55 protein-coding genes (1 of these 55 only partly in view) are annotated in these 56640 nt (G+C 72.7%); 12 read left to right on the top strand and 43 right to left on the bottom strand.

The window, feature by feature from the left end; all coding sequences use genetic code 11:
• From AB4039_RS26340 to AB4039_RS26210, 27 genes are all read right to left on the bottom strand, one after another.
• On the bottom strand, window positions 1–404 hold the 5' portion of the coding sequence (locus tag AB4039_RS26340; RefSeq protein ID WP_266845230.1) for an AfsR/SARP family transcriptional regulator. The gene continues 400 nt to the left of window position 1, outside the view; 404 of the gene's 804 nt are visible here — the first part of the coding sequence; it begins with the start codon at window positions 402–404; the stop codon falls past the left edge of the window.
• A gap of 279 nt (window positions 405–683) precedes the next feature.
• Window positions 684–4535: an amino acid adenylation domain-containing protein gene (locus AB4039_RS26335; protein ID WP_266845232.1), complete on the bottom strand. Its 3852-nt coding sequence runs from the start codon at window positions 4533–4535 to the stop codon at window positions 684–686.
• 306 nt (window positions 4536–4841) lie between these two features.
• A complete protein-coding gene (locus AB4039_RS26330; RefSeq protein WP_030237951.1) occupies window positions 4842–5783 on the bottom strand; it encodes a ribose-phosphate diphosphokinase in 942 nt (313 codons plus the stop codon).
• Window positions 5784–5797: 14 nt separating this feature from the next.
• Window positions 5798–6880 (bottom strand): alkene reductase, encoded by a 1083-nt coding sequence (locus AB4039_RS26325; RefSeq protein ID WP_266845234.1) that lies wholly within the window; start codon window positions 6878–6880, stop codon window positions 5798–5800.
• 69 nt (window positions 6881–6949) lie between these two features.
• On the bottom strand, window positions 6950–7894 hold the full coding sequence (locus AB4039_RS26320) for a pseudouridine-5'-phosphate glycosidase (protein WP_266845236.1): 945 nt from the start codon (window positions 7892–7894) through the stop codon (window positions 6950–6952).
• A 10-nt stretch (window positions 7895–7904) separates the two neighbouring features.
• Window positions 7905–8138 carry a tautomerase family protein gene (locus AB4039_RS26315; protein ID WP_266845238.1) on the bottom strand — a complete coding sequence of 78 codons (234 nt, stop codon included), beginning with the start codon at window positions 8136–8138 and terminating at the stop codon, window positions 7905–7907.
• A 166-nt stretch (window positions 8139–8304) separates the two neighbouring features.
• Entirely contained in the window at window positions 8305–9234 is a 930-nt protein-coding gene (locus tag AB4039_RS26310; protein ID WP_266845240.1) for an EamA family transporter, read from the bottom strand.
• Window positions 9231–9899: a uracil phosphoribosyltransferase gene (gene upp, locus AB4039_RS26305; RefSeq protein WP_266845241.1), complete on the bottom strand. Its 669-nt coding sequence runs from the start codon at window positions 9897–9899 to the stop codon at window positions 9231–9233. Before upp ends, AB4039_RS26310 begins: the two co-directional genes overlap by 4 nt.
• 98 nt (window positions 9900–9997) lie before the next feature.
• Window positions 9998–10687, bottom strand: coding sequence for a phosphoribosylanthranilate isomerase (locus tag AB4039_RS26300; RefSeq protein WP_266845243.1), 690 nt, complete (start codon window positions 10685–10687; stop codon window positions 9998–10000).
• 180 nt (window positions 10688–10867) lie between these two features.
• On the bottom strand, window positions 10868–11767 hold the full coding sequence (locus tag AB4039_RS26295) for an alpha/beta hydrolase (RefSeq protein WP_442271969.1): 900 nt from the start codon (window positions 11765–11767) through the stop codon (window positions 10868–10870).
• 33 nt (window positions 11768–11800) lie between these two features.
• Window positions 11801–12079, bottom strand: coding sequence for a hypothetical protein (locus tag AB4039_RS26290; RefSeq protein ID WP_266845247.1), 279 nt, complete (start codon window positions 12077–12079; stop codon window positions 11801–11803).
• 7 nt (window positions 12080–12086) lie between these two features.
• On the bottom strand, window positions 12087–12584 hold the full coding sequence (locus AB4039_RS26285) for a nuclear transport factor 2 family protein (protein WP_266845249.1): 498 nt from the start codon (window positions 12582–12584) through the stop codon (window positions 12087–12089).
• A gap of 73 nt (window positions 12585–12657) precedes the next feature.
• Entirely contained in the window at window positions 12658–13962 is a 1305-nt protein-coding gene (rfbH, locus tag AB4039_RS26280; protein ID WP_266845251.1) for a lipopolysaccharide biosynthesis protein RfbH, read from the bottom strand.
• Between the two features lie 258 nt (window positions 13963–14220).
• The gene (locus AB4039_RS26275; protein WP_442271968.1) at window positions 14221–14451 is read right to left on the bottom strand and encodes an acyl-CoA carboxylase epsilon subunit; all 231 of its coding nucleotides are present in this window, start codon (window positions 14449–14451) and stop codon (window positions 14221–14223) included.
• 72 nt (window positions 14452–14523) lie between these two features.
• Complete coding sequence (locus AB4039_RS26270; protein WP_266845255.1) at window positions 14524–15474, bottom strand: ACP S-malonyltransferase; 951 nt, start codon at window positions 15472–15474, stop codon at window positions 14524–14526.
• Between the two features lie 4 nt (window positions 15475–15478).
• The gene (locus AB4039_RS26265) at window positions 15479–16324 is read right to left on the bottom strand and encodes a 4'-phosphopantetheinyl transferase superfamily protein (RefSeq protein ID WP_266845257.1); all 846 of its coding nucleotides are present in this window, start codon (window positions 16322–16324) and stop codon (window positions 15479–15481) included.
• Window positions 16321–16683: an acyl carrier protein gene (locus AB4039_RS26260; protein WP_266845259.1), complete on the bottom strand. Its 363-nt coding sequence runs from the start codon at window positions 16681–16683 to the stop codon at window positions 16321–16323. The genes AB4039_RS26265 and AB4039_RS26260 overlap by 4 nt, the downstream gene beginning before the upstream one ends.
• Window positions 16684–16694: 11 nt before the next feature.
• Complete coding sequence (locus AB4039_RS26255) at window positions 16695–18173, bottom strand: MFS transporter (RefSeq protein ID WP_442271972.1); 1479 nt, start codon at window positions 18171–18173, stop codon at window positions 16695–16697.
• 89 nt (window positions 18174–18262) lie between these two features.
• Window positions 18263–20632 (bottom strand): SDR family oxidoreductase, encoded by a 2370-nt coding sequence (locus AB4039_RS26250; protein WP_442271967.1) that lies wholly within the window; start codon window positions 20630–20632, stop codon window positions 18263–18265.
• 47 nt (window positions 20633–20679) lie between these two features.
• A complete protein-coding gene (locus tag AB4039_RS26245) occupies window positions 20680–20949 on the bottom strand; it encodes an acyl carrier protein (protein WP_266845263.1) in 270 nt (89 codons plus the stop codon).
• A 114-nt stretch (window positions 20950–21063) separates the two neighbouring features.
• Window positions 21064–22278, bottom strand: a complete 1215-nt coding sequence (locus AB4039_RS26240; RefSeq protein WP_442271966.1) for a ketosynthase chain-length factor — start codon at window positions 22276–22278, stop codon at window positions 21064–21066.
• On the bottom strand, window positions 22275–23543 hold the full coding sequence (locus AB4039_RS26235) for a beta-ketoacyl-[acyl-carrier-protein] synthase family protein (protein WP_266845266.1): 1269 nt from the start codon (window positions 23541–23543) through the stop codon (window positions 22275–22277). The genes AB4039_RS26240 and AB4039_RS26235 overlap by 4 nt, the downstream gene beginning before the upstream one ends.
• 37 nt (window positions 23544–23580) lie before the next feature.
• Window positions 23581–23913 (bottom strand): TcmI family type II polyketide cyclase, encoded by a 333-nt coding sequence (locus tag AB4039_RS26230; protein ID WP_266845268.1) that lies wholly within the window; start codon window positions 23911–23913, stop codon window positions 23581–23583.
• Window positions 23914–23950: 37 nt separating this feature from the next.
• Window positions 23951–24598, bottom strand: a complete 648-nt coding sequence (locus AB4039_RS26225) for a TetR/AcrR family transcriptional regulator C-terminal domain-containing protein (RefSeq protein WP_266845270.1) — start codon at window positions 24596–24598, stop codon at window positions 23951–23953.
• A gap of 159 nt (window positions 24599–24757) precedes the next feature.
• Window positions 24758–26224, bottom strand: a complete 1467-nt coding sequence (locus AB4039_RS26220; RefSeq protein WP_442271965.1) for an FAD-dependent monooxygenase — start codon at window positions 26222–26224, stop codon at window positions 24758–24760.
• 312 nt (window positions 26225–26536) lie between these two features.
• The gene (locus AB4039_RS26215) at window positions 26537–27382 is read right to left on the bottom strand and encodes a hypothetical protein (protein ID WP_442271964.1); all 846 of its coding nucleotides are present in this window, start codon (window positions 27380–27382) and stop codon (window positions 26537–26539) included.
• 68 nt (window positions 27383–27450) lie between these two features.
• The gene (locus AB4039_RS26210; protein ID WP_266845275.1) at window positions 27451–28221 is read right to left on the bottom strand and encodes a response regulator transcription factor; all 771 of its coding nucleotides are present in this window, start codon (window positions 28219–28221) and stop codon (window positions 27451–27453) included.
• A gap of 227 nt (window positions 28222–28448) precedes the next feature.
• Here AB4039_RS26210 and AB4039_RS26205 point away from each other — a divergent pair, with 227 nt between their 5' ends.
• Window positions 28449–29066, top strand: a complete 618-nt coding sequence (locus tag AB4039_RS26205; protein WP_266845277.1) for a ScbR family autoregulator-binding transcription factor — start codon at window positions 28449–28451, stop codon at window positions 29064–29066.
• Window positions 29067–29251: 185 nt separating this feature from the next.
• On the opposite strand, the gene AB4039_RS26200 is transcribed toward AB4039_RS26205, so the two are convergent.
• From AB4039_RS26200 to AB4039_RS26185, 4 genes are all read right to left on the bottom strand, one after another.
• Window positions 29252–30217, bottom strand: a complete 966-nt coding sequence (locus AB4039_RS26200; RefSeq protein WP_266845279.1) for an aromatase/cyclase — start codon at window positions 30215–30217, stop codon at window positions 29252–29254.
• Between the two features lie 106 nt (window positions 30218–30323).
• On the bottom strand, window positions 30324–30593 hold the full coding sequence (locus AB4039_RS26195) for an acyl carrier protein (protein ID WP_266845281.1): 270 nt from the start codon (window positions 30591–30593) through the stop codon (window positions 30324–30326).
• 173 nt (window positions 30594–30766) lie between these two features.
• Window positions 30767–31588 (bottom strand): AfsR/SARP family transcriptional regulator, encoded by an 822-nt coding sequence (locus AB4039_RS26190; protein ID WP_266845283.1) that lies wholly within the window; start codon window positions 31586–31588, stop codon window positions 30767–30769.
• Window positions 31589–31890: 302 nt separating this feature from the next.
• Complete coding sequence (locus AB4039_RS26185) at window positions 31891–32712, bottom strand: AfsR/SARP family transcriptional regulator (RefSeq protein ID WP_266845335.1); 822 nt, start codon at window positions 32710–32712, stop codon at window positions 31891–31893.
• A gap of 1193 nt (window positions 32713–33905) precedes the next feature.
• On the opposite strand from AB4039_RS26185, the gene AB4039_RS26180 reads away from it, so the two are divergent.
• Window positions 33906–34904 carry a ScbA/BarX family gamma-butyrolactone biosynthesis protein gene (locus AB4039_RS26180; RefSeq protein WP_266845285.1) on the top strand — a complete coding sequence of 333 codons (999 nt, stop codon included), beginning with the start codon at window positions 33906–33908 and terminating at the stop codon, window positions 34902–34904.
• 10 nt (window positions 34905–34914) lie between these two features.
• Here AB4039_RS26180 and AB4039_RS26175 read toward each other — a convergent pair whose 3' ends face one another.
• Window positions 34915–35763: an SDR family oxidoreductase gene (locus tag AB4039_RS26175; protein WP_266845286.1), complete on the bottom strand. Its 849-nt coding sequence runs from the start codon at window positions 35761–35763 to the stop codon at window positions 34915–34917.
• Between the two features lie 142 nt (window positions 35764–35905).
• Here AB4039_RS26175 and AB4039_RS26170 point away from each other — a divergent pair, with 142 nt between their 5' ends.
• Entirely contained in the window at window positions 35906–36580 is a 675-nt protein-coding gene (locus AB4039_RS26170) for a ScbR family autoregulator-binding transcription factor (RefSeq protein WP_266845288.1), read from the top strand.
• Here the strand turns inward: AB4039_RS26170 and AB4039_RS26165 are convergent.
• A complete protein-coding gene (locus AB4039_RS26165; RefSeq protein ID WP_442271963.1) occupies window positions 36520–38070 on the bottom strand; it encodes an FAD-dependent monooxygenase in 1551 nt (516 codons plus the stop codon). The genes AB4039_RS26170 and AB4039_RS26165 overlap by 61 nt on opposite strands.
• A gap of 84 nt (window positions 38071–38154) precedes the next feature.
• Between AB4039_RS26165 and AB4039_RS26160 the strand changes: the two genes are divergently transcribed.
• On the top strand, window positions 38155–38628 hold the full coding sequence (locus tag AB4039_RS26160) for a GNAT family N-acetyltransferase (RefSeq protein WP_266845290.1): 474 nt from the start codon (window positions 38155–38157) through the stop codon (window positions 38626–38628).
• A 14-nt stretch (window positions 38629–38642) separates the two neighbouring features.
• On the opposite strand, the gene AB4039_RS26155 is transcribed toward AB4039_RS26160, so the two are convergent.
• Both AB4039_RS26155 and AB4039_RS26150 read right to left on the bottom strand, forming a co-directional pair.
• Window positions 38643–39635 carry an AraC family transcriptional regulator gene (locus AB4039_RS26155; RefSeq protein WP_442271962.1) on the bottom strand — a complete coding sequence of 331 codons (993 nt, stop codon included), beginning with the start codon at window positions 39633–39635 and terminating at the stop codon, window positions 38643–38645.
• Between the two features lie 29 nt (window positions 39636–39664).
• Window positions 39665–40555, bottom strand: coding sequence for an NmrA family NAD(P)-binding protein (locus AB4039_RS26150; RefSeq protein ID WP_442271961.1), 891 nt, complete (start codon window positions 40553–40555; stop codon window positions 39665–39667).
• A gap of 118 nt (window positions 40556–40673) precedes the next feature.
• Here AB4039_RS26150 and AB4039_RS26145 point away from each other — a divergent pair, with 118 nt between their 5' ends.
• From AB4039_RS26145 to AB4039_RS26135, 3 genes are all read left to right on the top strand, one after another.
• Window positions 40674–41471: an alpha/beta fold hydrolase gene (locus tag AB4039_RS26145; protein ID WP_266845295.1), complete on the top strand. Its 798-nt coding sequence runs from the start codon at window positions 40674–40676 to the stop codon at window positions 41469–41471.
• A gap of 85 nt (window positions 41472–41556) precedes the next feature.
• Window positions 41557–42060: an FBP domain-containing protein gene (locus AB4039_RS26140; RefSeq protein WP_266845297.1), complete on the top strand. Its 504-nt coding sequence runs from the start codon at window positions 41557–41559 to the stop codon at window positions 42058–42060.
• 31 nt (window positions 42061–42091) lie between these two features.
• The gene (locus AB4039_RS26135; protein WP_266845299.1) at window positions 42092–42637 is read left to right on the top strand and encodes a flavoprotein; all 546 of its coding nucleotides are present in this window, start codon (window positions 42092–42094) and stop codon (window positions 42635–42637) included.
• A gap of 21 nt (window positions 42638–42658) precedes the next feature.
• On the opposite strand, the gene AB4039_RS26130 is transcribed toward AB4039_RS26135, so the two are convergent.
• The 8 genes from AB4039_RS26130 to AB4039_RS26095 form a co-directional block, all read right to left on the bottom strand.
• Window positions 42659–43165: a DinB family protein gene (locus tag AB4039_RS26130; protein ID WP_266845300.1), complete on the bottom strand. Its 507-nt coding sequence runs from the start codon at window positions 43163–43165 to the stop codon at window positions 42659–42661.
• A 42-nt stretch (window positions 43166–43207) separates the two neighbouring features.
• Entirely contained in the window at window positions 43208–44392 is a 1185-nt protein-coding gene (locus AB4039_RS26125; RefSeq protein WP_442271960.1) for an epoxide hydrolase family protein, read from the bottom strand.
• Window positions 44393–44434: 42 nt separating this feature from the next.
• Window positions 44435–45256, bottom strand: coding sequence for an AfsR/SARP family transcriptional regulator (locus AB4039_RS26120; RefSeq protein WP_266845304.1), 822 nt, complete (start codon window positions 45254–45256; stop codon window positions 44435–44437).
• A gap of 335 nt (window positions 45257–45591) precedes the next feature.
• Window positions 45592–46317: a ScbR family autoregulator-binding transcription factor gene (locus AB4039_RS26115; protein WP_266845306.1), complete on the bottom strand. Its 726-nt coding sequence runs from the start codon at window positions 46315–46317 to the stop codon at window positions 45592–45594.
• 48 nt (window positions 46318–46365) lie between these two features.
• Window positions 46366–47247: an AfsR/SARP family transcriptional regulator gene (locus tag AB4039_RS26110; protein ID WP_266845308.1), complete on the bottom strand. Its 882-nt coding sequence runs from the start codon at window positions 47245–47247 to the stop codon at window positions 46366–46368.
• Window positions 47248–47485: 238 nt separating this feature from the next.
• Window positions 47486–48088 carry a ScbR family autoregulator-binding transcription factor gene (locus tag AB4039_RS26105; RefSeq protein WP_442271959.1) on the bottom strand — a complete coding sequence of 201 codons (603 nt, stop codon included), beginning with the start codon at window positions 48086–48088 and terminating at the stop codon, window positions 47486–47488.
• 371 nt (window positions 48089–48459) lie between these two features.
• Window positions 48460–49710: a cation:proton antiporter domain-containing protein gene (locus AB4039_RS26100; protein WP_442271958.1), complete on the bottom strand. Its 1251-nt coding sequence runs from the start codon at window positions 49708–49710 to the stop codon at window positions 48460–48462.
• Between the two features lie 838 nt (window positions 49711–50548).
• A complete protein-coding gene (locus tag AB4039_RS26095) occupies window positions 50549–51313 on the bottom strand; it encodes a TetR/AcrR family transcriptional regulator (RefSeq protein ID WP_442271957.1) in 765 nt (254 codons plus the stop codon).
• A gap of 92 nt (window positions 51314–51405) precedes the next feature.
• Here AB4039_RS26095 and AB4039_RS26090 point away from each other — a divergent pair, with 92 nt between their 5' ends.
• From AB4039_RS26090 to AB4039_RS26070, 5 genes are all read left to right on the top strand, one after another.
• Window positions 51406–52608 (top strand): FAD-dependent monooxygenase, encoded by a 1203-nt coding sequence (locus AB4039_RS26090; protein ID WP_266845315.1) that lies wholly within the window; start codon window positions 51406–51408, stop codon window positions 52606–52608.
• A gap of 259 nt (window positions 52609–52867) precedes the next feature.
• Window positions 52868–53551, top strand: a complete 684-nt coding sequence (locus AB4039_RS26085; RefSeq protein WP_442271956.1) for a ScbR family autoregulator-binding transcription factor — start codon at window positions 52868–52870, stop codon at window positions 53549–53551.
• Window positions 53552–53762: 211 nt separating this feature from the next.
• Window positions 53763–55022 carry a ParA family protein gene (locus tag AB4039_RS26080; protein ID WP_266845318.1) on the top strand — a complete coding sequence of 420 codons (1260 nt, stop codon included), beginning with the start codon at window positions 53763–53765 and terminating at the stop codon, window positions 55020–55022.
• Window positions 55019–55927 carry a ParB/RepB/Spo0J family partition protein gene (locus AB4039_RS26075; protein WP_442271955.1) on the top strand — a complete coding sequence of 303 codons (909 nt, stop codon included), beginning with the start codon at window positions 55019–55021 and terminating at the stop codon, window positions 55925–55927. Before AB4039_RS26080 ends, AB4039_RS26075 begins: the two co-directional genes overlap by 4 nt.
• A 193-nt stretch (window positions 55928–56120) precedes the next feature.
• The coding region (locus AB4039_RS26070; protein WP_442271954.1) for a helix-turn-helix transcriptional regulator at window positions 56121–56640 on the top strand (520 nt) is incomplete at its 3' end.

Genomic DNA, 56640 nt, shown 5'->3' with positions numbered 1-56640 from the left:
AGCGCCTCGCGGACGGTGGCCAGCGCCGTGAGGGGTTCGTCCGCCGCCAGCTCGGTCCGGGCCCGCGAGACGAGCTTCTCGAAGATCCGGATGTCGATCTCGTCGTCCTCCACCTGGATCGAGTAGCCGGGCGGGCTGGTGACGATCAGGCAGCGGCCGGCGGGTGCCAGTTCCTCCTGCGCGAACATCCGGCGGGCGTGGTAGACGTACGTCTGGAGCGTCGTGACGGCGCTGCGCGGAGGCGTCTCGCCCCACAGCTCCTGGATGAGCGCGTCGGCCGTCACGATCTCGCCCGGCCGCGTCAGCAGCAGGGCCAGCGTCTGGCAGACCTTGGGGGTACCGGGCCGGTAGGTCCTGCCGTCGTCCGTGACGATCTCGAATGGTCCGATGAGCTGGAAACGCATGGGTGATAACTCCTCGTCAGAAAGACGGCGGCAATTTCCGAACGGTCGTCGACGGAGTCGGCTATGCGGTGATGGGGGGGCGGTCCGCCTGGATTATAAGAAGTCTCTTCCAGTCCTCAGACGCACGTCAACCGACCGGATGTCAGGGCGCCGTCAACTTGCGTCAGAATTCGGAATGCTTTTCGCAGCTTCCTGCCGTACGCGTCCGGAAACGCAAAAAAACGGCCGCCCCACCGGATTTCTCCGACGGGGCGGCCGTGTTCCCTGACCGGCTCTCCCTTACTCTCCGAGCAGGTACCGGATGTGCTTGACCAGCTCACCGATGTCCGGGGTGCGGAGCAGGCTGTAGTGGTCGGCGTCGAGGTCGATGACCGTCGGCGGCTCGGCGGAATAGCCGTTGCTGTTCTCGATGAACGAGTAGTCGTCGCCGCGGGCCTTGAAAATGGTCACCGGCGCGTCGAGCGTGCGCTCGGCCAGCTCACGGAACGAGTACTCGAATTCGTAGGTCTGGCCCACGACCGAGATGATCCGCTTCGCCAGGTCGACGTCGATTCCCTTCAGCTCGCTGATGAACCCGGCGAAGGACTCCTCGTCCGTGGCGGATTCCAGGCACCTTTCCAGGTCCGGGCCCGAAATGGTGCCGGTGAACACCGAGAAGAGGATGGTCGTGTAGGCGCGGTTGGCGAAGGACGCCTCACGGCCGTACACCTTGCCGTTCTCGGCGCGCACGGTCGGCGAGCCCGGGGCGATCAGGAAGAGGTTGTCGACCTTCTCGCCCGCCTGCTCCAGCTGGTAGGCGGTCTCGAAGGCGACGCGGGCGCCGAAGGAGTAGCCCCACAGGGTGTAGGGGCCCTTCGGCTGGAGCTCCTTGATGGCCTCGATGTCGGCCTTGGCCATCTCGGTGATGGTCGCGTACGGGGCCTCGCCCTCGTTGATCCCGTGCGCCTGGATGCCGTAGAACGAGCGGCCGAGGCCGATCTCGCCGGCCAGGGTGCGCAGGTTCATCGGGTAGCCGCCCAGGCCCGGCCAGCACAGCACCGGGCGGTCCTTGCCGGTCTCGGCGTGCAGGCGCACCAGGCGGGAGGACTCCTGCGCGACCTCGCGCTCCAGGCGGCGGGCGAGCTTCTCGACCGTGGGGGACTCCAGGACGGACTGCAGCGGCAGGGAGACGCCCAGGCGCGAGTTGAGCTCGCGGATGAGGCCGACGGCGATCAGCGAGTTGCCGCCCGACTCGAAGAAGTCGTCCTGGACCGAGACGCTCTCGCGGCGCAGGGACTTGGCCCAGACCTCCGCGATCTCCTTCTCGGTCTCGGTGCGCGGGGCGACGAAGGGGCGCTCCACGAGCTCGGCGTTGACCTGGTCCGAGACGGCCAGCGCCTTCACGTCGATCTTGCCGTTGGCGGACAGCGGCAGCCGCTCGAACACCACGACCCGGTTCGGGATCATGTAGTCCGGCAGGAAGCTGACGAGGTCGTCACGGATCAGCTCCGCCGGACCGCGCATGTGGACGCTGTCCTCGCGCATGCCCTCGTGGCCGAGCTGCTCGTCGCTGACCCGGCCGCCGACGAAGAAGTACGACGGACCGCTCTCGACGCCGTTGGCGTGCAGGACGGAGTCGATCCGGCGCGAGGCCGGCAGCGGGTTGCCGGTCTTCGAGCTGTAGCCCGAGGACATGAAGCCCAGGCCGAGGCCGTTCATCATCAGGTGCTGGAGCTTCTTGCCGAGGGTGACGTAGTGCATCCACTCCTCGGGGGCGCGGCTGATCACCGAGATGCCGAAGCTGGCGGCCTGGTACACCGACTGGTTGATCGCGATGACCTGCTTCTTGAGGACGATGTCGTCCGAGAAGCGGGTGAGTGTGCCGTCCGCGTAGCGGTACTGGCCCTCGGGGAGGTTCGCGACCTTGCTGCCGTGCGTCTGGACGTAGACCTCGGCGTGGTCCTCGCGCCGGCCCGCGTGCGGGACCAGCTCGAAGGTGCCCAGGTAGAAGTCCTCCTCGGGCACGTCCAGCAGGTCGCGGACGGCCGGCTCGTACGCCAGGTCGCGGATGTCGAGGCCGTAGGACGGCAGCACCTGCTCGAAGAGGCCGACGATGTGGCCGGTCTCGATCTCCAGGACCTCCTGGATGTTGTTCTTGTAGACCGGCTCGATGCCGCCGCGCTTGCCGATGAAGTGGATGTGGGCGGTGGGCTTGCCGGTGGCGGCCTTCTCGCTGATCAGGACCAGCTGGTGGCGCTGCGGCTGGTAGTAGTAGTAGCCCGGCTTCAGCCCGCCGACGCCCTCCAGCTCGAAGTACAGCTGCGTCGCGTACAGCGCGCCCGGGGAGGCGTAGCCGTACTTGGGCAGCAGCCGTTCCTCGCTGAGGTACTGGCCGAACCAGCGCAGGATCTGGCCCAGTTCGGCGGGCGCCAGGTCGGCGGCCTTGCGCGAGTAGGCCGCGGGGACCTGTCCGCCGAGGAGCGCCAGCAGGTCGGCCTCGGTGACCGCGCCGCCCTCGTAGAAGCGGTACGTCTTGCGGGCGAAGACGCGGCTGCGCTGCTCGGGGGTCGGCTCGGCGCCCGGCAGGTCGTAGGCGGTGCGGCCGGCGAGGTCGGCGTCGTCGCGCAGGCCCGGGTTGGACAGCTGCGCCTTGACCTGGAGCTTGCTCTTCTTCGAGGCGTGGTGGGAGCCGTGGTTGCCCTGGTCCATCAGGGCGGCTTCCTTCTCGCTGAGCTCGACGCAGGCGATGAGGTTCTGGAAGCCGGTGCGGCCGTCGTTCTTGACGATGACGGCGGCGTTGCGCACCCAGTCGTGGTTCTCGATCGCCAGGGATATCTCGTCCAGCTCGACGCGGTAGCCGCGCAGCTTGACCTGGTTGTCGGCGCGGCCGGCGAACTGCACGGTGCCGTCCGGGTTCCACTGGCCCAGGTCACCCGTCTTGTACAGGCGGGTGGGCCCGGCGCCCTCGGTGAGCTCGATCTCCAGGAAGCGCTCGGCGGTCAGGTCGGGGCGGTGCAGGTAGCCGCGCGCCAGCTGGCCGCCGCCGATGTACAGCTCGCCGATCTCCCCGATGCCGACGGGCTTGAGGTTCTCCCTGCCGAGGATGTGGTACTCGGTGTCGGCCACCGGGGCGCCGATGGAGATGGACTGCGGCGCCTCGTCCAGCTCGGCGGGGTCGACCGCGTACGAGGAGGAGTTGATGGTGCACTCGGTGGGCCCGTAGACGTTGATCAGGGCGCGGCCGGGCATCTCCTGCGTGGTCTGGATCGCCAGCAGGCGGGAGAGGGCCTCGCCGCCGCTGAAGATCTGCTGCAGGGAGGTGCACTCGGGGAACTTCTCGGTGTCGAGCAGGCCCTGGAGCAGGGTGGGGACGCACTGGAGGGTGGTCACGCCGTACTTGACGATGGTCTCGATGAGGCCCTCGGGGTCGGCGTAGACGCCGGGGGCGCCCATGACGACGGTGGCGCCGTTGGCCGGGGAGAGGATCTCCCACTGGGCGGCGTCGAAGCTCATCGGGGTCTTCTGCAGGATGGTCTTGCTGCGGTCGATGCCGTAGGTCTCGCGCAGCCAGCCGAGCTGGCTGACGATGCTGTGGTGCTCGATCATCACGCCCTTCGGCTTGCCCGTGCTGCCGGAGGTGTAGATGACGTAGGCGAGGCTGTCGGGGCGGGCGCCCTCGATGGCCGGGGCCACCTGGCCCTCGGGCAGGACGAACGCCTCGGACTCGCGCAGGGTGACGACCTTGACGTCCTGCGGGGCCAGTTCGCGCAGGCGGGAGACCAGGCGCTGCTGCGCCAGGATGATCTTCGCCTGGCTGTTCTCGATCATGTAGCGCAGCCGGTCCTCGGGGTACTCCGGGGACAGCGGCAGGTAGGCGGCGCCGGCGGACAGGATGCCCCAGGCGCCGACCATCAGGTCGATGGACGGCTCGACGAAGAGGCCGACGCAGTCGTCCGTCGAGACCCCGAGGTGTCTGAGGTACTCGGCGAGGGCGGAGCTTCTGGACGCCAGCTCACGGTAGGTGAGCTTCTCGTCCCGGTAGGCGACGGCGGTCGCCTCGGGGTGCTCCGCGACCCGCTTCGCCAGCAGGTCGGGCAACGTGGTGGTGCCGCGCAGGGTGGGCTCGAGCACGCTGGTCTCCTGAAGAGTCATTTCCCGCTTCCTTACGTTCCGTTGTGGAGCAACGGGCGCGTACGAAACGCCCCGTACTGGGCCCCGGTGTGTCGGTGAGCCCGCGATGCGACACCTCACCCGCGCGTGGAGAGCGGGTCCGCCGGGAGGCGGACGCCGCGGCACGGTGGGCGTCGGGAGGCCGGAAGACTGTCCGGCCGGGAAAACCGAAGAACGAGGGCGCGAGGCCGGAGCCTCACCACCCGGGATGACCGGAACGGCGCGGTGCGTGCGGCCGCCCTCCCCCAACGGACGGACGGGCCCCCGTCGGCCCGTCCGTCCGGGCGTTCACCGGCTCTGGAGGAGCCGGGTCACTGATCCGTTCTCGAAGACCTCGCGAGAGGCTCCGGCGATGAGCGGGGCGATGGACAGGACGGTGACCTTGTCCAGTCCGAGCGCCCCGGGCACCGGCAGGGTGTCCGTGAAGACGAACTCGCTGACGCGGGAGTTCTTCAGCCGGTCCGCGGCGGGGCCGGAGAGCACCCCGTGCGTGGCCGCCACGATGACGTCCTTCGCCCCCTGGGCGAAGAGGGCGTCGGCCGCGGCGCAGATGGTCCCGCCGGTGTCGATCATGTCGTCGACCAGTACGCACACGCGGTCGCGCACGTCGCCGACCACCTCGTGGGCCGTGACCTGGTGGGCCACGTCCTTGTCGCGCCTCTTGTGGACGATCGCGAGCGGGGCGCCCAGCCGGTCGCACCAGCCGTCCGCCACGCGCACGCGGCCGGCGTCGGGCGAGACCACGGTCAGGTCCTCGCGGTCCACCTTGGAGCCGATGTAGTCCGCGAGGACCGGCATGGCGAAGAGGTGGTCCACGGGGCCGTCGAAGAACCCCTGGATCTGGTCGGCGTGCAGGTCCACCGTGAGGATCCGGTCCGCGCCGGCCGTCTTGAGCAGGTCCGCCACCAGGCGGGCCGAGATGGGTTCCCGGCCGCTGTGCTTGCGGTCCTGGCGGGCGTACCCGTAGAACGGCAGGATCACGGTGATGCTGCGGGCCGAGGCCCGCTTCAGCGCGTCGATCATGATCAGCTGTTCCATGATCGACTTGTTGATCGGCGCCGTGTGGCTCTGGACCACGAAGCAGTCCGCGCCGCGCACGGAGGCGTGGTAGCGGATGTAGATCTCGCCGTTGGCGAAGTCGATCGCCTTCGTCGGGACCAGCGTCGTGCCCAGCTCGGCGGCGATCGCCTCGGCCAGCTCGGGGTGTGCGCGCCCCGAGAACAGCAGCATCTGCCCGGTCTCGCTCACGCCGCGCCGGCCTCGGCCAGCGTCGGGTAGTCGGTGTAACCGGTGTGGTCGCCGCCGTAGAACTTGCTCTGGTCGGCCTCGGCCAGCGCGGCGCCGGTGCGGATGCGCTCGGTCAGGTCCGGGTTGGCGAGGAAGGCCGAGCCGAAGGCGACCGCGCAGGCGACACCGGTCTCCAGCGCCTCGGTGGCGATCTCGGCCGAGACCGGGACGCCGTTCTCCGGGTGCGGGCACAGGATGATCGTGCCGGTCCACTGCGCGCGCAGGGCGGTGATGTGGTCGCGGTTGCCGCCCTCCAGGATGTGCAGGAAGGCCACCGGCGGGAGGGCCGCGACGAGCGCCTCGTAGAGGGCGTGGGTGTCGCCCTCGACGATGTCGTTGTACGGGTTCGACGGCGAGATGCGCACGCCGACGCGGTCGGCGCCGATGCGCTCGGAGACCGCCTCGATCACCTCGATCGCGAAGCGGACGCGGTTCTCGACCGAGCCGCCGTACTGGTCGGTGCGCTGGTTGCTGTTCTCCGCCAGGAACTGGTGGAGCAGGAAGCCGTTGCCCGCGTGGACCTCGACACCGTCGAAGCCCGCCTCGATGGCGAGCTCGGCGGCGTCCGCGTGCTCCTTGACGACCTCGGCGATCTCCTCGACCGTCAGGGCGCGCGGCTCCGGGTAGTCCAGCGGACCCTCGGGGCCGTAGGCCTGGCCGGCCGCGGCGACGGCGGACGGGGCGACCGACTGGTGGCCGCTCGGGTACAGCGAGGGGTGGCCGATGCGGCCGGCGTGCATGAGCTGCACCACGATCTTGCCGCCGGCGGCGTGCACAGCCTCGGTGACGGGCTTCCAGGACTCGGCCTGCTCCTGGGTGTGCAGACCGGGGCTGTTGCCGAAGCCCTGGCCCACGGCGCTGGGCTGCACGCCCTCGGTGATGATCAGGCCGGCGCCGGCCCGCTGGCCGTAGTAGGTGGCCATCAGGTCGGTGGCCAGGCCCTCGGCGGTCGCCCGGTTGCGGGACATGGGCGCCATGACCACTCGGTTGCTCAGGGCCAGCTTCCCCAGGGTGACCGGCTCGAACAGCTTCTCGGACATGTGTCTCTCCAGACTGAGGTCAACGCGTGGTGCGGTGGTGGAACGGAAAACGCCTGTGGGCGGGGCGGGTCAGCGGCCCGCGCGTTCGGCGAGGTGGCGGGAGTGGGCGACGGCCAGCCGGCCGGCCGCCTCGGCGCAGGAGGCGAGGACGGCCATGTTGGCCTTGGCCGAACGGCCCTCGGTCGCCGCGTCGACGGCGCGCATCAGGTACTTGGTGATGGCCTGGCCCGACACCCCGTCACGGGTGGCCTCGGCGACCGCGGCGCGGATGGCCGTGTCCACCTCGGTGGAGTCGATGGCGTCCTCCTCCCTGACCGGGGTGGTGATCAGGAAGGAGCTGTTGTTGCCGAGGGCCCAGTGGGCCTCGACGGCGCGGGCGATGACCTGCTCGTCGTCCAGGCGGTGGGGCGCCTTGTGGCCGCTCGTACGGCAGTAGAAGGCGGGGAAGTCGTCCGAGCGGTAGGCGACGACGGGGACGCACTGCGTCTCCAGGTACTCCAGGGTCAGACCGAGGTCGAGGATCATCTTCGCGCCCGCGCAGACGACGGCGACCTTGGAGCGGGTGAACTGGATGAGGTCCGAGGAGACGTCCCAGGTGTCCTGGGCGCCCCGGTGCACGCCGCCGATGCCGGCGGACGAGAAGAACGGGATCCCCGCGAGCTCGGCGGCGACCACGGAGGTGGCCACGGTGGTGGCACCGAGGCCGCCCTGCGCCAGTACGACCGGCAGGTCCCGGCTGGACACCTTGGGGATGCCGGGCAGGGAGGCGAAGCGCTCGATGTCGGAGTCGCTCATGCCGACCCGGATCTCACCGGCCTCGATGCAGATCGTCGCGGGCACGGCGCCACCGGCCCGTACGGCGTCCTCCACCTTGCGGGCGGTGGCCGCGTTGTCCGGGTAGGGCAGGCCGTGCGTGATGACGTTGCTCTCCAGGGCGACGACGGCCGCGCCCTCGTGGAGGGCCTCGCGGACCTCCTCGGTGTAGACGACGGGGATGCCGTTGCTTGCGCTCATCGGGGCTCTCTCAACTCTCGTTCCAGTAGCCGGGCGCTTTGATCAGCTCGTCCCGGCGGGCCGCTATCTCGGCGAGGACCTGGCTCTCCCAGTCCTCCGGTGTGACCGGCTCAAGGGAGATCGAGACGGTGTCCTCCCCGGTGGCGAAGGTGCTCGTCACAGCGGCGGTGACCGCTTCGTCGATGGCCCTGAGCTGCTCGTCCGTGAAGTTCCTCGGGTAGTGCCTGACGTGGACGTGCGGCACGGTCTCGGTCCTTTCACGGAAGTGGTGCGCGTTCTGGTCTGTCGTGGGGGGGGGKGGGCGGCACACCGCGGACGGGGGAGACCGCGGTGTGCCACCACCTCTCCCCGCCCGTGCCCAGGGGGGAAGGGGCCCGGCGGGGAGTCTCGGGCGGGAGGCCGTCGGGGCGTTACGCCTCGACGGATTCCCGCGGGGTCCGGTGGGCCGCCCCGGGCTCGGGCTCGGGCTCGGGCTTCTTGCGGCCCGGCCGCGGCTGGGCCAGGAACACCGCGCCGACGACGATCAGCGCTCCGACGATCTGGAGCGGCGAGAGCGACTGGTCGAGGACGAAGTAGCCGAGCAGGGTGGCCGCCAGGGGGGAGGCGAAGCTCAGGAACGAAACGGCCAGGGCGGGCAGGCGCTGCACGCCGCGGAACCAGATCGCGTAGGCGAACAGGGCCCCGATGACGCCGAGGTAGAGGAAGCCCCAGACGTTCTTGCCGGTGATCTCGTCGGGCAGGCCCTCGCCGATCAGCGCGATCGGGAGCAGGACCAGACCGCCGACGCTCAGCTGCCAGCCCGTGAAGGGCAGCAGGCCGACGCCCTCGGGGCGTCCCCAGCGCTTGGTCAGCACGATGCCGGAGGCCATGCTGAGCGCGCCCAGCAGGCCGGCGATGACACCGGTGGTGTTCAGCCCGGCGTTCGGCTGGAGGACGAGCAGCGCCACACCGGCCGCGCCGAGCGCACAGGCCGCCAGGTGGATCCGCTTGATCTTCTCCTTCAGCAGGACGGCGCCGAGCAGCAGCACGATCATCGGCTGGATGGACATCACCAGCGCGGCGACACCACCCGGCAGGTGGTAGGCGGCGACGAAGAGCAGGTAGAAGAAGGCGCCGATGTTCAGGACGCCCAGGACCAGGGCCCGCCACCACCAGATTCCCTTGGGCAGCGTCCGGCCGAAGAGCACCAGGATCAGGCCGGCGGGCAGGGCGCGGAGCACCGCCGCCAGCAGGGGGCGTCCCTCGGGCAGCAGTTCCGTGGTGACCAGGTACGTCGAACCCCAGATCGCGGGCGCCAACGCCGTGAGGGCGGAGTCAGCCAGGGTGCGGGAGCTCTTCATCGGGCGGCGCCCGAGTCGGTCGTACCGAAGAAGCGGTCACCGAAGTCGCCGATGCCCGGGATCATGAACGCGTGCTCGTTGAGGCGTTCCTCGACCGAGGAGGTGACGATCTTGACCGCCGGGTACCGGCGGTGGACCGCGGCGATGCCCTCGGGGGCGGCGAGGAAGTTGACGAAGACGATGTTCTCCTCGCGGACGCCCGCTTCGAGGAGCACGCCGATGGCGGCGTTGGCGCTGCCGCCCGTGGCGAGCATCGGCTCCAGGAGCAGGACGTGCCGGTCCGCGATGTCGGCCGGCAGGTGCTGGTAGAGGAGGTGCGGGAGCTTGGTGGTCTTGTCCCGCTGGATGAGGACCTTGCCGATGGGGATGTTCGGCACGACCTCGCGCAGTTCGTCCACCATGGAGTCACCGGCCCGGATCACGGGCACGGCGCACAGCTTCGGGCCGAACGTGAGCCCTTCGTAGGTCTCGCCGACCGGCGTGACGACCTTCTGCTTGTCGAACGGCAGCTGGTCGAGGGCCGATTCGAGCAGGAGCCGGATGATGCGCCGGGAGTAGAACACGAAGTCCGCACGCGACGCGTCGCGGTCGCGGATGATCGTGTGCATGGCCCGGAGCTGGTTGGTCTGCGGCAGCGGGTGGACGTTGTGGTGGCCGGTCGCCATGAGAACCTGCTTCTCGTCGGTCGGTGGAGACGGGCTGCGGCCGGGCCCGGGGCCCAGGAGGTCCCGGGCGGCCGCAACCGCATGGTGGGGTGCCGCGGTCAGGAGCCCGCGATCTCGGCGAACGCGCGGCGCGACTCGGCCACGAACTTCGCGACCTTGGCGCGGTCCTTGCGACGGTCGGTGCCCTCCAGGAGGCTGTGGGCGTCGACGGCGGCGGGCTTGACGAAGCGGATCGCGTCGGCGACGTTCTCCGGGCTCAGGCCGCCGGCCATCATCAGGGGCTTGGGCGAACGGCGCACGAGCTCGGCGCTGACGTTCCAGTCGTGGGTGAGGCCGGTGGCGCCCTTGGCACCGGTGGCCGGGTTGAAGGTGTCGGTGATGAACATGTCCACCACGTCCGCGACCTCGTCGACGAGCTGGAGCAGCTCCTCGGCGTTGTCCTCCTTCACGACCAGGCTCTTGAGCACGTAGAGGTCCGGGCGGTTGGCCTTGAGCTTGCGCAGCTGCTCCGGCTCGACGTCGCCGTGGAGCTGGACGGCCTTCACCCCGAGCTGGGTGGTGAAGGCGCTGATCTCGTCGGCATCCGTCATGTAGCTGATGAGGACGCCCTCCTGAGGCGCGGTCAGGCCGGCGATGATCTCCGTGGCCGCGGCCTCGGAGATGTCGTCCTTGCCCGACGGGAGGCGGAGCGGGAAGCCGAACCAGTCGACGCCCTCCTCGGCCAGCAGAGCGGCCTCCTCGGCGTCGATGATGCCGGCGACCTGGACCAGGTCCTTCACGTCACTCATGTGTGTTCCTTTTCGGATGAATCTTATGAATCAAAGCGAGTGCAGGCAGAACGAGGTGACGTGCCCCGGTATGACGGATTCGTTACACGTCTCGGGATGCTCACGAAAAGCCTCATTGATGCCGATCCACGGGTCAACGGGCTTTATGTCAGATCCGCGTCAACCTTGTTCAGGTAGCGGTCAGGGCGTCGCCACGGGGGCGGTGAGAGCCGCGTCGCCGGCGAGCAGGCGCTCCTCCAGGAAGGCGAGGACCCGCAGGTGGTAGGTGCGGGCGGCCCAGCCGAGACTGATGTTATGGCCGGAATCGGGCTGGCGGACGGCCTCCGCGGCCCGGGACAGCGGACTCAGGAGTTCCTCCAGAGCCGCGCCGTCGGTCCTCCACCACAGCTCCTGTTCCGCGAAGGTGAAGCGGACCGGAACCCCCACCCGGGCCGCGACGGCGGGATACGCGTCCGGCCAGCGCATGGTCTCCCGGGCCTCCATGACCGGCACCGGACGGATCAGTTCCGCGCCCTGCCGGAAGGCGTCCGGGGGGTAGAAGCGCAACGCCCCCCAGTGGCGGCGCCACTGACCCCTCAGGTCAGCCGCCCCGGGCAGCTGCTGGAGATCCACGGCGAAACGCCGGCCGAGCCCGCACAGGTCCACGCCGAGCGGCGCGAAACCGCCCCCGGCGCCCGCGGCGGACAGGGCGAGCCGGCCGCCGTTGGAGTGGGCCACGAGGAAGTAGCCCGCGCCGAGTTCGTGGCCGCGGGCGAAGTCCTCCAGGGCCGCGAGGAGGGTCTCGGTCTGCCCGGCGAGTTCCTGCCCCTCGGGCAGCGCCGCCGCCGAGGCCCCGTAGCCGGGCCGGTCCAGGGAGAGGACGGTGTAGCCCAGGGAGGCCCCGAGTTCGAGCAGCGACAGCCCGGGGCGGGCCCGGCTGTCGAAGTAACCGGCGCTCATGCCGGCGCCGTGCAGGGCCACCACGACGGCCCGGGGCACGGGCTGCGCCGGCAGGGCGAGCAGCCCCGACAGCGGGATCCCGCCCGCGTCGAGGGTGAGGGCCCGCACCCCGGGCGTGCCGGGCTGTGGCGAGGTGGCCATACGGGTTCTCCTGGCGGATCGGGGGTCGGAAGGTCAGCGGCGCGCGGCCCGGGACCGGGCCAGGGCGATCCCCCAGGCCGCCCGGCGGCGCAGCAGCGTCGTCAGCGCGACGGACGGGAGGCGGCCGGCGGACGGCCGGCCCGGAACACGGGCCTGCGCGGAGTCCCGGCCCTGCGGGTGGGCACGGGCCGGCCCGGACGCCGGGGGCCGTGGGCCGGCCGCGGCGGGCCCGGAGCCCTCGTGCGGCAGGCCCCGCTCGCGGGCGGGCGCGTACGGGGGGACGAGGTATCCGGCGATTCGGACGGCGTTCATCGGGCGCTCACCCCCGGGCTCCGGCGAACTCGGGCAGGGGGTCGCCGGAGGACCACACGACGTGGAAGGCGACCTCGCTCAGCCGCCAGCCGTCCGCGGTGCGCACGGCCCGGGCGTCGTAGTAGCCGCCCACTTCGAACGGCCGGGAGGACTCCGGCTCCGCGTGGTGGACGTGGGTGGCGATCAGGTGGACGCGCAGCGCCGCCCCGTCCCCGTCGAGGGTGACGGAGTGGTTGGTGCTGAGGTGATGGGTCCGCGCCCAGCGCGCCCTGGCTTCCCGCTGGAAGGCGGTGAAGCCCTCGACGCCCCGGCAGCCGCCGATGGGGAAGAGGAAGGTGGCGTCCTCGGTGCAGAGGTCGGCGAATGCGGCCTCGTCGTGGCCGGCTCCGCCGAGCGCGTCGAGGGCGAGGACGTAGCGGTCGAAGAGTTCCCGTAGCTCGATGCGGTCGCGCATGAGCCCCACCTGGGCGCGCAGGTCCGCGATGTCGTCGGGTTGCGTGGGCAAGGTCCGCTCCTGGTGAAGGACGTCTCGGGCGGGATGCGGGCGGCTCGGCGCGGGACCACGGCGGTGTCGGCGGTCAGGACCGGCCGCCGACGAACTCCTTGACGGAGGCGATGACGTAGTCGAGCATCTCGTCGGTCAGAGCCGGGTACACGCCGATCCAGAAGGTCTGGTCGGTGATGATGTCGCTGTTGGTGAGGTCGCCGACGATGCGGTGGGGCTCACCGATGTAGGCGGGGTGGCGGGTGAGGTTGCCCGCGAACAGCCGCCGGGTGCCGATCTTCCGCCCCTCCAGGAAGTCCACGAGGGCGGCCCGGGTGTAGGGCGCCTGCGGGTCCACGGTGAGCGCGAACCCGAACCAGCTCGGGTCGCTGCGCGGGGTGGCCTCCGGCAGGATCAGGTACGGCAGGCCGTCGAGGCCGTCGCGCAGCCGTCGCCAGTTGCGGCGCCGGGCGTCGCAGAAGTCGTCCAGCTTGTCGAGCTGGGTCAGGCCGAGGGCCGCCTGGATGTCGGTGGCCTTCAGGTTGTACCCCACGTGGGAGAAGATGTACTTGTGGTCGTACCCCTCCGGGAGGGTCCCCATCTGGTAGTCGAAGCGCTTGAGGCACTTGTTGGTCTCGCCCGGCTCGCACCAGCAGTCCCGGCCCCAGTCGCGCAGGGACTCCACGATCCGCGCGAGGGCCAGGTTCGAGGTCAGCACGCAGCCGCCCTCGCCCATCGTGAGGTGGTGCGCCGGGTAGAAGCTCACGGTGGTGATGTCGCCGAAGGTGCCCGTCAGCTGTCCGTCGTAGGTGGAGCCGACGGCGTCGCAGTTGTCCTCGATGAGGAACAGGTCGTGTTCCTGGGCGAGTTGTGCGATCTCCGCGACCTCGAAGGGGTTGCCGAGGGCGTGGGCGATCATGATGGCGCGGGTCTTGGGTCCGATGGCCCGGGCCACCCGCTCGGCCGTGGTGTTGTACGTGCCGAGCTCGACGTCGACGAAGACCGGGACGAGCCCGTTCTGGATGATCGGATTGACGGTCGTCGGGAACCCGGCGGCCACCGTGATCACCTCGTCGCCGCGCCGCAGCCGCCGGTCCTCCAGCAGGTGCGAGGTGAAGGCGGTCATGGCCAGCAGGTTCGCCGAGGAACCCGAGTTGGTCAGGTGCGCCTTGCGCCGCCCCAGCTTGCGGGCGAAGCGCGACTCGAACCGCCGCGAACTGGGTCCGGCGGCGATCCGCATCTCCAGCGCCGCCTCGACCAGCGCCTTACGGTCCCGCTCGTCCAGCACGGCCCCGGCGGGCCAGATCTCGGTCGTGCCCGGGACGAAGGGCCGCTCGTCCTGCGCGTCCAGGTGGAACTTGGCGGTCTCGTCGAGGATCAGTCCCTTGTGGACGTTCATGGTGTATCCCTTTCCCGGCCCTCTCGGCCGGATGGTGGTCACGACGGTGCCCCGCCCCCGTACCGCCCCGGCGGGAGGCCGGGGCGGTACGGGGGCGGGGCAGGGTCGGCGTGGTCGGGTACGGCGGGAGAGCCGCGGTCGGTACGGGGCCGGGCCGTGCGGGGGGCCGGGCGTGGGGGGGGCCAGCCGTGTGGGCCGGCCGTGGGGGCCGGGCCGTGCGGGGGCCGGGCGTGGAGGCCGGGCCGTGCGGGGCCCGGCTCAGGCCGCCCCGGACGGGTCGTCACGCCGGCCGCGCGAGCCGGCGAAGGAACGCGTCCGCGCCGAAGGGCACCGGCGCGCCAGCGCGGRCCCGCCGCCGGCGGTGCCGCCGTGCTGGCCCTCGTAGGCCGCCGCCCGGGCCAGGACCGCGGCGGTCAGCGCCGCCAGTTGCACGGTGTCGGGCCGTCCCCGCACCAGACGCACGAGTTGGCCCTGCTGATGGGTGTCCACGGACTGCTCCTCGGGTCGTGACCTCCCGTCCGCGGCCGCCGCGGCGGGTCTGCGTGACTGCGGCCGCGGCCCTCAGACGGGGGTGGGGGCGAGGGCGGCGAGCGCCTCGGCCAGGCCCTCGGCGGTGTGCGTGGCGTGGATCCGGGCCTCGGGCAGGATGCGGCGGACCAGCCCGCCGAGCACCTGGCCGGGGCCCACCTCCACGAACCGGTGGGTGCCCGAGGCGGCGAGCGTCCCGACGGCCTGGGTCCAGCGCACCGGGGTGGTGAGCTGGCTGCGCAGGGCGACGACGGCCTCGGTGGCGGTGGCCACCCATCCGCCGGTGACACCGGAGACGAGCGGCACGGCCGGATCGCGGAACTCCGTGGCGATCAGCGTCTCGGTGAACTCCGCCTCGGCCTCGCGCAGCAGGCTGGAGTGGAAGGGGCCGCCCGTGCGCAGCCAGGTCACCCGGGCCCCGGCCGCGCCGGCCGCCGCCGCGACGTGGGCCACCGCCTGCGCCTCCCCGGAGACCACGGTCTGGCGGGGTCCGTTGTCCCCGGCCACCTCCACCACGCGGGAGGTGGCCGCGCGGGCCTCGGCGCACAGGCGCGCCAGGTCCGCGCGGCCCGGACCGCTGACGGCGGCCGTGGAGCTGCCGATGCGGTCCCCGACCGTGGCGACGAGCTCGCTGCGCAGCCGGACGAGCCACAGCGCCTCGGTCCACTCCAGGACGCCCGCCGCCACCAGCGCCGCGTACTCGCCGAGGCTGTGCCCCACGACCGCGTCCGGCTCCACGCCCTCGCCGCGCAGCACCTCCAGTACGGCCAGGCTCGTCAGGAAGACGGCCGGCTGGGCCACCGCCGGGTCCTCGAACGCCCGGGCGGAGCCGTCCCGCAGGAGCTGTGAGAGCGGGATGCCGAGGATGTCGTCGGCGGTGCGGTAGTACGTGGCGGCGAGGTCCGGCCGCAGGGCGAGCAGCTCCGCTGCCGGACCGGCGTGGGCGGATCCCTGTCCCGGGAAGACGAAGGCGGTGCGGGTCATCCGGTCACGTCCCTATCTGCGGTCGGCTGGCGTGGACCGCGGGGAGCGGTCCGGGGGCGGTGGCCCCGCAGACCGTGTGGTCGGCGGAGAGCCAGTGGTCGGGCACCCACCGGACGTCGACCACCGCGGGGACCGGCCCGGTCACGGCGACCGCCGCGGCGTGGGTGGTGTCGGCGGGGACGCCGACCATGGTCCAGCCGTCCGGGTGACGGTCCTGGTCGGTGCCGAGGTAGTCCTCGGCGGGCGAACGGCTCAACCCTGTCCCGATGCCCTTGAGGAATGCTTCCTTCCGGGTCCAGATCTGGCCGAACAGCTGCCGCCGCTCCTCGCCGGACGCCGCCTCCGCGATCTCCAGCTGCTCGTCCGGGTGCAGTGCCCTGGAGCAGATGTCGACCGTCTCCGCGCCGGGCAGCTTCTCCACGTCGACGCCCAGCGGCACGGTGGCGACACCGACCATGGCCACTCCCCCGCTGTGCGAGAGGGAGTAGTGCAGCGGCGGCGGCGGGGGCGACAGGGCGGGGCGTCCGTGCGGCTCTCCGCACCCGGGGCACGGCTCGCGCATGAAGCGGACGTCCTGGGGCGCGACGGCCGTGTACCGCCCGAGCAGGCGGCGCACCGCGACGTGCGCGGCGGCGTAGAGCAGGCCGTCCGACCTGCGGATGAAGGAGTCGGTGCGCTTGCGCTCCGCCTCGTCCAGGTCGTCGAGGGCCAGGGCTTCGGCGTCCGCCCCGGTGGGGCGGCGGATCAGCCACAGGTCGACACGGTCGGCGGACAGGGTGAAGTCGGGGCGCGCGAGGTCCCGGTGGTTCACCACCGGGCTCGCGGCCGGCAGAAGGGTCGTCGTCGTCATGCCGTCACCGCAGCCCCGTGCAGGTGGGCCTCGGGGCCGAGCTGGCCGGCGAGGCAGTCGATGAGTTCCTGCGCGCTGTTGGCCAGCAGCAGCCGCTGGAGGTTCACGTCGACGCCGAGGGTGGCCTCCATCCGGTACTGGAGCTCTATACCGGAGATCGAGCCGATCCCGAGGCAGCCCATGGGGCGGCCCGTGGTGTCGACGAGGTGCGGCTCGATCCCGAGGATGCGGCCGAGTTCCTCACGGACGTACTGCTCCAGGATCCGGGTGCGCTCGCGCAGCCCGGCCGTGGACAGGATCGCCATGTCGGGCCGGGTCATGTGGACCAGGCCGTTGTCTGTCTCGTATGTCTGTGACATGTGGAGTGTGTTCATAGTGCTTTCCGGGTCGGGACGGACGGGTGTCCCCGGCCGTCCGTGGTCGGGAGTGCCGGGTCGGGAAGACGAGGGGATCCCGGCACGGGAGGATGACGGCCGCGCGCGGGCGCCAGCCCACCGAGGGCGACGCCCGCGCCGGCCAGGCCGACGAGGGTGACCAGCCAGAGCGCGGGGCCCCGGCCGGCCGCGTACAACGCGGATGTCGGGGCCACGGTCAGGGCCGCCCCGAGCTGTACGCAGGTCTGGTAGAGCCCGCCCCCCGCCGCCTGGAGTCCGGGCGGGAGCGAAGCGGTGGCCTGGAGGTGCAGGGCAGTGAAGGCGAGCACGAACGCGACGCCCACGCAGGCGGTCGCGGGCAGCAGGTCGGTGGGGTGCACCGGCCCCCCGCCGGTGTGCGGGTAGAGGGCGTAGCCGAGCGGTGCGGCGGCCGCGCCCGCGGCGACGGCGCGGGCCGGGCCCAGCCGGGTGGCGATCCGCGCCGAGTGCAGGGCGCTCAGCGCGAGCGGTGCGGCGGCCGGCAGGAAGGCCAGCGCGGTCTGCCAGGGGCTCCAGCCGGCCTCCCTCAGGTGGAGGGTGGCGATGAGCAGGAAGCCCACGTACGAGCCGTTGAGCGCGGCCGCCCCCAGCGCGGAGCGCAGCAGCGGCGCGTGCCGCAGCAGCGCGGTCCGCAGGAGCGGGCGCGCGGCGGTGCGTTCGGCCCGTACGAGGACGGCGGCGCACACCAGGGCCCCCGCGAACGMGAGGGCCGCGCGGCGCCGTTGCCCGGCCGGAGCGCCGAGGCCGCCGAGGCCGTCCACCAGCAGCAGGACGGTCGCGGTCAGCGCGAGCGCGGCGGTCACCGCCCGCCACCGGTCCCCGGCCGCCGGGCGGGGACCGGGCCGGTCCCGCGGTACGAGCACCAGGCCGGCCGCGAACAGCAGCAGGGCGACGGGGGCCGGGAACGCGAAGGTCCAGCGCCAGCCGGAGCCGGTGAGCAGCCCCGACAGGAGCAGGCCGGCGCAGAACCCGGCGGCGCCGAAGAAGGAGTAGAGGGACACGGCCCGGCGGCGGGCCGGGCCGTCGGGAACGGCCGCCATGACGATGGCCAGGCCCGTGGGGGCGGTCAGCGCCACGCAGCCGCCCTTGACCACGCGGGTGACGGTCAGCAGGGCCGCACTGTCCGTCAGCGCGCCCACGAGGGAGGCGGCGGCGAAGACGAGGAGCGCGGCGAGGAAGACCGGGCGGCGGCCGAGGTGTTCGACGAGCCGGCCGCCGAGCAGCAGGAGCCCGCCGAAGCCCGCGGCGAACCCGCTGACGAGCCACTGCAGTTGGGGGACGGACAGTCCGAGGTCGGCGCCGACGGACGGCAGTGCCACCAGGGTCGCGGACACCTCCAATGCGTCGACCAGCATGTTCGCGGCGAGTACGGACACCAGGGCCGACCGGGCCCGGGGCCGCTCGCCGACGGGCGGGGTTCTCGTCGGGTACTGCATGCTCACGTTGGAGGGATCCCCGGCGGCCCGCCCCGGCGCCGGCGCGGCGCGGGGTTGCGCCGGCGGTCTTCGGGCCGGCGGCGGCCTGCTCAGCCGAGCAGGGTGCCGCCGGTGGCGTCGACGAAGGAGCCGGTGATCCAGCGGGCCTCGTCGGTGGCGAGGAAGGCCACCACGTCGGCGACGTCATCGGGCTCGCCGACACGGTTGAAGGTGGACAGCGCCGCCATCTGTTCGACGGCTTCGGGGACGTCGAAGACCGGGTTGCCGTTGCGCGTGATGCCCGGCGCCACCGAGTTGATGGTGATGCCGCGCGGGCCGAGGGCCTTCGCGAAGTGCAGGGCGAGCTGTTCGAGGGCTCCCTTGCTCATCGCGTAGGCGATCTCGTCCGGGTTGGCGAACCGGGTCAGGCCGGAGGAGATGTTGATGATCCGGCCGCCGTCGGGCATGTTCCGCAGCGCCCGCTGGATCAGGAAGAACGGGGCCTTCGCGTTGACCGCGAAGATCCGGTCGAACTGGTCGGGGGTGATCGCGTCCGGTCCGACCCCGCCCATCACCCCGGCGTTGTTGACCAGGATGTGCAGGTCGGTGCTGCCGGTGCGGTCCAGCAGGTCCCGTTCCAGGACGGCGAACAGCCCGTCCACGTCCCCGGGAACCCCGAGTTCGGCCCGTACCGCGAAGGCGCGGCCGCCGTCGCGTTCGACCGAGGCGACGACCTCCCGGGCGGCCGCCTCGTCGCTGGTGTAGTGGACGGCGACGAGCGCGCCCTCCTCGGCCAGCCGGATCGCGGCCGCCCGGCCCATGCCCCGGCTCGATCCCGTGACCAGGGCCGTCCTGCCCGCGAGGCGCTCCATACCGTTGCTCCGTCCCCGTACCGGCGCCGCCGCCGGCGCGACCGTGACCGGGTCCCGGCGGGCGGGGCGGTGCGGGGTCCGCGCCGGTTCCGCCCCGAACCACCGTTCCAGGGCGGCCGTCAGGGCGGTGTCGCCCGTCCCGGCCGCGTCCGTCCCGTCGGCGCCCCGCCCGGTGTCCGACCAGACGACGTGCCCGTCGGGCCGGACCAGCAGGGCGACACCGCCGGGCAGGTCCCGCCCGTCCGCCACCGGGGCGGACGCGGCCGTCGCGACGCGCACCCGGCCCGCCCAGGGCCCTGCGGCGGCGCGCAGCCGCGCCCCGTGGGCCTCGTCGCCCGGCGCCAGCAGCAGCAGCCCCCGGCCCTGGCGCAGCAGCTCCGGGGTGGTGGTGGCCCCCTCTTCCTCGACGAGGTCGACGGGGGGCAGCCGCAGCCCGAGCAGCGGGCCGTCGCCCGGGCCGACCTCGTAGCGGACGTCGAGGCCCGAGATCATCCCGGCCAGGTGGGTGCGGACGGTTTCGTGGCCGGTCAGTTCCGCGAACACCTCGCGGACCGCGTCGACCTCGGGTCCGCCCAGCAGCAGCAGCGCCTGTGTCCTGATGTTGCCCTGCACGGCCCGCCCGACGGCGTGCCGTTCCTCGTGGTAGCTGTCGAGGAGTTCCTCGCCTCCGTGTCCGGTGACCGCGGCGCCCAGCTTCCAGCCCAGGTTGAAGGCGTCCTGGAGCCCGAGGTTGAGGGCCTGGCCGCCGACGGGCATCTGCTGGTGCGCCGCGTCCCCCGCGAGGAAGAGCCGGCCCCGGCGGTACCGGGCGGCCTGGCGGGAGGCGTCGCCGAAGGAGTTCACCCACAGCGGGGTGCCCGCGCCGATGTCCTCGCCGGTGATGCGCTTCCAGGTGTCGGCGACCTCCTCGAAGGAGGGCGCCGCGCCCCGGGGCCGCGCCCCGAACTCGTGCACCATCACCCGGGTCACCCCGTCGGGGCGGCGGGCCGCGACGACGAGTCCGCCCTCCAGCCGCTCGAAGCGGCGGGCGGGGACGTCGATGCCCGTCACGTCGGCCCGCAGCAGCTCGCGCCCGGCGTCGGTGCCCGGGAACTCGAAGCCGCCCAGCCGGCGCACGGCGCTGTCCTCGCCGTCGCAGCCGACCGCGTACGCGGCTCGGAAGGCCAGGGCCGTGCCGTCGGGGCCGCGCACCTCGGCGAGGACCCCGTCGCCGGTGTCGGACAGCCCGGTCAGCTCGTGGCCGCGCCGCACGTCCGCGCCCAGGTCGGCGGCCCACTGCCCGAGCAGTTCCTCCAGCCGGGCCTGCGGGACCTTCCACTGCCCGGGGTGGGGGCCCGGTAGGCCGAGGCCGAAGGGGATCCCCCCGAAATGGCCGGCCTCCTCGCCCGGTACGTCACCCAGGGCGTCGAGGAGACCCCGGCTGTCGAGGATCTCCATGGTGCGGGCGTGCAGGGTGGAGGCCCTGGATTCGGTGGTCGGCGCGGCGAGCCGGTCGAGGACCACCACGTCCGCGCCCGCGAGCCGGAGTTCCCCGGCGAGCAGCAGACCGACAGGGCCCGCGCCGACCACGATCACCTGGGATTCGGTGCAGTCCTGCTCGATGGCCATGGGCGTACTCCCTCTCTTGGGCCAGGCTGTGGTGGGGACGGTCCGCGTCAGGCGCTGACGAGGGCCCGGAGGCTCTCGTTGACGGCCTCGACGAGCGAACGGGGGGTGCTGTGGTCGGAGAAGACGTCGTCGTCGAGGGTGATGCCGAACTCGCGCTCGATCCGCCCGCCCGTCTCCAGGAGGGCCAGCGATTCGTAGCCCAGCGACTCGAAGTCGGTGTCGAGGATGGGGCCGCCGAGGTCGACTCCCTCGTCGGCGCCCGCGCCCTCCAGGAGGATGCGCTTGAGGTCGTCGAAGGTGAACTGCTGCTTGGACACGGAGGGTCCCTTCATCGGTCTTCCGCGGCCGGCCAGTCGCGGCCGCGGGATACGGGGAGCTCCCGTCCGGGCCGGACGGGGGCGGGGTGTGCGGACGCCGGTGGGCGGCGTCCGTCAGTCGACGGAACGCAGCACGACCGCGGAGTTGAAGCCGCCGCGGCCGCGGGCGAGGACCAGCGCGGTCTGCACCGAGGCGGTGCGGGGCCACGCCGTGACCAGGTCGATGTCGTAGGCGGCGGACAGGGTGACGTTGGTGGTCGGCGGGATGAGCCCCTCGCGCATGGCCAGGAGCGCCGCGGCCACGTCGACCATCCCCGCACCGGAGTTCAGCCGGCCGGTCATCGTCTTGGGTGCGGTGACCGGCACCCCCCGGGGCCCGAAGACGGCCGTGATGGCCTCGGCCTCCTCCCGGTCGAGGCGGGGGGTGCCGGCGGCGTCGGCGAAGACCACGTCGACCTCGACGGGGTGGACACCCGCGTCGGCGAGGGCCGCGTCGATGGCCCGGCGCAGGCCGGGCTCGCGTCCGCTGCCCGGGCGGGGGTCGAGGGTGGAGGCGTGCCCGGCGAGTTCGCCGTGGACGGTGCGGGCCCCGCGGGCTCGGGCGCCGTCCTCGTCCTCCAGGATCAGCAGGGCCCCGCCCTCGCCCGGTACGTAGCCGGCGGCCGCCTCGTCGAAGGGCAGGTAGGCGCGCTCGGGTTCGGCGACGGTGGAGACGAGTCCGCCGGCCAGGTGCGCGGCCCAGCCCAGGGAGCAGAGGGAGGAGTCGAACCCGCCGGCGGCGATCAGCCGGGTGCCCTTGCGGAGCTGGCGCCGGGCGTGGGCGAGGGCGTCGAGCCCGCCCGACTGTTCGCCGACGACGACGCCCGCGGGTCCGCGCAGGTCGTGGCGGACGGAGATCTGCCCGCTGTTGACGGCGTAGAACCAGGCGAAGGACTGGTAGGCGCTGACGTGTTTGGCGCCGCGGCTCCAGAGGTTGTGCAGCTCCCGCTCGCCGAACTCCATGCCCCCGGAACCGGCCGCGGTGACCACGCCCATGTCGCAGGGGTGGATGTCCCCCGGTGCCAGGCCCGCGTCGGCGAAGGCGCAGTCGGCGGCGACGAGGGCGAGCTGGGTGACACGGTCGGTCTGCGGGATGAGGCGACCCGGCAGGTGCTCGGCGGGGTCGAAGCCGTGGATCTCCCCGGCCAGCCGGGCGGGGTAGGAGGAGGCGTCGAAGCGGGTCACGGGCGCGATGGCGTTCTTGCCGACCCGGGTCGCCGCCCAGAAGTCCTCCACTCCGAGCCCGCTGGGGGCGGCCACTCCGATACCGGTGACCAGGGTCCTGCTCATGCGGTCCTCCTGTCGGGGCGGGCCAGCACCATCGCGCTCTGGAACCCGCCGAACCCGCTGCCGACGGTCAGGACGGCATCGGTACGGTGATCCCGGGCGACGAGCGGGACGTAGTCGAGGTCGCACTCGGGGTCCCGGGTGCGCAGGTTGGCGGTGGGCGGCACCACGTGGTGCTCCATCGCGAGGACGGACGCGGCGATCTCCATGGAGCCGATGGAGCCGAGCGAGTGCCCGATCATCGACTTCACCGAGCTGATCGGGGTCCGGTAGGCGTGCCGCCCGAGGGCCAGCTTGTAGGCGGCGGTCTCGTGGCGGTCGTTCTGCCGGGTGCCGGAGCCGTGCGCGTTGACGTAGTCGAGGTCGGAGGGGCAGAGCCGGGCCTCGTCGAGCGCCACCGTGACGGCCTCCGCCAGTTCTCGGCCGTCGGGGCGCAGCCCGGTCATGTGGTGGGCACTGGACCGGGAGGCGTGGCCGGCGATCTCGGCGTAGAGGTGCGCGCCGCGCCGACGGGCGCTCTCCAGCTCCTCCAGGACGAAGACGGCCGCGCCCTCGCCGAGGACGAACCCCTTGCGGGTGGCGTCGAAGGGCCGGGAGGCGGCTTCGGGCCGGTCGTCGTAGGAGGTCGTGGCCTTGACCGCGTCGAAGCCCGCCAGGATGAGCGGGGTGATCGGGGCGTCGGTGGCTCCGGTGACCATGATGTCGGCGACGCCCTCGCGGATGAGGTCGGCCGCGTGGGCGACGGCGTCGATCCCGGAGGTGCAGCCGGTGGAGACCACCGTGGCCGGTCCCTCCGCCGCGGCGGCCCAGGCCAGTTCGGCCGCGAAGGAACTGGGCACGAACTGCTCGTACAGGTGCTCCGGCGCCCGGGTGTGGTCGACCTGGGCGAGGCGGCCGTCGTCGCCGGCCACCCGGTAGGCGCGGTCGAGTCCGCCGATCGCGCCGACGGCGGTGCCGACGCTGACCCCGGTGCGGTGGGGGTCGAGCGCGGCGAGGTCGAGGCCGCTGTCGGCGAGCGCCTCGCGCGCCGCGACCACGCCGAACTGCGCGGCCCGGTCCATGCGGTGGACCTCCTGCGGGGTCAGCCCGTGCAGGAGCGGGTCGAAGTCGGCCTCGGCGGCCACCTTGGTCCGGAAGCCGGAGGGGTCGAAGCGGGTGATCCCCCGCGTCGCCGTGCGCCCCGAACTGAGCAGGCTCCAGAAGTCGCTGGTGCCGATGCCTCCCGGCGCCAGCACCCCGAGCCCCGTGATCACTACCCGGCGAGCCACCGCTACGGCCCTCCCCTCGTGTCGGCCCGGCCGGTGCTCACTCGGACGCCGACCAGTCGTAGAAGCGGGTGGCCATGGCGTCGGCGGGGGTCCGCCAGGTGGCCGGGTCGTAGGGCTGGATGAAGGGCAGCAGGTCGTGGCTGATCCTCATGAAGCGCGGGTCCGTACGGGATTCCTGGATGCGTCGGCCGCCGTCGTCGTCGGCGAAGTCCTGGAGGTGGAAGTAGAGGCCCTTGTACATGAACAGGCGACGGCGCAGGGTGCCCATCCGCTCCGGCATGTCCGTCTTGTCGAACTCGGAGAAGAGACGGGTCACTTGGTCCTTCGACATGCTGTCCATCCGCGCCACGATCAGATTGCTGTGCTGCATGCGTTGTCTCTCTCTTCCGTGAGGGGAGGGCAGGGGGTCAGGCGTGGTACAGGCGGATGAAGTCGGCGACGCCGTCCGCGATGAGCGCGTCGGCTTCCTCCTGGGGCACCGGCAGCGCGCCCAGGAAGGAGCGCTGGACGACGGTGGAGGGGACCAGCAGGATGAACCGTTCCGCCGCCTGGTCGGCGTCGGGGATGTCGAGCAGGCCGCGGACCGCCAGGCGCCGCAGCCGCTGGGCCAGCTCGCGACGGGCCTGCCGGGGACCCGCTGCCTGCCACTTCTCGACGGCCTCGGCCGGCAGCCGGGTGACCTCGGCGCTGATGTGCCGGACGATGGCGAAGTGCTCGCGGAAGGCCTCCAGCGGCGCGAGCCAGGCCCGGCCGAGGGCGATGAGGTCCGCTTCGAGGTCGGTGATCTCTTCGAGGTAGCTGTCGGCGACGGCCGCGAGGGCCGCCGCCACGGAGGCGGAGCTGTCCAGCAGCACGCCCAGCAGCAGCTGCTCGTGGTCGGGGAAGTGCAGCGCGACGGTGTCCGTCAGCACGCCCGCCTCGGCCGCGGTGGCCCCGGCGGTGCAGCGCGTCCAGCCCTCGCGGGCCAGGACCGTACGGGCGGCCCGGACGATCTCACGGCGTTCCCCGGCCGGTCCGGACGGGGTTCGCTCGATGGTTGCCAGGGGCGTTGCCATGGTGGTGGTGTCTCCTCGTGAGGTGCTCGGGGATGCGCGTGCGGTGCTCTTGATCTGCTCGTCCGCGGGCAGCCGGACGCGCCGCTCCCCCGGACCGGCGCGATGGCCGTCGGAACGCGGGCCGTCGGGCGCGCGACGCTCAGGGTCGGCCGGCCGGCCTCATGCGGGGCCGAACCAGCGCTCCAGCGCCATCGGCAGGTCGTGGTGGCTGCCGGGCGCGGCCCAGGCCACGTACCCGTCGGGCCGGATCAGCAGGGCGGTGGTGTCGTCCGGCAGCTCGCCCCCGGACGGGCCGGCGGGGCGGGCGGTGACGGTGTCCACCCGGTCGCCCCAGGCGGCGGCGCGCTGGCGCAGCCGCGGGTTGTCGGCCAGGTCCAGCAGAACGCCCCGGGCGGGGTGCAGCAGCGCGGTGGCGGAGGTCCGCCCGCCGGGCCCGTCCAGTTCCAGTCCGGGCATCCGGCGGCCGAGCAGCGGGTGGCCGCCCCTGCCGACGTCGTAGGTGATCTCCAGTCCGGTCACCATGGCCGCGAGGTGGCGGGCCACGTCCTCGTACGCCATGAGCTCGCGCAGGGAGTCGCGCAGCGGCTGCACCTCGGCGCCGCTCAGGAACAGCAGCCCCTGGGCCCGGGTGTTCATCAGCAGCCGCCGGCCGACCGGGTGCCGTTCCCCGTGGTAGGTGTCGAGCAGGGCGAGCGGGGCCCGGCCCCGGACCACGGAGGCCAGCTTCCAGCCGAGGTTGACCGCGTCCTGGATACCGGTGTTCATTCCCTGCCCACCCGCGGGCAGGTGGATGTGCGCGGCGTCGCCCGCCAGCAGTACGCGGCCGCGCCGGTACTCGGTGACCTGCCGGGCCGCGTCTCCGAAGGCACTCACCCACACCGGCTCGGCGGCCGAGATGTCCTCGCCGGTCAGCCGCTGCCAGGCGGCGGCGACCTCCTCGAAGGACGGCGGGGCCTCGCGCCGCCGCGGCGGGGTGCCGCGTTCGCAGACGACGATGCGGGTGGTGCCGCCGGGCAGCGGACCGACCATCACCATGCCGCCGGGCAGGGTCTCGCCGATCATGCGGGGCTTGAGCTCGATGCCCTTGATGTCGGCGAGGTACATCTCCATGGTGGCGGCCGTGCCGGGGAAGTCGAAGCCGGCCGCCTTGCGCACGGTGCTGCGCCCGCCGTCGCAGCCCACCAGCCAGGCCGCGCGCAGGGTGTGGACCCCGTCCGGTCCGCGCACCTCGACCTCGACGCCGTCCTCGTCCTCGCGCAGCGCGAGCACCTCGTGGCCGCGCCGGATGTCGGCGCCCAGGCCCGTGGCCCATTCCTCCAGGTGCGTTTCGGTGACGGACTGCGGAACGGTCTTGGCCGCCTGGCAGGCTCCGTCGAGGACGCCGAAGTCGAGGGGCAGGCCACCGAAGTGGCCGAGGGTGCTGCGTTCGATGTCGCCGAAGCGCGCGAGGATGCCGCGCTGGTCGAAGGTCTCCAGAGTGCGCGCGGTGAAGCCGAGGCCGCGCGATTCGCCCGTGCGGCGCTCCAGGCGCTCCAGGACGACGACGGCGACTCCCGCCAGCCGCAGTTCGCCCGCGAGCATCATGCCCGCGGGGCCCGCGCCGACGACGATGACCGGTGCGTCCATCACGACTCCTTGAATTCGCCTCCGGAGACAGTGCACCGGATCTTGACTACAAGGTTCTTCGGACGCGAGCGGCCGTTCAATGGTGCTGGATTCAGGACTCGGTCAGGTTCCACAAGGGCCGGTCCGGTGGGTCGGAGAACGGCCAAGGGAATGTCAAGACCAGGTCAGACCGCGCCCTCCGGGCTCCGCCCGTCGCCGTGCGGACCCCGGCGGACCGTCGTGCGGATCCCCGGCGGACCGTCGTGCGGATCCCCGGCGGACCGTCGTGCGGATCCCCGCGGACCGTCGTGCGGCCGGCCGGTGGGGCGTGGCTCAGGTGCGGGCCGCGGCACGGCGGTCGAAGCAGGCGCGGACGTCGCTCTCGCTGTAGTACGTACGGCCCGCGCGGTTGCGCCGGCGCCACCGCTCCTCGCTCGCCAGCCGGTACACGGTGCCCGTCGGGGTGTGCCACAGCTGCGCGATGTCGCCGGCGGTGAGCCAGCGTTCGGTGGCCGGCGCGGCGGCGCCGGGCGCCCGCCCGGCCTCCATGGAGTCGCTCAGCTCGCTCCACCGGTCGCTGGTCCAGCGGTGGGCCGGGTCGCTGTCGCACACGACCGCCCGGCCGGCGGTCCGGTCCGCGTCGCGGACGGACAGGGCCAGGGCTCCGGGGCAGCCGGGTTCGGGGCAGTCGCCGAGGCGGAAGGTGCGGGCCGGGTCGGGGAAGGCGGCGCGGCGTCCGGACCGGACCAGGCGGGCGATCTCCTCGGAGGCCTCCGAGGCCGCCGGGTGGGCGGCGATCCAGTCGGCGTTGCGCTGCAGGAAGCCGGTCAGGGCGGCGACGGTGCGCGGCGGTGCGGGGAACCCGCGCTCCTGTGCGACGAGTCCGCCCCAGGAGCCGAGCACGGAGACCATCCGGGCCCGTACGTCGGCCGCGGCCCCGTTGAAGGGGAGTCCGGGCGGCTCGCCGCCGGTCGTGCGCTCGCGCAGGCTGCCGGGGGTCATCCCGCCGAGGACGCGCCCGCACTCCTCGTACAGGTGCGCCAGTTCCCCGAGGCCCGCCGAGAGGTGGTCCCGGCAGGTCCGGCACAGCCGGCTGCCCCGGACCGTACGCCGGCGGGGGCGTCCGTCGGCTCCGGCGCCGCGGCAGCCCTCCCCGTGACACAGTGCCGTCACCGTCATGTCGTTCCCCCCTCGGTTCCTTGCGGTGGTCTGCGTGCTCCGGCGCGGGTGCGCGGGGTGGGCCGGGTTCAGCCCTGGCCGAACCGGAAGCCGACGCCGCGGATGGTGATGATCCATCCGGCGCCTATCTTGTTGCGCAGGGTGCTCACGTGCGTGTCCACGGTCCGGCGGGACCAGGAGTCGCCCCACACCTGCTGCATCAGCATCTTGCGGGGGATGACGGTGTCGGGATGGGACGCGAGGAGGTAGAGCATGTCGAACTCCTTGCGGGTGGTCTCCACGGGCACCCCGTCCAGCGTCACCTCGCGCGTCCCCGAGTCGATCCGCAGCGGACCACGGGTGATGGTGGCGGCGACGGGCCGGGTGGGGCGCGCCCGGCGCATGACGGCCTCCATGCGGGCCATCAGTTCGCGGAATCCGTAGGGCTTGGCCAGGTAGTCGTCCGCGCCCGCCTGGAGGCCGAGGACCCGGTCGAGTTCACTGCCCCGGGCGGTGACCGCTATCAGGGGGATCTCGTGGGCGGCGCGGATGCCCCGGCAGACCTCCAAGCCGTCCAGGTCGGGCAGTTCCAGGTCAAGGAGCACCAGGTCGGCATCCACGTAGCTGCGCAGCGCCTCGCCGCCGGTACCCACGATGTCGACCTCGTGCCCGTGCCGGCGCAGACCGCGCGCCAGCGTCTCGGCCTCGGCCGAGTTGCTCTCCACGATGAGGATCCGCCACAGCGCCGACTGCGTCGGCGTGTGCTGCGGTGTTCTCGGGCCTTCGGCCGGTGAGAAACCGCCGTTCGCTCCCGCGGCGACTGTGTGAGGTTCCAGCACAGCCATGGTCCGCTGGTTCATCTGCCCCCCTCCCTCAAGCTCGGTTGGGTCAACGTCAAGAAGATACAAACCGCTGCGTCGGTTTGTCAAAGCCCCCAAAACACAGCCAGGCCTCCGATAAAAGGGTTAAATCGGGCCATCAGTAGGCGAAAAACCATGCAGAACAGGCCATCCGGAGGGACCCGCACCCGCTTCCAATACCAACGGGACGGTTTAATAATAGAAGGAAACTGATACAGGAGCTATGCGTGATCAAACAAGAACGCGCTGTCCGCACCCGCCGCGCACTGATCGAATCGGCGGCCAGGGTGTTCGGACGGCGCGGGTACGCAGAGGCGACGCTGAGCATGATCAGCGTCGGAGCCGGGGTCAGCCCGGGCGCACTGCACTTCCACTTCGAGAACAAGGCCGCGATCGCGGCGGCCGTCGAGGCGGCTGCCGCGCGGGCGCTGCGTTCGGCGGCCCGGGAGGTGTACGCGCGGCGCACCTCGGCCCTCCAGGCCCTGGCGGACAGCTCCCACGCCCTCGCCGGGCTGCTCCTGTCCGACACAGTGGCACGGGCCGGCTTCCAGCTCAGCCGGGAGCCCACCTACCCGTCGTCGTTCGCCCTGCCCGGGGAGTGGCACGAGTACGTCCACCGGCTGCTGACGGAGGCGGCGCACGAGGACGCCCTGCTGCCCGGCCTCAACCGCCAGAGCGTCGCCACGACGGTGGTGGCGGCCACGCTCGGCTTCGAGGTGCTCGGCCGGGACGACCCCCAGTGGCTCGCCCCGCGCACGCTGGCCGGGTTCTGGCGGGTGGTCATGCCCTGTCTGGCGGCCCCGGCCACCCTGCGCGCCCTGGGCGCCGCCGGCCGCGGCTCCTGACGCGCGCCGGGGCGGCCCCCGCCCCCACCGCGGCCCCAGCCCCGCCACGGCGGCCGCCGACCGCCACGACGGACGCCAAAACGGCCCCTGGCCCGCACCCCGCGATCGGGGGGTACGGGCCAGGGGCCGGGTCCTGTCCGCCCGCCCGCCCCCGCCGGGAGGCCCCGGCCGGCCACCAGGCCCGCTCACACCGGCCGCAGGCTCCTGACCGACTCCCTGGCGTACTGCTGCGCGGGCTCCAGGGTGGCCCGGCTCTCGCGGCCCAGCACCTCCCGCACGTGCCGGCCCGCCCGCGCGGGATCCGCGCCGGGTCCCAGCATCCGCTCGACCGCGTCCGCGTCCAGCAGCACGTCGTGCCGGCACACCACGGTGACCCCCGTGGCGTCCGGCTCGACGGACCACTCCCCGGCGTGCGCGGCCAGCAGGGGGTGCGGCCGGGTGCGCTTGAAGACGATGCGGCCGGCCGCCGGGAAGCACACCCGCACCTCCTCCGTGGTGTACGCGGAGCCGTCGTCGGCCAGGTTGACCAGACGGGTGCGCTGCACCCCCGGGCGGTCCTCCGTGACGTCCGCGCCCACGACGTGCGCGACCCGGCCGGGCCAGGAGCCCACCCGGTAGAGGAACTCGTGGACGGGTTCGGCCGGTCCCTGGATCCGCACCGAGTCCTCGAAGGACAGCAGCAGCCCGTCGAGCCTGTGCCAGCGCTCCGCGAGGACGGCCAGTCGGCCGAGCACGCCACGGGCTTCGGCCTGCGCGGACGCGAGCACGCCCGCGACGTCCGCCGTCCGGTTCCCGGCGACGGTGATGTCCTGCTCCAGCGACAGCCGCGACCAGCCCGGAGCAAGCTCCTCCACGCTCCACGAGCCGCCGGAGGTGGTCACGGGGGCGGCCGGACGCTCCTGGCGGAAGCCGACGCGCCGGTGGTGCGCGTCCAGGGTCCGCCGCCACAGCGACGGCCGCGCGGTCCCGTCCTCGATCGCCCACTGGGCGTACCGGTCCGTGGTGCCGTCGAACTCAAGCCTCTCCACGTGCACGGTGTCCGGCAGGAACAGCGGCCACGGCGCCGTGTCGGCCACCACGTTGTACAGGACCCCGGCCGGTGCGGCCGCGTCGACCGCGTGTGACATCCGGTGTACTCGCTCGACAGACATCAGACACCTCTCTCAACGCTTGACGCAGAGTCTGTCTGTATCCGCCGGAGTCCCCTTGGAATGCCGCTCGATTTCCGCACGCGGCCGGCCCCGCCGGTACCCGCGATCACACCGCGGCGGCGGCCCGGCTGCGCAGGACCTGGTTGACGCACCGCAGGAAGCTCCTCGGCGTGTCCGCCCGTTCGAGCAGCTCACCGTCGAGGAGTACGTCGTACTTGCGCTCGATGGAGCCGATGGCCTGCAGGACGGAGAGCGAGTCGTAGCCCAGCTCGTCCCAGTACAGGTCCTGCACGTCCTCGCTCAGCTCCACGCACTCCTCCTCGCCTCCCCAGATCCGCAGGATGCGGGCCAGCTCCGTGAGCTCCAGCCGGTCCATGGCTTGCCTCTCCCCTCGTCCACCGGGGCGTCGGCGCGCACCGGGTCGCGACGAGCCTGGTCCCACCGGATGGAGAGCCGCTCACGCCGTCGGCCAGCCGCGCTGGAGCCGTCGACGCGCGCCCTGCCACGGCCCCGCCGTACCCGGACCGCCGCCCCGGGCGGCCCGTTCCGTCAGGCCGCGTAGAGATCGAAGGTCGAGCTGCGGCGCGGGCCCGCGGCCACGTCGAGCGCCGGGTCCACCCGGAGCATCGCCTGGTGCAGGCGCTGGAGCTGCTGCGAGGGTTCCACGCCGAGTTCACCGATCAGCCGGGCCCGGAGCCTGCGGTACACGTCCAGCGCGGTGGCCTGCCGTCCCGACCGGTACAGCGCGACCATCGCCTGCGAGTGCAGCCCCTCGTGCTGGGGGTTCCTGGCCATCAGCTCGGTGAGCTCGGCGAGGAGTTCGCTGTGCCGTCCCAGGCGCAGGTCCACGTCGATGCGCCGCTCGGTGGTGACCAGCCGGCTCTCCGCCAGCCTCAGCACCTCGATCTCCAGGATCGGCCCGACCTTGACGTCGACGAGGGCGGGTCCCTGCCACAGGTCGAGGGCCTTGCGCAGCATCTGCGCCGCACGTTCGTCGTCGCCCTCGTCGAAGGCGCTCTGGCCGCCGGCCACGAGGGCCTCGTACGCGTGGACGTCCACCGACTCCTGCGGGATCTGGAGCAGGTAGCCTCCGTGTCGGGTCGCGAGCACGTCCTTGGCCGTGCCCGGGGCGCCCGGCCCCATCGCGGTGCCCAGTCTGCGGCGCAGTTGCAGGATGTACGTCTGCAGGGTGGTGAGGGCGCTCTCCGGGAGCTTGGTCCCCCAGATCTCCTCCATCAGGGTCGGTACGGGCATCACCCGGCCCGGGTAGAGCGCGAGAAGCGCCAGGATCTGACGCGGCTTGCCCGCCGTAGGAACGATCGATGCCCCGTTGACCTCGGCACTCAACGGACCCAGAACCTGAATCTCCACGGTCTCCCGTCTCCCCTCCGTTATTTTGTCGAGATACTCACGGTTTTCAGTATTCGACCCGATGACGGTAAGGCAGCCCAGGGCGGCATCACCGCGTTCTCAAGCCGACGTCGAGCAGACCTCCGAAGGGGGCGAACAGCCGCGGGATTCGAAACGCCGTCTTCCGATTGACTGCCAGAACCCCTGTTCAGCCCGCAGATAAGTTCGTTCGCCTCTGTTCCGCTTGCCTGATGCGCAAATTCGTTCCACGGATTTCCGGGAGGTACCGGAAAAGAGTGGGCGAATGATCTTTTAATGAACGGTCAGCCCACTCGGGCGAGCCGCTTGCGGGCCGTCTCCGGGGATTCCGCCGGGTTCTCCGGGCCGCTCATCAGGATCGACCGCTGGAGACTGCGCAGGGCGGAGGACGGCTCGATGCCGAGCTCGCGGACGAGGGTGGCGCGCAGCCGCTGGTAGACGTTGAGCGCCTCGCCGCGGCGGCCGGAGCGGTGGAGGGCGAGCATGAACTGCCCGTGCAGGTTCTCGTGGATGCGGTAGCGGCTGGCCAGGACGGTCAGTTCCGCGAGGAGTTCGCGGTGCCGGCCCAGGCGCAGGTCGGCCTCGATGCGCTGGTCGAGCGCGCACAGCCGGGTCTCCTCCAGGCGTCGCGTCTCCATGTCCAGCTGTACACCGCCCTCCACGTCGGCGAAGGCCGGCCCGGACCAGAGCGCCAGCGCCTCGCGCAGCAGCCGCGCGGCACCGGGGAAGTCGCCCGCGTCCATGGCCCGGTAGCCCATTCCGGCCAGCCGGTCGAACTCGCGGACGTCGCTGGTCCCGCCGGCGCTGCTGAGCATGTAGCCGCCGGGCAGCGTGACGAGCACGTCCTTGGGGGTCCGCGTCCCGTCGGTGCCCTCCAGCGCGGTGGCGATCAGGCCGCGCAGCTGGAGCACGTAGGTCTGGAGCGTCGTACGGGCACTGCGCGGCGGCTGCTCGCCCCACAGTTCCTCGATCAGCGCGGACACCGGGACCACCTGGTCCGCGTGGAGCGCGAGCAGGGCCAGCACCTGACGGGGCTTGGCGGCGGTCGGCGTGATGGAGACCCCGTTCTCCCGCACGGTCAGTGCGCCCAGTACATCGATGTCCACGCCGTACTCCCCTGCTTCGTCCATGGATGAGCCCTCGACTTTCGCTGGAATGAGCAAAAAACAGCCGGGCCGGTTTGTCAATACCAAACCGGCTGTACCGTTTTTCGCCCGCCGGTGGCCGCGTCAACCCCTGAAGCGCACCCCTTGAACTGGGACTTTCCTGGTCAGAAGGCCGACGACAGGCCTCTTCCGAGGGCCCGGAGGGCGGGGAGAGTCGTCCTGGAAGGGGTGCCCGGCAGCCACGAAACGGCCGAGAACCGACCATGCGGTTGGCTCGCACACCCCTGTGACCCCTCGCTGCAGGCTGCCCCGCCGCCAGGTTCAGACCACAGAAGGGCATCACCGCCCCCCTGACGCAACCGATACAAAACCGCTTTAGCGGTTTGCTCACCGGCATTCGCGCTCAGCAGTCACTGGAACGACACCGGAGCCCCGCCGGAACACCGCTCGAACCACAGGGTCGCCCCCTCCACCGACGGGCCGGTGCCCGGCGCCCTCCGGCCGGCGGACCGGCCGCCGCCAGGCCGGTCCGGCGGCGGTGCCGGCCGGCACCGGTGAGCACCGGTACGCCTCCCCCCTCGCGGCCGGTGGCCGGATCGGCGGCGGGCGGGCTCCGCCACACGCTCCCGCAGGCCGGTGGCATATGCCGGAATCTTCACGCAGGCAAACGGTGAACGAAGCCCGTGGGGCGCCGCACCCCGCCCGCGCCCCACCCGGCGGCCACGCCCCGCGGCCCGCGTCGGCGGCGCACCGGCCCCGGAACCCGCGCACCACCCGTGTACTGCGGGGGCCCGTGTACGGAGGGGCCCGCGAGTCACCCGCCCCGACCCCCTACCGGCCCCACGGGGACCGACGGGCCCGCAGGGGGCGGGGAGCCCGCCCGCGATCCGCGCGCAAACCGGGGCTCCCCATGCGAATCGGCCATTCTTCGTCCCCCGGGGTTCACCGGACGTCCGACAACCGGTGCACGCGCCCCGAGGGGCCCCCTTGAGATGCTTCAGTGCGGGTGGCGGAGACCCGACGCCGGATGAGGGGTGGCGGCACGGACGGTAGGGGGAGGTACGAGTTGCCGGAATCTCGCCTTCCGTATTTTTCATGGCCAAGGGTCGCGATCCCTCTGGATAAAAAACCGGTTGGTATATATTTTTCTCGCAGTCACACCTGTAACCGGCCAGCGCTGCCTAGGGGGAACCATGAGCGCGAGCACGTTTCAAGTCGAGCGCACAGCGGGCTACGAACCGGCCTGGCGGACGACCGCCCTTCCGCTCGGACAGCGAGGTAACCGCTTCACCTCGCTCACCTCCACCGTCCCGAAGGAATTAGTGCACCGAGCCTCGGTCGCCGAAGTCCTTCTCACCGACTGGGAACGGGTCGACCACAGCCGATTCGCCGTCAGCGCGCAGTGGCCGCGCTCCCACAGCTTCTTCACGCCCATCGCGAGCGCCTACCACGACCCGCTCATGTGCGTCGAAACGATTCGGCAGATCGGCAGCCTGCTGGGCCACGCCGAATTCGGAGTCCCTTTCGGCCAGCACTTCCTGCTGTGGGACCTCAGCGTCACCGTCGACCCCGAGCACCTCCAGATCAGCAGGACCCCCGCCTCCCTCGACATCGACGTCAGCTGCACCGAGGTGAGACGGCGCAGCGGTGACCTGGGCGGCCTGAACTACGAGGCCGTGGTCCACCGCGCGGGCCACGTCGTCGCGACGGGACGCGTCTCCTACACCTGCACCACTCCCGCCGTGTACCGGCGCATACGCCCGCCGCACACCCTGCTGCCCGGCCACAAGCCGTTGCCCCTGACCGCTCCCGTCGCACCGCAGAGCGTGGGACGGGTATCGCCCACCGACGTGGTCCTGTCCCCCACCGGCACACCGGACCGCTGGCAGCTGCGGGTGGACTCGCTCCACCCCATCCTCTTCGACCACCCGGTCGACCACGTTCCGGGCATGGTGCTGCTGGAGGCCGCCCGGCAGGCCGCGTCGGCCGCCCTGGGCCGCTCCTCCCTCCTGCCGCTCAACATCTCCGGCGATTTCAAGCGCTACGCCGAACTCGACGTGCCGTGCTTCATCGAGGCCGAACGCCTGCACGACGGCGCGCCCGGAGGGGAGGAGACGGTGGTCGTGACAGGCCACCAGGACGGCCACCTCGTCTTCAGTTCCACCGTGACGGCGGCCCCCTACATCGGCTGACGGGTGCCCCTCAGCGCGGCCCGAAGGCCGCCAGGTGCTCCCCGGCCCACTGCCGGAACGAACGGGCCCGCCTGCCCACGACGTCCTGCACCGTACTGCCCACCCCGGCCTTGGCCCCGGCGCGCTGCCGCTCGGCGCTCTGCAGCAGTGCCTCCGCCACGGCCGCCGGATACCGCGCCCCCCACACCGCGCGGGCCTGCTCCGGATCCCACTCCTCGAACCGCAGCGGACGGCCCAACAGGGCGGACAGCTGGGCCGTCTGCTCGACCGCCGACAGCGCCTCGGGTCCGGTCAGCGTGTGCACGCGCCCGGTGTGCCCCGGCTCGCCGAACGCGCGCACGGCCACTTCCGCGATGTCTCCCGGATCGACGCAGGCGTTCGGCGACGTCCCGTACAGGCCCCGCACGACACCCTCCGCACGTACCGGACCCGCCCAGGAGAGGGCGTTGGACATGAAGGAACGCGGGCGCAGCAGCGTCCACTCCATCCCCGAACCCCGCAGGGCCTCCTCGTTCTCCCGCTGCCAGCGGGTGATGAGGTCATCGGCCCGGCCGTCCTCGACGGCGGCCGCGGAAAGCTTCACCACGTGCCGCACCCCGGCCGACCGCGCGGCCGCCAGGAACCGCGCGTCGTCGTCGCGGCCGACGCGGCTGGTCACCAGGAAGGCGGTGTCCACCCCCCGCACGGCCCGGGCGAGCGAAGCGGGGTCGTCGTAGTCCCCGTGGACGGCCTCGACCGCCGCCGGCCCGGCCACGACACGTTCCGGTTGCCTCGCCATGGCCCTGACCGCCAGGCCTGAACCGATGCGGCGCAGTACCTCCCGTCCCACCGTCCCGGTGGCCCCCGTCACGAGAATCATGGTGCTTCCTTCCGGTCATGTACGCGCCCTCCGGCGCGTACGGGGTTGGCGTGAGAGTTACCCGCTGTAAGATACGTACGGGACGGACGGTTTGCATCAGGGCTTCCGACGCTCCGAGAATCCTGTGAGGGAAGGAGCCACAGTGGCTGAGCAAATTCGAGCCATCCGCACACGCCAGGCGATCCTCGGCGCGGCGGCCAAGATCTTCGAGGAACGCGGCTACCAGGCGGCCACCATCTCCGAGATCCTTTCGGAGGCGGGAGTGACCAAGGGAGCCCTGTACTTCCACTTCCAGTCGAAGGAGGACCTGGCCTTCGGCGTGCTCAACGCGCAGAACCAGAGCCTCGTCGTCCCCGACCGCGCGATCAAGATGCAGGGGATCGTGGACATCGTCATGCTGCACACCCACCGCCTGCAGACGGACCCGATGGTCCGCGCGGGCGTGCGGCTGACGATGGACCAGCTGGCACAGGGCCTGGACCGCAGCGGACCCTTCCTCGCCTGGGCCGTGCCGATGCGCGAGGGCCTGGAAAGGGCCCAGAGCCAGGGCGAACTGCTCCCCCAGATCGATCCGGCCGAGACCGCCGACGTCATCGTCGGCTCCTACGCCGGCATCCAGTCCATGTCGCAGGCCCTCACCGAGTACGAGGACCTCGTGATCAGGGTCACCGCGCTCCTGCGCCACCTGCTGCCGAGCATCGTGCAGTCCTCCGTCCTCACCTCCCTCCGCCTCGGGGAGAGCCGCGGGGCCGAGGTCTACGCCGAGGCCGTACGGGCCATGGAGATCTCGCAGGCCCGCGAAGACCTCGCCAGCTGATCCGCGCCGCCGGCGGCCGCGCGCACCCGCGGCCCGAAGTACCAGGACAGGGCGTCGGCCAGCGGGCCGCCGTCCTGTGACCAGGCGATGTGGCCGTCGGGACGCACCAGCAGCGCCTCGTACGGCATCGCGGGGGTCCGCGGTGCGTGCACCACCCGCAGGGTGTCCGACCACGGACGCGCCTCTTCCCCGTGGCGGCCGGCCCGCTCGCCGAAGAGGAGGAGGAGCGGGATCCCCTCCCGCAGGAGCCCGATCAGGTCCGTCTCACCCGCCCGCGTGACGATCCGCGCGTTCGGCAGGAAACGTCCTTCGGACCCGCAGGGCCGGCCCGTGTGGGCGGGCAGCACCGTCCCCTGGCCACTGATCATGTCGCTGAGCCGCCCGGTGTCCCGGTCCGCGGCCAGGAGCCCGGTGAACACCTCGCGCAGCGCGTCGACTTCGGCCCCCTGCCGCATCAACGCGAGCTGGGCCCGCGTGTTGTCGACCACCGCCTGCGCCGCCGGCCTGCGTTCGAGGTCGTAGGCGTCCAGCAGGCCCGCACCCGCCGTGCCGCGCACGGCGAGGGCCAGTTTCCAGCCGAGGTTGAGGGCGTCCAGCACCCCCGTGCTCAGCCCCTGGCCGCCGATGGGGAAGTGCAGGTGCGCCGCGTCGCCCACCAGGAAGACGCGTTCCGCGCGGAAGGTGCGGGCCAGGCGCGTGAAGTCGCTGAACCGGCTGATCCACCGGGCCCCCTCCATCACGATGTCGCGCCCGGCGATCCGGGACACCTCGCGCTGGAGCTCCTGCGGCGACGGCGGCGTCTCCCGGCCCGCGTGGGCGCCGGAGCAGTCGACGGTACGGATGTGCGTTTCGCCCGCGGGCGTCCGCTTGGAGACGATCCAGCCGCGCGGGGTCCGCAGCCACCCCTGCTCCAGGTCGCCGGGGTCCCGCAGCCGTGCCAGGCCCACCAGGGCGGACACCGTGGCGGGAGTGGCCTCGGAGTCGATGCCCGCCAGGTCGCGGACCGTACTGCGGGCCCCGTCCGCCCCGACGACGTAGGCGGCGGAACAGGCGGCCGTCCCCTCCGGCCCCTCGACGGTGAGCCGAACGGCGCCGTCCCGCTGCGTGACCCCCGTGACCCGGTGCTCCCGCAGTACCCGCGCGCCCGCCGCCAGCGCCCGTGCCTCGAACAGGCGCTCAAGCTCGGCCTGGGGGCGCTTGAGGATCGGCTCCGGCTCCGTCTCGGGCACGGTGATGACCAGTTCGTGGATGCCGCCGAAGTGGAACCGGCCCGCGGCCGTACCGGCGGAAGCCGGTGCCACGTCCGGCGGGAGGTGCCCGCGCCGGGCCAGGCTCTGTACCGCGCGGGCATGGAGGGTGGTGGCCTTGGGCCGCTCGCTGATCTCCGCCCGCGCCTCCAGTACCAGTGTGTCGACCCCGTACCCGGCCAGCTCGGCCGCGACCAGCAGGCCGACCGGCCCTCCGCCGACGACCACCACTTCAGCGCGCACGCCGTCCCCTCTCCCTCATCCGGCGAGGAGAAAATATACCGGCTGCCCCGTTCTTTTCAATGACCGGGACCGTAGGATCCCCACATGATCAGCTCTTCGCTCCGTCTGGTGCCGGTCACCCCGGCCAACTTCGAGGCCGTGTGCGCCGTGCGGGTGCACCCCCACCAGGAACACCTCGTCTCCCCCGTCCAGAAGTCGCTGGCCGAGGCCTACGTCCACGGGGACACCGCCTGGCCGCGGGCCCTGGTCGACGGCGACGAGGTCGTCGGCTTCGTCATGGCCTTCCTCGACATCGTCTGGAACCCGGCCAAGGACCCGGAGCACCGCCGTTCCGGCCTGTGGCGCCTGAACATCGCGGCCGGCCACCAGGGCAAGGGGTACGGCAGCTTCGCGGTGGGGGCGGTCCTGGAGGAACTCCGCCGACGCGGCACCGAGCGGGCGTACGTCTGCTGGGACACCGGCGAGGGCACCCCCGAGCCCTTCTACGCGGGCCTCGGCTTCCGCCGCACCGGCGAAGTCAGCGGCGACCAGCCCGTCGGCGTGCTGGACCTGGTGTAGCCGCCCCGGATCCGTCAGGTCAGCACCACCGTGGCCGAAGTCCCCGCGGGCACCGGCGAGGTGCCCGCGCGGAACTCCTGCGGGCTGACCCCGCGCACCCGCTTGAAGGCCGTCGACAGCGCGAACGCGCTCCCGTAGCCGACCCGGCGGGCCACCGTCGCCACCGTGGCCTCCGGCTCGCGCAGCAGGTCGGCGGCCAGGGCGAGCCGCCAGCCCGTCAGGTACGCGACCGGCGGCTCCCCGACGAGCGCGGTGAACCGGCGGGCCAGCACGGCCCGCGACACCCCCGCCCGCCGCGCGAGTTCCGCCACGGTCCAGCCGTGCGCGGGGTCCTCGTGCAGCAGCCGCAGGGCGACCCCGACGACCGGATCCCCCTGCGCCCGGTGCCAGGCCGGCGCCCCCGAGCCGGGAGCGGCGAGCCACGCCCGCAGCACGCCGATCAGCAACAGGTCCAACAGCCGGTCCAGCACCAGCTCCTGCCCGGGCTCGTCACGGGCCGTCTCGGAGGCCAGCAGCCCGATCAGGGTGGCGTCGGCCGCCCCGGCCGGCCGGACCAACACCGTCGGGAGCGTGCCCAGCAGCCGCCGCCCGACCTCGCTCGGGGCCTGGTAGGTGCCGCTCAGCACCACCGCCGCCCCCGGCTCCTCCCGGGCGTCGCCCCAGGTCCGCACACCCCGCGCCAGGGTGTCCGTCAGGTCCTCGCCCGCCTCCGTGCTGCACCGCTGGTCCGGTCCCACCACGATCTGCGGGACGTCGGTGCCAGGGGTGTCCGGGCTGTCGGCGAGCCCGTACGGCGCGGGTCCCCGTACCACCGCCACGTCGCCGGGGCCGATCGGGACCGGCTCGCCGTCCCCGGGCAGCAGCCACGCGGCCCCGCTCACCAGGGCGATCACCGACAGCGGGGCCCTGTCCTCGACCCTCAGGGACCAGGGCGGGTTGAGGACGGACTTGAGGATGAAGGCTCCGCGGGCCTGGGGCCCGTCCAGCAGGCCGGTCAGCGTGTCCATGCCCCCATCCTCCCTCCCCTCCGCGCGGCTCAGACGTCCCAGACGCCGGTCGCCGCCACCTCGCGGGCGTAGTCGGCGAAGTCCTTCGGCGCCCTCCCCAGCACCTCGCGCACCCCGTCGACCAGATGCGCGTTGCGTCCGTCCAGGATCACGGTGAACAGCTCCACGAACTCCTCGGGCAGACCGTTCTCGCGCAGCACCGCCCCGTACTCCTCCGCCGAGACGGGCACGTACGCGATCTCGCGCCCGGTCGCCTTCGACAGCTCCTCCGCCACGTCGGCGAGGGAGAGCAGGCGGGGTCCGGACAGCTCGTAGGTCCGGCCGACGTGCCGGTCGTCGGTGAGCGCGGCCACCACCACGTCGGCGATGTCCCCGGCGTCGACGAAGGGTTCGACGGCGTCGGCGACCGGCAGGGCGATCTCCCCCGCCCGTACGGAGTCCAGGAAGAAGCTCTCGTCGAAGTTCTGGTCGAACCAGCTGGCGCGGACGACGGTCCACTCGGCGCCCGGCACCTTCAGCCGGCTCTCGCAGAGCTCCGCGGACTCCTCACCGCGGCCGGACAGCAACACCAGCCTGCGGGCCCCCGCGGCCACCGCCGCCCCGGCCAGGGCGCCGATCAGGTCGGGGGCACCGGGCACGGAGAGGTCCGGCTGGAAGGTCACGTACACCCGGTCCACCCCCTCCAGCGCGGCCGCCCACCCGGCGGGGTCGTCCCAGTCGAAGGCCGGCTCCCCCACGCGCGACCCGACCCGTACCGCGTCTCCCCGGTCCCGCAACCGCTCCACGACCCGCCGTCCGGTCTTGCCGCGGCCCCCGATCACCAGGGTCAGCGCCGGACGTCCCGCGTCCTCGCTCACGTTCTCACTCACGTCGCTCACGCTCACGTTCTCGTTCTCGTTCTCGTTCTCGTTCTTCGTCATGCACCCCAGTCAACCGCCGCCCGCCGAGACGGAACATGGCCCAGAAGCTCACCTCCATGTGCGAGCGTCTCGCCGCGAACACTTCGACACCGCCCGCGAAAACCCTGATCATCCTGTGATGACCTGGAACGAACGCATCGTCATCCGGGACGGCGTACGCCTGTCCTGCCGCGACTGGGGCGGCAGCGGCTCCCCCGTCCTCCTCCTGCACGGCCTCGCCGGCCACGCCGGGGAATGGGAGGCCGCCGCGGCCCACCTGTCCGCCCGCCACCGCGTCATCGCGCTCGACCAGCGCGGCCACGGCGCCTCCGAACGCCGACCGGCCGACGTCTCCCGCGAGGCACACGTCGCGGACGTGCTCGCCGTCACCGCGCAACTCGGCCTCGACCGCCCCGTCCTGGTCGGCCAGTCCCTGGGCGGCCACACCGCGATGCTGACCGCCGCCGCCCACCCCCGTCCGGTCCGTGCCCTCGTCCTGGTCGACGCCGGTGCGGCCGCCGCCGCCCCGGACACCCCCGCCACGATCGACGAGGGCCTCGGCTCCTGGCCCCTGCCCTTCCCCTCCCCGGACGCGGCACGGGAGTTCCTCGGCAGCGACGCCTGGGCCGCGGGCCTGGAGCGCCGCCACGACGGCTGGTACCCGCGCTTCGACCGCGACGTCATGGTCGCCACGATCACCCCCGTCACCACCCGTCCCTGGTGGCCCGAGTGGCAGCGCGTCGCCTGCCCCGCCCTCGTCGTCCTGGGCGAGCGGGGCATCGTCCCGCCGGCCGAATCCGCAGAGATGCTGCGCCTCGCCGGTCCGGACACCACCCTGGTCTCGGTCCCCGGCTCCGGCCACGACGTCCACCTCGACCGCCCCGAGGTCCTGCACTCCCTGCTCTCCGGCTTCCTCGACGCCCTCCCCCGGGCCTGACCCCGGCAGGCCCGACGGCGGGGGCGGGCCCGCCCGCGCAAACCCGGGTGCGCGGCCCCCGCACCGGGTATTAGGGTCGACCCCCGTGGAACCGCTCAGTGAGATACAGATCCGCTCATCCTTCGTGAACTGCACCAAGGGCGAGGCCTCACGGCTGCGCCTGCCGCTGGACTTCGCCGAACTGCCCTGGCAGGACCTCGACTTCCTCGGCTGGGTCGACCCCGGCGCACCGCTGCGGGCCCACCTCGTGCTGCCCCGGGAGGGGGGTCCGGTCGGGATCTCCCTGCGCGTGCCCTCCGTGGGCCGCACCAGCGCCGTCAAGTCCAGCCTCTGCCAGATCTGTCTGACGGGCCACGCCTCCTCCGGCGTCACCCTGCTCGCCGCGCCCCTCGCGGGTGCCCGCGGCCGCGAGGGCAACACCGTCGGCACCTACATCTGCGCCGACCTCGCCTGCTCCCTGTACGTACGCGGCAAGCGCCTGCCGAAGCTGCGCACCACGCGGTACGAGGAGTCGCTGACCCTGGACGAGCGCCTCGCGCGGATGCGGGGGAACCTCGACGCCTTCACTTCCAAGATCACCGCGGGCTGAACCCGCGCGCGGAATGTGATCACATGACCGTATGACGAGGACTCTCTACCTGCTCTGCTCCGCCGCCCCGCCCGTGTTCGACGTGGCCCACGTGATCGAGGACGCCCAGTCGCGCGGCTGGAACGTGTGCCTGGGCCTGACCCCGGCGGCGGCGCAATGGGTGTCCGGGAGCCTCGACGGTCTCGCCGCACTGACCGGCAACCCGGTGCGCTGGCAGTACAAGATGCCCGGGGAGCCCGACGTGTGGCCGCCCGCGGACGCCCTGCTGTTCGCCCCCGCCACCTTCAACTCGGTCAACGCCTGGGCCCTCGGCCTCACCGACCGCGTCGTCGTCGGCATCGCCGCCGAGGCCCTCGGCAAGGGCACCCCGGTCGTCGCCGTACCGTGCCTGAACGCCGCCCTCGCCGCGCACCCGCAGTTCGAGCAGTCCCTGACGGTCCTGCGCGGCGCCGGAGCCGAACTGCTCTACGGCGAGGGCGGGTTCGTCCCCGGCCCGGCCGGTCCCGACGCCCCGCCGCACTTCCCGTGGCAGACCGCCCTGGACGCCGTGGACCGGACCGGCGCCGACCGGGTCTGATCCGCCGCCGCGGGCCGGCCGCTACTCCCCGGTGACCCCGTCGATCGCCTCGCGCAGCAGGTCGGCGTGCCCGTTGTGCCGGGCGTACTCCTCGATCATGTGGGCCAGGACGTAACGCAGGGAGTACGGCTGGTCCCCGTGGTACCCCGGCACGTCCAGGGAGGCCGCGGCCTCCACCACGGCCCGCGACCGCGCGCAGGTCTCCTCCCAGATCGCGAAGGACCGCGCCGGATCCGCGTCCTCCACGTGGAACTCGGTCCACTCGCCGGCTTCGTTCCGGGGGAAGTATCCGCGCACGTCCTCGCCGCCCACCACGTTGCGGAACCAGCCGCGTTCGACCTCGGCCAGGTGCCGCACCAGCCCGAGCAGGCTCAGCCCGGACGGCGCGACGGCCCTGCGCCGCAGCTGCTCGTCGGTGAGGCCCGCGCACTTCATCATCAGGGTGTCGCGCTGGCGCTGCAGGAGGCTGGTGAGGGTGGCGCGTTCGTCGCCGTCCAGGACGGCCGGGGTCCGCTGCTCTTCGTTCATCGTCGGATGATCACACCTGCACCGCTCCCCGACCGCACGTTTTCACATGCCGGACACGGCCCGGTCCCGGAAGAAGCTCCTGATGTCCCCCACCAGCAGCTCCGGCACCTCCATCGCGGGGAAGTGACCGCCCCGGTCGTACGAGGTCCAGCGCACGACGGTGTCGGTGCGCGCGGCGACGTGCCGCAGCGGGATGAAGTTGTCCCGGGGGAAGTCGGCGAGGGCGGTGGGGGTGGCCGACACCTCGGGCGGCTGCCCGTAGTAGTCGGCGTGCGCCCGCTCCCAGTAGATCCGCGCGGCGGAACCGGCGGTGCCGGTCAGCCAGTACAGCATCACGTTGGTCAGCATCTGGTCCCGGTCCACCGGGCAGCGCGGGTCCGCCCACTGCGCGAACTTCTCCCCGATCCAGGCGAGCAGTCCGGTGGGTGAGTCGTTCAGCGCGTACGCGAGGGTCTGCGGGCGGGTCGCCTGGATGTCGGCGTAGCCCTGCCGTTCCCGCACCCAGACGCCGTACCGCTCCCAGGAGGCCCACGTCCGCTCGCGCTCGGCGGGGCTCAGCGCGGCCAGTTCGGCCTCGGAGGGCTCGGCGGTGGCCCCCGCCCCGGGCAGCAGGTTCAGGTGGACGCCGCACACCCGCCCGGGCAGCAGCCGGCCCAGCTCCCGCGAGACGGCCGCGCCCCAGTCACCGCCCTGGACCCCGTACGTCCCGTACCCGAGCCGCTCCATCAGCACCCCGAAGGCCCGCGCGACCCGCTTGAACTCCCAGCCGGGCGAGTCCGTCGGCCCGGACGGGCCGAAGCCGGGGATGCTCGGCAGCACGAGGTGGAAGGCGTCGGCCGGGTCCCCGCCGTGCGCCCGCGGATCCGTCAGCGGGCCCGCGACCCGCTGGAACTCCACGAACGAGCCGGGCCAGCCGTGCGTCATCAGCAGGGGCGTGGCGTCCGGTTCGGGCGAGCGGACGTGCGCGAAGTGCACCCGCGCCCCGTCGATGACGGTGGTGAACTGGGGCCACTCGTTCAGGCGCGCCTCGGCGGCCCGCCAGTCGTACTCCTCGCGCCAGTAGCGCACGAGCTCGCGCATCTCGCCCAGCGGTATCCCGTAGGCCCACCCGGCCCCCTCCAGTTCGTCGGGCCACCGCACCCGGCGCAGCCGCCGGTCGAGGTCGTCGAGCTCCTCCTGCGCCACGTCCAGCCGGAACGGCGTCAGTCCCTCACCGAGATCGTCCATCCCCCCACCCTGCCAGCCCGTCCGCCGGCGGGGCGTCCGGGGTCAGGCCGCGTAGAGGTCGAAGGTCGAGCCGCGCTTGGGGCCCGCGGCCACGTCCAGGGCGGGGTCGACCGTCAGCATCGCCTGGTGCAGCCGCTGCAACTGCGGCGACGGTTCGACGCCCAGGTCACCGATCAGCCGTTGCCGCAGCCGCCGGTACACGTCCAGCGCCGTCGCCTGCCGCCCGGACCGGTACAGGGCCACCATCAGCTGGGAGTGCAGACCCTCGTGCTGGGGCTGTCGCGCGGTCAGCTCGGTGAGTTCGGCGAGGAGTTCGGTGTGCCGCCCGAGCCGCAGGTCGACGTCGATGCGCCGCTCCACCGCGACCAGCCGGCTCGCCTCCAGCCGCAGCACCTCGATCTCCAGGACCGGTCCCACCCGTACGTCGACCAGCGCCGGCCCCCGCCACAGCGCGAGTCCCTCGCGCAGCAGGTCCGCCGCGACGCGGTCGTCTCCGGCCTCGAAGGCGCTCTGCCCCCGGCCTACGAGGCTCTCGTAGGCGTTCACGTCGACGGACTCCGGCGGCACCTGGAGCAGGTAGCCACCGTGCCGGGTCGTGAGGACCTCCTTGGCGCCGCCGGGCCGGCCCGGCCCCATCGCGGTGCCCAGCCTGCGGCGCAGCTGCAGGATGTAGGTCTGGAGGGTGGTCAGCGCACTGGCGGGCAGGTCCTGGCCCCAGATCTCCTCCATGAGGGTCGGCACGGGCATCACCCGCCCGGGGTGCAGCGCGAGGAGGGCCAGGATCTGCCGCGGCTTGGCCGCCGTCGGCACGATCGAGTCCCCGTCGACCTCGGCACTCAACGGACCCAGGATCCGGATCTTCACGGTCTCCCCCTTCGTGGTTCCTCGCATCGCCCGATACCGCCGGGCTCCGGCCGGAGCCCGCTTCCCACACTCCGTGCGGGGCCCGCCCGCACGGCACGGGCCCCGGAACCCGGTGGACCCGTAAGAACTACTGGACCCACTGGACCCACCGAACCCGTAAGAACCACCGGACCCACCAGACCCGTAAGACCCACCAGACCCGTCAGACCCGTCAGACGCGCAGACCCACCAGACCCGTAAGACCCGCAAGACCCGTAAGACCCGTCAGACCCGCAAGACCCGTCAGACCCGTCAGACGCGTCAGACGCGCAGACCCATCAGAGCCGTCAGACCCGTCAGACCCCGCTGCCGAGGAACTCGTAGGCGCACACTCCGCCGCTCTCGGGCACCTCGCGGGCGTCCGTCCGGTACTCGCCCGTCCGCGCCCCACCCACCAGGCTCGGCAGCAGCAGCCCCCACAGGGCGGCCACCTTCCGGCGCAGCTCGCCGTAGGACAGCCCGGTTCCCGACAGCACCTCGATGCCGCAGACGGCCGCCGCCACCAGTGCCTCGGCGCTCTCCCACCGCTCGGCGGCCGAGAGCCCGTCGCCCTCGGGGGCACCGTCGCCGGTCCCGCCGGCCGGTCCGCCGAGGGGCAGTTCCCCGGTGTCCCGCGCCAGCCGCAACAGGTCGGACACCGTCGCCAGCCACGCGCCCTGGAAGTCCTGCTGCGCCGACTGGTGCCCGCCGCACTCCTTGGTGATCCGGAAACTCGCCGGGATCGCCGGTTCCTCGTGCAGCGTCCGCGCCAGCCAGTGGGTCGCGTCGATCAGCGCCTGCAGGGGTGATGCGCCGCTCTCGTTCAGCCCGCGCACCGCCTCGCGCAGCAGGCGGCAGCCCCGCCGCTGCACGGCGTCCGCGAGCTCGTCCTTCGAGGCGAAGTGGAAGTACAGCGCTCCCTTCGTCACCCCGGCCGCGCCCGCGATCTCGCCGAGCGTCGCGTTGGCGTATCCGCTGCGGTGGAACAACTCGGCCCCGGCGAAGACCAACCGCCTACGGGTCCGCTCCGACCTCTCCTGCACCGCTCCGTCTCCCTTCCGCTCCGCCCCGCCCCGCTCCGGTGCCCGGACTCAGGCGCGTACGAGCCGGTCCGTCCGCAGGCCGGTCCCGGCCACCGCTCCCACCGCGCCCACCGCCGTGGCCGTCCCCGTCGTCTTGCCCAGGCTCGCGCTCTCCGGGCCCGCCATCAGGATCGACCGCTGCAACCGGCGCAGCGCGGTGGACGGCTCCAGACCCAGGTCCCGTACGAGCGTGGCCCGCAGCCGCTGGTACACGTCGAGCGCCTCACCGCGCCGCCCCGAGCGGTGCAGGGCGATCATGAACTGCCCGTGCAGGTTCTCGTGCGTGCGGTACCGGCTCACCAGCACCGTCAGCTCGGCCAGCAGTTCCCGGTGGCGCCCCAGCTTCAGGTCGGCCTCGATGCGCTGGTCGAGGGCGCACAGCCGGATCTCGTCCAGCCGCCGCGTCTCCATGTCGAGCTGCACTCCGCCGTGCACGTCGGCGAAGGCGGGTCCGGACCACAGGGCGAGCGCCTCGCGCAGCCGCTGGGCGGCGACCGGGAAGTCCCCGGCGTCCATGGCCCGGTAGCCCAGCGCCGCCAGCCGGTCGAACTCCCGCACGTCGCTGGTCCCGCCACCGCTGTTCAGCAGGTAGCCGCCGGGAAGCGTGACGAGCACGTCCTTCGCCGTCCGTGACCCGTCGCCCTGTCCCTCGCCCTCCTCCAGAGCGGTCGCGATCAGCGCGCGCAGCTGGAGGACGTACGTCTGCAGCGTCGTGCGGGCGCTGCGCGGCGGTACCGCGCCCCACAGCTCCTCGATCAGCGCCGACACCGGCACGACCTGGTCGGCATGGAGGGCCAGGAGGGCCAGGACCTGGCGGGGCTTGGGGGCGGTCGGCGTGATGGAGATTCCGTTCTCCCGCACGGCGAGTGCGCCCAGTACATCGATGTCCACGTCGTACTCCCCTGTCCTTGGATGAGTCGCAAGAGTCAGTAGAAAACAGGCCGGACGGTTTGTCAATACCAAACCGGCTATGCTGTTTTTGACCCGGCAAGGTCGTGGCGCCACTCGAAGATTCTTGTCTGACCTGCACTTTTGCATGCAGTGCACACACGTGTGGCAGCTCGGAAGGCTTCGGCCGCCTCGCAACAGGGGTCATATAACACCCACCGGAGCTCAAAAATCAAACCATTCAGTCTGTTTCTTGGGGTCCTGCCGCGATCCCCGGCAGGACAACCGACCAGATCCGGGTGAAGGCATGCGGCATATCGGCCCCTTCGGCGTCCGCCGCGCCCAGCACCTCCAGCCCGGCCGTCACGGCCGCCACCAGGCGGGCGGCGTCCCGCGCGGACACCCCGTCCGCCAGCAGCCCGGCCCGCGCCGCCGCCGCGAACGACTCCTCGACCCAGAGCAGCCACTGCCCGCGCAGGTCCACCCGGCTGCGGTGGGCGACGTCCGCCCCGAGCGCGAATCCGGCCCGTACGAGCAGGTCACCGGCGAGCAGCCGCTGCAGCGCGTAAGTGGAGTCGACCAGCGCCCCCAGCGGATCGCCGGCCCGTCCCGCCCCGCCCCCCGTGCGGGTGATCGCCCGCACCGCCTCCGCGGCCCGCCCTTCGACGGCCCGCGCGAGGGCGGTCTTGCCGTCGAAGTGGAAGTTCAGCGCGCCGGGGCTCACTCCGGCCCGTTCGCTGATCGCGGCGATCGAGGCGGCTACGAAGCCCTGCTCGGCGAACACCTCCGCGGCCGCACGCACCAGAGATTCCCGCGTGCGTGCCGCACGCTGCTGCTTGACCATGGGGGCTCCACACGCTGCATTCACCGCATCCGCGGTTCGCCCCGAGAGACAGGGGTACGAGATCCTCGCGGCAACGGTCGGCGCCGCCACCGGAGGCCGGGCGGACTCCCACCGGAGACCACCGCACACCCGCCGCCGGCCCCCGCCCCGGTACGGCCTTTTCCGGACACCGACCACACCCGACGACCGTGCCGGCCCGCCGCCGCGCCCCGCCGAGCGTGCCACCACACCAGCCGTGAACAGCGGCTACGCCCCCGGCCGCCCGGACCGCCGTCCCTTCCGGGGGACTGAACAGGCCCACCACCGAACGCCTGGTCTCCGACACCCGCGACACCCGCCCTCCCGCGCCGCCACGTCACCGGACGCGGCGTTCACCCCGGCGGCCCGGGGCCGGCCCCCCGTACGCGCAACTCCGTGCTCCGCGCGCGCAGTGCCCGAACCGCCGGTCCCGTCATCGCCGTGGTCACCAGGGCCATCAGCACCAGGACCGTGAACAGCTCCACGCCGATCACCCCCAGACCGAGCCCGATGTCGAGCACCACCAGCTCCGTCACACCGCGACAGTTCATCAGCGCCCCCAGCAGCACGGCCTCCTCCCGGCTCCGCCCGGCCAGCAGCGCCGCGCCCGTCGCCCCGCCCCACTTCGCCACGACGGCCACCGCCGGCACGACCGCCGCCCACAGCCAGACCCCGCCGCCCCCCAAGGCCCCCACATCGGTGCGCAGCCCGCTGCCCACGAAGAACAACGGCAACAGCACCGGCACCGCGAACTCCCGTATCCGCTCCGCCGCCCGCTCGACCTCCTTCACCCCCCGGGGCACCACCGCCCCGAAGACGAAGGCCCCGAAGAGGGCATGGACCCCGAGGAGGTCGGTCGTGTACGCCGCGAGGCAGAGCCCGCCGAACAGCCCGGCCAGTACCCCGCCACCACCGGCGCCGCGCAACCCCCACCCCGCGACCCGGGCCAGCAACGGCCGCACGCCCCACCACATCCCCGCCACGAACGCCCCGGCCGCCAGGGCCCGTCCCGACCCGGCCCCCGCCCCGCCGCCCCCCGCCAGGGCCCCCACCACCGCGAGCAGGCACCAGGCGACCACGTCCACCACCGCCGCGCAGGCCATCGCCAGCGCTCCCACCGGCGTCCCGTACAGGCCCTGCTCGGTGAGGATCCGGGCCAGCACCGGAAAGGCGGTCACGCTCAGCGCGACCGCCACGAACAGCACGAACTCCGTCCGCCCCACCCCCTCCGGCGCGAAGGACCCGTACAACCCGAGGGCCAGCAGGGCCCCGAGCGCGCAGGGCACCCACACGGCGGCCTGACTCACCAGAACCACCGCGCGCCCCTGCCCCCGCAGCAGCCCGAGGTCCAGCTCCAGCCCCACCAGGAACATGAAGGCGACCAGCCCGAGGTCCCCCAGCACCCCCAGATACGGCAGAACATCCCCCGGCAGCAGCCACCGTTGCCCCTGCGGCCACACCCACCCCAGCAGCGTGGGCCCGAGCAGGATGCCCACGGCGATCTCCCCGACCACCGCCGGCTGCCCGACCCGGCGCGCCCCGGCACCACCCACCCCGCACGCGAGCACCACCACCGCCACGGCGACCAGCACGTCACCCGCCACAGCCCCTCACTGCCCGGCTCCCCCCACCGAAAACAACCCGGGCCCCGACTTCGGAAGGTCGTCACCGTTCGGTTGCCGTCAGCCGCGGTCGTCCCACGCCTCCACGGAGAACCGGGCCTCGCGCGTGCCCCACACGTACACGCCGAGGCCCTCCGGCCCGAGGCAACCGCCGCCGGCCGATGACGAATCCCCTGCCGCGACCGTGGACGGCGTCATGCCGAGGGAACCGGATGCCGACGAAGGCCACCTGGGGCCCGTCCCCCCGGACGGGGTCACGCCCCGGGGCGGGCACCGTCGTCCACCCCTACCGCTGCCCGGCCTCGCCGTACTCCGGGCGGGGAAGACGTCCCCGGCGTAAGAACGGCACCCCACCGTCCAACGCCATCACCACCGGCCGCGGCTCCCACCCGCACCGGAGCGGCCCGCCCCCTCCCGGCAGCGGCTCACCCCCTCCCGGCGGCGGCCGGCCCCCCTCAGCCGTCACCGGCCACGGCCCGGTCCCCACCCCCGCTCACGGGCTCGGCCCCGTACGGATCCTCTGCCGACTCGGCGCGCCCGAGCGGGGCCCCGGTGATCGGCCGGTCCCCCGCCACACGCACCCCGCGCACGACAGCCCCGCTCCTCCGCGACCCCGACGGGCATCCCCCATACCGCCACCTCGGGACGGCCGATGCGGTCCACCCGGACCGCGGCCCGTCCGGAGCCGCCCCGCCCCGCGCCCGCGCCCCGGGCCCCCGGTTCTGCCGAAGCACCCGGACCTCCACCCTCCATCCGAACCCCCGGCCCTCCGGCCGATGTCCCGGTCAGGCCCCTCGGACGGACGACGCCTCGACAGCGCTCAGGCCCCGGTCCCCCGCGCGGCGACCAGCAGCCCGATCCCGTCGAGGATCCGCTCCAGCCCGAAGTCCAGCGCCTGCTCCTGCCCACCCTCCCGCGCGACCGACGCCAGCGCGGCCCCGAGCACCGGGAAGTCGGCCCCCCTCAGCCGCATCACCTCCCCCAGCACCGCCCCGAGTTCCACGTCCGGCCCGCCCCCGGCAGCGCCCCCCGATCCCCCGCCCGGCACCGCCCGCTCCTGCTCCGCGATCCCCCGGACGTGCCCGGCCACCAGCACCACCGCGTCCATCGACTCGGCCCCGGTCAGCCCGCACCCCTCCAACGCCGCGAGCGCACGCTCCAGCCACCCCACCTCACGCGGCCCCACGGCCCGCGCCCCCACCGTCGCCCGGAGCAGCCACGGATGCGCCCGGAACGCGGCGAGCAACTCCCGCGCCCACGCCCCCAGCCGCTCCCGCCAACCGTTCCCGGCCCGCTCCAGCGCGGCGTCGAGTTCCGCGGCCGGATCCGGCATCGCCGCCTCCGCCATCAGCGCGACCAGTTCAGCCTTGCCCGGCACGTACCGGTAGAGCGCCATCTTGGTGACCGCCAGCTCCGCGGCCACCCGCTGCATGGACACCCCGCCCAGGCCCTCCGCGTCGGCGATCCCGACACCCGCCCCCGCGATCCCCTCCAGCGTGAGCCCGCGCCGGGGCCCCCGAGCCGGCGGCCCCGGCGGGGGCCCCCACAGCAACCGCACCGCCGGGCCCCACCGTTCGTCCGCCATCGGATCCCCTTGCACTCGCACCAAAACTGCGTCTACCGTACACAAAGCAAAAAAGTATCCACCAGACACAATTATTGGCCCCTGGAGCCCCCGTGCCCACACCCACCCGCACCGTCCTGATCTCCGGCGCGAGCATCGCCGGCCCGGCCCTCGCCCACTGGCTCGGCCGCCACGGATTCCGCCCCACCGTCGTCGAACTCGCCCCCGCGCTGCGCCCCGGCGGCCGGGCCGTCGACTTCCGCGGCGAGACCCACCTCACCGTCCTGGAGCGCATGGGGATCCTCGACGAGCTGCGCCGGGCGCAGACCGGCGGCACCACGATGACCTTCGTCGACGCCGACGGCCGCGAACTCCTCCACCTCCCCGCCTCGTTCGCGGGCGGCGACATCGAGGTGCTGCGCGGCGACCTCGCCCGCATCCTGTGCGCCTCGTCCCTCCCCGCCACCGAGTACGTCTTCGGCGACTCCGTCACCGGCCTCAGCGAGACCCCCACCGGCGTGGACGTCACCTTCCGCCACGCCCCGCCCCGCACCTTCGACCTGGTCATCGGCGCCGACGGCCTGCACTCCACCGTCCGCCGCCTCGCCTTCGGCCCGGAACACCGGTACGTCCGCCACCTCGGCTACTACGCCGCCACCTGGAGCCTCCCCCACGACCCGGCCCTGCCGCCCGTCACCACGGAGACCCCCCACACCTCAGCCACCATCGGCCTGAACACCCCCGGCCGCCTCGCCGGCATCGGCACCTCTCCCTCGGACCCGACCCGGGCGCACGCGTTCTTCCTCTTCGCCTCTCCGGAACTGCGGTACGACCGCAACGACCCCCTGGCCCAGAAGGCGCTCGTCAAGGAGGCCTTCGACGGCCTCCCCTGGCGGGTGCCCCACCTCCTCGACTCCCTCGACGCCGCCGAAGACCTCTACTTCGACTCCATCAGCCGCGCCGACGTCGGCACCTGGTCCACCACCGGCGGGCGGATCGCCCTCGTGGGCGACGCCGCCTGCGGCGCGACGATCGGCGGCATGGGCACCGGTACCGCCCTCGTCGCCGCGTACGTCCTCGCGACCGAGCTGGCCCGCTCGCCCGAGGACCCCCGCTCCGCCTTCACCCGCTACGAGTTCCTCGTACGCCCCTACGCCGAGCGCTGCCAGAAGGGCGGCGACCGCACGGGCCCCTTCCTGGCACCCGCCACCGCCTTCGGCCTACGGGTGCGCAACACCCTGCTCAGCCGGCGCCGCTGCCTGGAGTGGATGCTCCGACAGGGCCAAAGGGCCACCGCCCTGCCGCTCCCCTCTTAACGGCGTTAACGCCCTGACCCTTAACGCCGTTAACACCCACCACCCTCCGCGGCGTTAACGGCGTTAACGCCGTTAACGCACCCCATCCACCTCGCCCCACCAAAAAGTAACAACCCAAAATGCATCACAACCCATCAAAACCCCTCCCCACTCCTCCTAAAAAGTACTGGTCGACTGGTTTTCTTCCACCGAAGCCCACTAGATTGATCTTGTACCGCCGGACGGATCCGGCGTCGGAAGAGGAGAGGCAGAGGCAGACGTGGCAAGGGCCAGGCAAGAACGGGCCGAGATCACCCGACAGGCGATCCTCGACGGTGCGGCCATCGCCTTCGACCGCTCCGGCTTCAGCGGCACCAGCCTCAGCGACGTGGTCAAGCACGCCGGAGTCACCAAGGGGGCCCTCTACTTCCACTTCCCGTCCAAGGAAGCCCTCGCCCGCACCCTGATGGACGAGCAGTTCCAGGTGTCCCAGGACGTCCCCGTCATCGAGGACCCGGGCCTCCAGACGGTCATCGACCTGACGCACCAGATGGCGGCCGGGCTGCGCTCCAACGTCCGCATCCGCGCCGGGATCCGCCTGGTCATCGAGTTCGGCTCGTTCACGCACCCCGACCCGTCCCCGTACAACGCCTGGATCGACACCTGCGTCCACTGCCTGACGCCGGCCCGGGACCGCGGTGACGTCATGCCCTCGCACGACATCCAGGACCTGTCGACCTTCCTCATCGGGTCGTTCACCGGAATCCAGGTCACCTCGCACGTCCGCACCGGCCGCGATGACCTGCACGCCCGGGTCGTGGACCTGTGGAACTACCTCCTCCCGGGCATCGTGCCCGCCCGGCGGATGCACCTCTTCGACCCGTCGGGCTCCCACGCCTGCCGCACCGAACTCGGCCTGACCACCACTGCGGCCACTCCGGCCACCCCGGCCGCGACCGACTGACGACCGACCAACCAACCGACGACCGCCTCCAGGGCGGCCCCGCACACGCCGTGGCGATCCACGGGGGCGCTCGCTACGGCGTGTGCGAGGCCGCCCTGTCGCGCGTCCGGACCCTCCCCAGCCCCTCCACGCCGGCCTCCCCACCCATTTCGTTAGCAAAACCCAAGCGTGGCGCTCACACGCACCCCAGAACGTTAGTAAAGTCCCTCTCATGACTTCGCCCTCGTCCCAGAGCGACCGAGAGAAGGTCGTCTCCAAGCTCCCCCCGTGGCTCCGCCAGGAGTTGAAGATCCGCACCGCCCAACTGCGGGTCGACATCCAGGACGCCGTCCACCAGGGCATCGCCCACTGGAGCGGCCTCGCCTCCGCCCCCTCCCCCGTCGACACCGCGGGCGCCGAATCGTTCTCCACCTGGCTGCCCGCCGGCCAGTGGGAGTCCTTCCGCGCCGACTCCAAGGACCGCGGTGTCTCCCTCATCCAGGGCCTCGCCCAGGCGGTGCGCCTCTGGCTGGAGTTGAACCCGGCCCCCACGGTCAAGCGGCCCTCCGTCGTCCGCCGCATCGTCGTGTGCAACCAGAAGGGCGGCGTCGGCAAGACCGCCATCACCGCCGGCACCGCGGAGGCCCTCGCGGAGGATCCCTCCTCCCTCCACCCGGTCCGCATCGCGCGCCAACTGGCCCGCCTCACCCCGGCCGAGGAGAACGAACACCCCCACGCGCCGGTCACCCCGCTGGACCTCGAAGACCTTCCGGGGCTCGGCATGCGCGTCCTGCTGGTCGACTTCGACCCGCAGGGCCACCTCACCAAGCAGCTCGGCCAACAGCCCCTGCCCATCGGCGGCGACAGCCTTACCTGCCACATGGCGAGCGAGGCCAAGGGACCGCTCTCCGACCTGATCGTCCCCGTCCCGGACGACCGCTTCGGCGACCGCCTCCACCTCCTCCCCGCCTGCACGGACGCCTTCCTCCTCGACGTCCGCCTCTCCACGGTCCGCGCCCGTGAGGCCGCCCTCGAACGCGCCCTCGCTCCCGTCGAGTCCGATTACGACGTCATCCTCATCGACTGCCCGCCCAGCCTCGGCCTCAGCATGGACGCGGCCATCTACTACGGCCGCCGCCGCGACACCGAGCAGCCGGGCGCCTCCGGCGCGCTGATCGTCGTACAGGCCGAGGACTCCTCGGCCGACGCGTACGACCTCCTCACGTCCCAGATCAACGACCTGCGCGACGACCTCAGCCTCGACATCGACTACCTCGGCCTCGTCGTGAACCTCTACGACGGCCGCCGCGGCTACATCGCGACCTCGTCCCTCCAAGCGTGGATGGACATAAAGGATCCGCGGGTCGTGGCGATCGTCCCCGACCTCAAGGAACAGCGCGAAGCGGTACGGGTGAAGCAGCCGCTCTTCGTCTACGCACCGAAGGGCGACCAGGCCGTGGCCCTGCGCGCCCTCGCGAGGGAGATCTCATGAGCAAGGCCGACAAGCTCGGGGTATCGGCTTCCTTCGCCCGGGCCCAGCCCGTCGGCGTCAGCTCCCGCCGCGCCGCCATCGCCGAGGCCACGGGCGCCCCCACCTCCGGGATCGTTCCCCCGTCCGAGGTGCCCATCGACGCCCTCGCCCACAACCCCTTCAACCTCCGCGAGGACCTCACCGACCTGGCGGAGCTGGCCGAGTCCCTGACCGTACGGGGGCAGCTCCAGCCCCTGGCCGTCGCGACCCGGATGGCCTTCATGGAGGCACACCCCGGGGCCACCGACGGCCTGGGCCGCGCCCCGTACGTGGTCATCGACGGCAACCGGCGCCTCGCCGCAGCCCACCTTGCGGGCCTGAAGACCATCCAGATCCACGTCAACGACTCCCTGTCGGCGTCGGCCGCGGACATCCTCGAATCGGCGCTCATCGCCAACGTCCACCGGGTCGACGTGGCCCCCATGGACCAGGCACGCGCCCTCCAGGAGCTGGTCGACGTCCACGGCTCCCAGGCACAGGTCGCCAAGCGGATCGGGAAGACGGCGGCCTGGGTCTCCCAGCGGCTGACCCTGCTCAACCTGACGCCCACCCTCCAGGAGAAGGTGGAGACGGGCGAGCTGAAGGTCGAACCGGCCCGCCGCATCGGCCGCCTCCCCCAGGAAGAACAGGCCGCCGCCGCCGACGAGAGCCTCAACACGGTCAACCCCCCGCGCCAGCGCACCCGCCCGGCACCCGCCACCAACCCACCCCAGACCCCGACCCCATCCCCCTCCCCCTCCCCCGCATCGGCTCCCCGCATCACGATCTCCACCCACTCCCCGGAGACCATCGCGGACGCCCTGACCGCCCACCTCACCCCGGACGACCTGAAGGCCGTCACCGAGCTCCTGATGACCCGCATCTGACCGGGCACCCAGGAAGCCCCGGACCGACGAACGCCGGGGGCGCTGACGGCACCGCAACCGTCAGCACCCCCGCGTCCGGACCGTTAACGGCGTTAACGCCGTTAACGCCGTTAACGCCCCACGTGCGGTTCGCGTGCGTTCGGCGGTGCGCTTCACATAGGCTGCAGTCGTATAGCAGCTGCTGGAGGCACCCATGAGCGAGACGAACGAGCAGGCCACCCTCTTCGCGGCGGTCGACGCCCTGCTCGAAGAAGCGGCCGCCCAGGACGGGCTCCCCGAACCCGACGAACGCAAGCGCCTGCGCGAGGCCGCAGGTCTCAGCCAGGACCAGATCGCCAAGGCGCTCTCCGTCCGCCGCGAAACCGTCACCTCCTGGGAAACGGGCCGGACCGCCCCCCGGCCACCGAAGCGAGCCGCCTACGCCCGCCTCCTGGAAGGCCTCGCCTCCCTCCACCCGGTCAGCACCATTAACGCCGTTAACACCACCCCGGCCTCCCCCACCGAGCAGACCTCCGCGCAGCAGACCATTAACGCCGTTAACACCGCACCCACGCCCCCACCCCCTGCCACCGTTAACGCCGTTAACCCCCCGGGCCAACCACTCGACATCCCCTCACCCCATCCCCCCACCACGCCGGACCCCATCGACGGTGTTAACACCGTTAACGCCGACACCCCCCCGGCCCCCGGAGCCCCCCTCCCCCCCACCGCAC

Origin of the sequence: Streptomyces sp. M-16 (genome assembly GCF_052114405.1) — a bacterium.
Taxonomy (GTDB): Bacteria; Actinomycetota; Actinomycetes; order Streptomycetales; family Streptomycetaceae; genus Streptomyces.
This window is presented reverse-complemented; position numbering and strand designations above follow the sequence as displayed.

Coding starts and splice junctions, on each gene's coding strand:
- AB4039_RS26075 (WP_442271955.1), top strand. CDS start 55,019: ATGAGCAAGGCCGACAAGCTCGGGGTATCGGCTTCCTTCGCCCGGGCC.
- AB4039_RS26155 (WP_442271962.1), bottom strand. CDS start 39,635: ATGGACACGCTGACCGGCCTGCTGGACGGGCCCCAGGCCCGCGGAGCC.
- AB4039_RS26175 (WP_266845286.1), bottom strand. CDS start 35,763: ATGATTCTCGTGACGGGGGCCACCGGGACGGTGGGACGGGAGGTACTG.
- AB4039_RS26195 (WP_266845281.1), bottom strand. CDS start 30,593: ATGGACCGGCTGGAGCTCACGGAGCTGGCCCGCATCCTGCGGATCTGG.
- AB4039_RS26095 (WP_442271957.1), bottom strand. CDS start 51,313: ATGGCGGACGAACGGTGGGGCCCGGCGGTGCGGTTGCTGTGGGGGCCC.
- AB4039_RS26260 (WP_266845259.1), bottom strand. CDS start 16,683: ATGTCACAGACATACGAGACAGACAACGGCCTGGTCCACATGACCCGG.
- AB4039_RS26180 (WP_266845285.1), top strand. CDS start 33,906: ATGAGCGCGAGCACGTTTCAAGTCGAGCGCACAGCGGGCTACGAACCG.
- rfbH (WP_266845251.1), bottom strand. CDS start 13,962: ATGAACGTCCACAAGGGACTGATCCTCGACGAGACCGCCAAGTTCCAC.
- AB4039_RS26295 (WP_442271969.1), bottom strand. CDS start 11,767: ATGGCCACCTCGCCACAGCCCGGCACGCCCGGGGTGCGGGCCCTCACC.
- AB4039_RS26265 (WP_266845257.1), bottom strand. CDS start 16,324: ATGACGACGACGACCCTTCTGCCGGCCGCGAGCCCGGTGGTGAACCAC.
- AB4039_RS26125 (WP_442271960.1), bottom strand. CDS start 44,392: ATGGACGATCTCGGTGAGGGACTGACGCCGTTCCGGCTGGACGTGGCG.
- AB4039_RS26210 (WP_266845275.1), bottom strand. CDS start 28,221: ATGAACCAGCGGACCATGGCTGTGCTGGAACCTCACACAGTCGCCGCG.
- AB4039_RS26290 (WP_266845247.1), bottom strand. CDS start 12,079: ATGAACGCCGTCCGAATCGCCGGATACCTCGTCCCCCCGTACGCGCCC.
- AB4039_RS26105 (WP_442271959.1), bottom strand. CDS start 48,088: ATGGTCAAGCAGCAGCGTGCGGCACGCACGCGGGAATCTCTGGTGCGT.
- AB4039_RS26200 (WP_266845279.1), bottom strand. CDS start 30,217: ATGTCTGTCGAGCGAGTACACCGGATGTCACACGCGGTCGACGCGGCC.
- AB4039_RS26300 (WP_266845243.1), bottom strand. CDS start 10,687: ATGAGTGACGTGAAGGACCTGGTCCAGGTCGCCGGCATCATCGACGCC.
- AB4039_RS26250 (WP_442271967.1), bottom strand. CDS start 20,632: ATGGCCATCGAGCAGGACTGCACCGAATCCCAGGTGATCGTGGTCGGC.
- AB4039_RS26160 (WP_266845290.1), top strand. CDS start 38,155: ATGATCAGCTCTTCGCTCCGTCTGGTGCCGGTCACCCCGGCCAACTTC.
- AB4039_RS26230 (WP_266845268.1), bottom strand. CDS start 23,913: ATGCAGCACAGCAATCTGATCGTGGCGCGGATGGACAGCATGTCGAAG.
- AB4039_RS26240 (WP_442271966.1), bottom strand. CDS start 22,278: ATGAGCAGGACCCTGGTCACCGGTATCGGAGTGGCCGCCCCCAGCGGG.
- AB4039_RS26335 (WP_266845232.1), bottom strand. CDS start 4,535: ATGACTCTTCAGGAGACCAGCGTGCTCGAGCCCACCCTGCGCGGCACC.
- AB4039_RS26310 (WP_266845240.1), bottom strand. CDS start 9,234: ATGAAGAGCTCCCGCACCCTGGCTGACTCCGCCCTCACGGCGTTGGCG.
- AB4039_RS26330 (WP_030237951.1), bottom strand. CDS start 5,783: ATGCTGCTGTTCTCGGGGCGCGCACACCCCGAGCTGGCCGAGGCGATC.
- AB4039_RS26220 (WP_442271965.1), bottom strand. CDS start 26,224: ATGGACGCACCGGTCATCGTCGTCGGCGCGGGCCCCGCGGGCATGATG.
- AB4039_RS26145 (WP_266845295.1), top strand. CDS start 40,674: ATGACCTGGAACGAACGCATCGTCATCCGGGACGGCGTACGCCTGTCC.
- AB4039_RS26325 (WP_266845234.1), bottom strand. CDS start 6,880: ATGTCCGAGAAGCTGTTCGAGCCGGTCACCCTGGGGAAGCTGGCCCTG.
- AB4039_RS26080 (WP_266845318.1), top strand. CDS start 53,763: ATGACTTCGCCCTCGTCCCAGAGCGACCGAGAGAAGGTCGTCTCCAAG.
- AB4039_RS26215 (WP_442271964.1), bottom strand. CDS start 27,382: ATGACGGTGACGGCACTGTGTCACGGGGAGGGCTGCCGCGGCGCCGGA.
- AB4039_RS26135 (WP_266845299.1), top strand. CDS start 42,092: ATGACGAGGACTCTCTACCTGCTCTGCTCCGCCGCCCCGCCCGTGTTC.
- AB4039_RS26150 (WP_442271961.1), bottom strand. CDS start 40,555: ATGACGAAGAACGAGAACGAGAACGAGAACGAGAACGTGAGCGTGAGC.
- AB4039_RS26270 (WP_266845255.1), bottom strand. CDS start 15,474: ATGACCCGCACCGCCTTCGTCTTCCCGGGACAGGGATCCGCCCACGCC.
- AB4039_RS26225 (WP_266845270.1), bottom strand. CDS start 24,598: ATGGCAACGCCCCTGGCAACCATCGAGCGAACCCCGTCCGGACCGGCC.
- AB4039_RS26130 (WP_266845300.1), bottom strand. CDS start 43,165: ATGAACGAAGAGCAGCGGACCCCGGCCGTCCTGGACGGCGACGAACGC.
- AB4039_RS26320 (WP_266845236.1), bottom strand. CDS start 7,894: ATGAGCGCAAGCAACGGCATCCCCGTCGTCTACACCGAGGAGGTCCGC.
- upp (WP_266845241.1), bottom strand. CDS start 9,899: ATGGCGACCGGCCACCACAACGTCCACCCGCTGCCGCAGACCAACCAG.